This window comes from Mesobacterium hydrothermale (assembly GCF_035818635.1).
GTDB lineage: Bacteria > Pseudomonadota > Alphaproteobacteria > Rhodobacterales > Rhodobacteraceae > Mesobacterium_A > Mesobacterium_A hydrothermale.
Map to the genome: position 1 here is coordinate 56,650 of NZ_JAYLLH010000008.1, position 55,595 is coordinate 112,244.

The 55,595-nt window shown below is 63.2% G+C and carries 58 protein-coding genes and 1 tRNA gene (2 of these 59 only partly in view); 14 read left to right on the top strand and 45 right to left on the bottom strand.

Annotated elements, in window-relative coordinates; genetic code table 11:
- From VK792_RS07675 to VK792_RS07715, 9 genes are all read right to left on the bottom strand, one after another.
- On the bottom strand, positions 1-619 hold the 5' end (the start) of the coding sequence (locus VK792_RS07675) for a Hint domain-containing protein (protein ID WP_326296867.1). Its footprint begins 2,288 nt before the window's first position; 619 of the gene's 2,907 nt are visible here — the first part of the coding sequence; the start codon lies at positions 617-619; its stop codon lies off the left edge, out of view.
- Between the two features lie 296 nt (positions 620-915).
- The gene (locus VK792_RS07680; RefSeq protein WP_326296869.1) at positions 916-1,149 is read right to left on the bottom strand and encodes a hypothetical protein; all 234 of its coding nucleotides are present in this window, start codon (positions 1,147-1,149) and stop codon (positions 916-918) included.
- Between the two features lie 234 nt (positions 1,150-1,383).
- Entirely contained in the window at positions 1,384-2,529 is a 1,146-nt protein-coding gene (locus VK792_RS07685; RefSeq protein ID WP_326296871.1) for an iron-containing alcohol dehydrogenase, read from the bottom strand.
- Positions 2,530-2,602: 73 nt separating this feature from the next.
- The gene (locus VK792_RS07690; RefSeq protein ID WP_326296873.1) at positions 2,603-3,985 is read right to left on the bottom strand and encodes an aldehyde dehydrogenase family protein; all 1,383 of its coding nucleotides are present in this window, start codon (positions 3,983-3,985) and stop codon (positions 2,603-2,605) included.
- 30 nt (positions 3,986-4,015) lie between these two features.
- Positions 4,016-5,374 (bottom strand): glutamine synthetase family protein, encoded by a 1,359-nt coding sequence (locus VK792_RS07695; RefSeq protein WP_326296875.1) that lies wholly within the window; start codon positions 5,372-5,374, stop codon positions 4,016-4,018.
- A 248-nt stretch (positions 5,375-5,622) separates the two neighbouring features.
- Positions 5,623-6,654, bottom strand: coding sequence for a TRAP transporter substrate-binding protein (locus VK792_RS07700; protein ID WP_326296876.1), 1,032 nt, complete (start codon positions 6,652-6,654; stop codon positions 5,623-5,625).
- 94 nt (positions 6,655-6,748) lie between these two features.
- Complete coding sequence (locus VK792_RS07705) at positions 6,749-8,074, bottom strand: TRAP transporter large permease (protein WP_326296878.1); 1,326 nt, start codon at positions 8,072-8,074, stop codon at positions 6,749-6,751.
- Entirely contained in the window at positions 8,074-8,580 is a 507-nt protein-coding gene (locus VK792_RS07710; protein ID WP_326296880.1) for a TRAP transporter small permease subunit, read from the bottom strand. The genes VK792_RS07705 and VK792_RS07710 overlap by 1 nt, the downstream gene beginning before the upstream one ends.
- A complete protein-coding gene (locus tag VK792_RS07715) occupies positions 8,580-9,344 on the bottom strand; it encodes an N-formylglutamate amidohydrolase (protein WP_326296882.1) in 765 nt (254 codons plus the stop codon). The genes VK792_RS07710 and VK792_RS07715 overlap by 1 nt, the downstream gene beginning before the upstream one ends.
- 142 nt (positions 9,345-9,486) lie before the next feature.
- Here VK792_RS07715 and VK792_RS07720 point away from each other — a divergent pair, with 142 nt between their 5' ends.
- The 3 genes from VK792_RS07720 to VK792_RS07730 all read left to right on the top strand — a co-directional run bounded on the left by VK792_RS07720 (position 9,487) and on the right by VK792_RS07730 (position 11,975).
- On the top strand, positions 9,487-10,368 hold the full coding sequence (locus tag VK792_RS07720; RefSeq protein ID WP_326296883.1) for a MurR/RpiR family transcriptional regulator: 882 nt from the start codon (positions 9,487-9,489) through the stop codon (positions 10,366-10,368).
- Between the two features lie 169 nt (positions 10,369-10,537).
- On the top strand, positions 10,538-11,650 hold the full coding sequence (locus VK792_RS07725; protein ID WP_326296884.1) for a pyridoxal phosphate-dependent aminotransferase: 1,113 nt from the start codon (positions 10,538-10,540) through the stop codon (positions 11,648-11,650).
- A 112-nt stretch (positions 11,651-11,762) separates the two neighbouring features.
- Positions 11,763-11,975 (top strand): hypothetical protein, encoded by a 213-nt coding sequence (locus VK792_RS07730; protein ID WP_326296885.1) that lies wholly within the window; start codon positions 11,763-11,765, stop codon positions 11,973-11,975.
- A 19-nt stretch (positions 11,976-11,994) separates the two neighbouring features.
- On the opposite strand, the gene VK792_RS07735 is transcribed toward VK792_RS07730, so the two are convergent.
- Positions 11,995-13,230 carry a pyridoxal-phosphate-dependent aminotransferase family protein gene (locus VK792_RS07735; protein WP_326296886.1) on the bottom strand — a complete coding sequence of 412 codons (1,236 nt, stop codon included), beginning with the start codon at positions 13,228-13,230 and terminating at the stop codon, positions 11,995-11,997.
- A gap of 124 nt (positions 13,231-13,354) precedes the next feature.
- On the opposite strand from VK792_RS07735, the gene VK792_RS07740 reads away from it, so the two are divergent.
- Both VK792_RS07740 and VK792_RS07745 read left to right on the top strand, forming a co-directional pair.
- Positions 13,355-14,059, top strand: a complete 705-nt coding sequence (locus VK792_RS07740) for a fused DSP-PTPase phosphatase/NAD kinase-like protein (protein ID WP_326296887.1) — start codon at positions 13,355-13,357, stop codon at positions 14,057-14,059.
- Positions 14,056-15,819, top strand: coding sequence for an ABC transporter ATP-binding protein (locus tag VK792_RS07745; protein ID WP_326296888.1), 1,764 nt, complete (start codon positions 14,056-14,058; stop codon positions 15,817-15,819). Before VK792_RS07740 ends, VK792_RS07745 begins: the two co-directional genes overlap by 4 nt.
- A gap of 45 nt (positions 15,820-15,864) precedes the next feature.
- Here the strand turns inward: VK792_RS07745 and VK792_RS07750 are convergent, their stop codons facing one another.
- The gene (locus tag VK792_RS07750) at positions 15,865-16,542 is read right to left on the bottom strand and encodes a TIGR04283 family arsenosugar biosynthesis glycosyltransferase (RefSeq protein ID WP_326296889.1); all 678 of its coding nucleotides are present in this window, start codon (positions 16,540-16,542) and stop codon (positions 15,865-15,867) included.
- A 67-nt stretch (positions 16,543-16,609) separates the two neighbouring features.
- On the opposite strand from VK792_RS07750, the gene ygfZ reads away from it, so the two are divergent.
- The 3 genes from ygfZ (at position 16,610) to VK792_RS07765 (ending at position 22,202) form a co-directional block, all read left to right on the top strand.
- Complete coding sequence (ygfZ, locus tag VK792_RS07755; RefSeq protein WP_326296890.1) at positions 16,610-17,353, top strand: CAF17-like 4Fe-4S cluster assembly/insertion protein YgfZ; 744 nt, start codon at positions 16,610-16,612, stop codon at positions 17,351-17,353.
- A gap of 398 nt (positions 17,354-17,751) precedes the next feature.
- A complete protein-coding gene (locus VK792_RS07760) occupies positions 17,752-19,971 on the top strand; it encodes a calcium-binding protein (RefSeq protein ID WP_326296891.1) in 2,220 nt (739 codons plus the stop codon).
- Between the two features lie 224 nt (positions 19,972-20,195).
- Positions 20,196-22,202 (top strand): calcium-binding protein, encoded by a 2,007-nt coding sequence (locus tag VK792_RS07765; protein WP_326296892.1) that lies wholly within the window; start codon positions 20,196-20,198, stop codon positions 22,200-22,202.
- Positions 22,203-22,289: 87 nt separating this feature from the next.
- Here VK792_RS07765 and efp read toward each other — a convergent pair whose 3' ends face one another.
- On the bottom strand, positions 22,290-22,853 hold the full coding sequence (gene efp / locus VK792_RS07770) for an elongation factor P (protein ID WP_326296893.1): 564 nt from the start codon (positions 22,851-22,853) through the stop codon (positions 22,290-22,292).
- 217 nt (positions 22,854-23,070) lie between these two features.
- On the opposite strand from efp, the gene VK792_RS07775 reads away from it, so the two are divergent.
- On the top strand, positions 23,071-23,394 hold the full coding sequence (locus tag VK792_RS07775; protein ID WP_326296894.1) for a DUF6280 family protein: 324 nt from the start codon (positions 23,071-23,073) through the stop codon (positions 23,392-23,394).
- 147 nt (positions 23,395-23,541) lie between these two features.
- Here VK792_RS07775 and VK792_RS07780 read toward each other — a convergent pair whose 3' ends face one another.
- From VK792_RS07780 to VK792_RS07790, 3 genes are all read right to left on the bottom strand, one after another.
- Positions 23,542-24,735: a hypothetical protein gene (locus VK792_RS07780; RefSeq protein WP_326296895.1), complete on the bottom strand. Its 1,194-nt coding sequence runs from the start codon at positions 24,733-24,735 to the stop codon at positions 23,542-23,544.
- A 72-nt stretch (positions 24,736-24,807) separates the two neighbouring features.
- Positions 24,808-26,220: a TolC family outer membrane protein gene (locus tag VK792_RS07785; RefSeq protein ID WP_326296896.1), complete on the bottom strand. Its 1,413-nt coding sequence runs from the start codon at positions 26,218-26,220 to the stop codon at positions 24,808-24,810.
- Positions 26,221-26,268: 48 nt separating this feature from the next.
- Positions 26,269-26,922 carry a protein-L-isoaspartate O-methyltransferase family protein gene (locus VK792_RS07790; RefSeq protein WP_326296897.1) on the bottom strand — a complete coding sequence of 218 codons (654 nt, stop codon included), beginning with the start codon at positions 26,920-26,922 and terminating at the stop codon, positions 26,269-26,271.
- 191 nt (positions 26,923-27,113) lie between these two features.
- Between VK792_RS07790 and VK792_RS07795 the strand changes: the two genes are divergently transcribed.
- Positions 27,114-27,187 (top strand) — tRNA-Cys (locus VK792_RS07795).
- 68 nt (positions 27,188-27,255) lie between these two features.
- On the opposite strand, the gene VK792_RS07800 is transcribed toward VK792_RS07795, so the two are convergent.
- The 18 genes from VK792_RS07800 to VK792_RS07885 form a co-directional block, all read right to left on the bottom strand.
- Positions 27,256-28,284 (bottom strand): site-specific integrase, encoded by a 1,029-nt coding sequence (locus VK792_RS07800; RefSeq protein WP_326296898.1) that lies wholly within the window; start codon positions 28,282-28,284, stop codon positions 27,256-27,258.
- Between the two features lie 183 nt (positions 28,285-28,467).
- A complete protein-coding gene (locus VK792_RS07805) occupies positions 28,468-29,004 on the bottom strand; it encodes a hypothetical protein (protein ID WP_326296899.1) in 537 nt (178 codons plus the stop codon).
- 136 nt (positions 29,005-29,140) lie between these two features.
- Positions 29,141-29,356, bottom strand: coding sequence for a hypothetical protein (locus VK792_RS07810; protein WP_326296900.1), 216 nt, complete (start codon positions 29,354-29,356; stop codon positions 29,141-29,143).
- Positions 29,349-29,636, bottom strand: coding sequence for a hypothetical protein (locus tag VK792_RS07815; RefSeq protein WP_326296901.1), 288 nt, complete (start codon positions 29,634-29,636; stop codon positions 29,349-29,351). The genes VK792_RS07810 and VK792_RS07815 overlap by 8 nt, the downstream gene beginning before the upstream one ends.
- A gap of 307 nt (positions 29,637-29,943) precedes the next feature.
- Entirely contained in the window at positions 29,944-30,996 is a 1,053-nt protein-coding gene (locus VK792_RS07820; protein ID WP_326296902.1) for a hypothetical protein, read from the bottom strand.
- 2 nt (positions 30,997-30,998) lie between these two features.
- Entirely contained in the window at positions 30,999-31,538 is a 540-nt protein-coding gene (locus tag VK792_RS07825) for a hypothetical protein (RefSeq protein ID WP_326296903.1), read from the bottom strand.
- A gap of 1 nt (position 31,539) precedes the next feature.
- Complete coding sequence (locus VK792_RS07830; protein ID WP_326296904.1) at positions 31,540-32,157, bottom strand: HK97 family phage prohead protease; 618 nt, start codon at positions 32,155-32,157, stop codon at positions 31,540-31,542.
- Positions 32,157-33,413 (bottom strand): phage major capsid protein, encoded by a 1,257-nt coding sequence (locus VK792_RS07835; protein ID WP_326296905.1) that lies wholly within the window; start codon positions 33,411-33,413, stop codon positions 32,157-32,159. The genes VK792_RS07830 and VK792_RS07835 overlap by 1 nt, the downstream gene beginning before the upstream one ends.
- Positions 33,400-33,726, bottom strand: coding sequence for an HNH endonuclease (locus VK792_RS07840; protein ID WP_326296906.1), 327 nt, complete (start codon positions 33,724-33,726; stop codon positions 33,400-33,402). Before VK792_RS07840 ends, VK792_RS07835 begins: the two co-directional genes overlap by 14 nt.
- Entirely contained in the window at positions 33,723-34,058 is a 336-nt protein-coding gene (locus VK792_RS07845; protein WP_326296907.1) for a hypothetical protein, read from the bottom strand. Before VK792_RS07845 ends, VK792_RS07840 begins: the two co-directional genes overlap by 4 nt.
- Entirely contained in the window at positions 34,049-35,581 is a 1,533-nt protein-coding gene (locus VK792_RS07850; protein ID WP_326296908.1) for a terminase large subunit domain-containing protein, read from the bottom strand. Before VK792_RS07850 ends, VK792_RS07845 begins: the two co-directional genes overlap by 10 nt.
- 372 nt (positions 35,582-35,953) lie before the next feature.
- A complete protein-coding gene (locus VK792_RS07855; RefSeq protein ID WP_326296909.1) occupies positions 35,954-37,414 on the bottom strand; it encodes an AAA family ATPase in 1,461 nt (486 codons plus the stop codon).
- Positions 37,401-37,997: a bifunctional DNA primase/polymerase gene (locus tag VK792_RS07860; RefSeq protein ID WP_326296910.1), complete on the bottom strand. Its 597-nt coding sequence runs from the start codon at positions 37,995-37,997 to the stop codon at positions 37,401-37,403. The genes VK792_RS07855 and VK792_RS07860 overlap by 14 nt, the downstream gene beginning before the upstream one ends.
- Positions 37,994-38,293, bottom strand: a complete 300-nt coding sequence (locus VK792_RS07865; protein WP_326296911.1) for a hypothetical protein — start codon at positions 38,291-38,293, stop codon at positions 37,994-37,996. Before VK792_RS07865 ends, VK792_RS07860 begins: the two co-directional genes overlap by 4 nt.
- 48 nt (positions 38,294-38,341) lie before the next feature.
- The gene (locus VK792_RS07870) at positions 38,342-39,277 is read right to left on the bottom strand and encodes a tyrosine-type recombinase/integrase (RefSeq protein WP_326296912.1); all 936 of its coding nucleotides are present in this window, start codon (positions 39,275-39,277) and stop codon (positions 38,342-38,344) included.
- Positions 39,278-39,383: 106 nt separating this feature from the next.
- Complete coding sequence (locus VK792_RS07875) at positions 39,384-39,590, bottom strand: hypothetical protein (protein ID WP_326296913.1); 207 nt, start codon at positions 39,588-39,590, stop codon at positions 39,384-39,386.
- Between the two features lies 1 nt (position 39,591).
- Positions 39,592-40,170 (bottom strand): hypothetical protein, encoded by a 579-nt coding sequence (locus VK792_RS07880; protein WP_326296914.1) that lies wholly within the window; start codon positions 40,168-40,170, stop codon positions 39,592-39,594.
- A 68-nt stretch (positions 40,171-40,238) separates the two neighbouring features.
- On the bottom strand, positions 40,239-40,664 hold the full coding sequence (locus tag VK792_RS07885; RefSeq protein WP_326296915.1) for a hypothetical protein: 426 nt from the start codon (positions 40,662-40,664) through the stop codon (positions 40,239-40,241).
- 23 nt (positions 40,665-40,687) lie between these two features.
- Between VK792_RS07885 and VK792_RS07890 the strand changes: the two genes are divergently transcribed.
- Complete coding sequence (locus VK792_RS07890; protein ID WP_326296916.1) at positions 40,688-40,975, top strand: helix-turn-helix domain-containing protein; 288 nt, start codon at positions 40,688-40,690, stop codon at positions 40,973-40,975.
- 195 nt (positions 40,976-41,170) lie between these two features.
- On the opposite strand, the gene VK792_RS07895 is transcribed toward VK792_RS07890, so the two are convergent.
- The 11 genes from VK792_RS07895 to VK792_RS07945 all read right to left on the bottom strand — a co-directional run bounded on the left by VK792_RS07895 (position 41,171) and on the right by VK792_RS07945 (position 50,781).
- A complete protein-coding gene (locus VK792_RS07895; protein ID WP_326296917.1) occupies positions 41,171-42,235 on the bottom strand; it encodes a phage portal protein in 1,065 nt (354 codons plus the stop codon).
- A gap of 2 nt (positions 42,236-42,237) precedes the next feature.
- Positions 42,238-42,816 (bottom strand): HK97 family phage prohead protease, encoded by a 579-nt coding sequence (locus VK792_RS07900; RefSeq protein WP_326296918.1) that lies wholly within the window; start codon positions 42,814-42,816, stop codon positions 42,238-42,240.
- Positions 42,816-44,087, bottom strand: coding sequence for a phage major capsid protein (locus VK792_RS07905; protein ID WP_326296919.1), 1,272 nt, complete (start codon positions 44,085-44,087; stop codon positions 42,816-42,818). Before VK792_RS07905 ends, VK792_RS07900 begins: the two co-directional genes overlap by 1 nt.
- Before the next feature lie 3 nt (positions 44,088-44,090).
- Entirely contained in the window at positions 44,091-44,429 is a 339-nt protein-coding gene (locus tag VK792_RS07910; RefSeq protein WP_326296920.1) for an HNH endonuclease, read from the bottom strand.
- Positions 44,426-44,770: a head-tail adaptor protein gene (locus VK792_RS07915; RefSeq protein ID WP_326296921.1), complete on the bottom strand. Its 345-nt coding sequence runs from the start codon at positions 44,768-44,770 to the stop codon at positions 44,426-44,428. The genes VK792_RS07910 and VK792_RS07915 overlap by 4 nt, the downstream gene beginning before the upstream one ends.
- Positions 44,761-46,467 carry a terminase TerL endonuclease subunit gene (locus VK792_RS07920; RefSeq protein ID WP_326296922.1) on the bottom strand — a complete coding sequence of 569 codons (1,707 nt, stop codon included), beginning with the start codon at positions 46,465-46,467 and terminating at the stop codon, positions 44,761-44,763. Before VK792_RS07920 ends, VK792_RS07915 begins: the two co-directional genes overlap by 10 nt.
- Before the next feature lie 382 nt (positions 46,468-46,849).
- Positions 46,850-47,077 carry a hypothetical protein gene (locus VK792_RS07925; protein ID WP_326296923.1) on the bottom strand — a complete coding sequence of 76 codons (228 nt, stop codon included), beginning with the start codon at positions 47,075-47,077 and terminating at the stop codon, positions 46,850-46,852.
- A complete protein-coding gene (locus VK792_RS07930; protein WP_326296924.1) occupies positions 47,074-47,622 on the bottom strand; it encodes a head-tail connector protein in 549 nt (182 codons plus the stop codon). Before VK792_RS07930 ends, VK792_RS07925 begins: the two co-directional genes overlap by 4 nt.
- A complete protein-coding gene (locus VK792_RS07935) occupies positions 47,619-47,993 on the bottom strand; it encodes a hypothetical protein (protein ID WP_326296925.1) in 375 nt (124 codons plus the stop codon). Before VK792_RS07935 ends, VK792_RS07930 begins: the two co-directional genes overlap by 4 nt.
- Positions 47,994-48,209: 216 nt before the next feature.
- Positions 48,210-49,895: a thiamine pyrophosphate-binding protein gene (locus VK792_RS07940; protein WP_326296926.1), complete on the bottom strand. Its 1,686-nt coding sequence runs from the start codon at positions 49,893-49,895 to the stop codon at positions 48,210-48,212.
- 61 nt (positions 49,896-49,956) lie between these two features.
- The gene (locus tag VK792_RS07945) at positions 49,957-50,781 is read right to left on the bottom strand and encodes a sulfite exporter TauE/SafE family protein (protein WP_326296927.1); all 825 of its coding nucleotides are present in this window, start codon (positions 50,779-50,781) and stop codon (positions 49,957-49,959) included.
- A gap of 311 nt (positions 50,782-51,092) precedes the next feature.
- Between VK792_RS07945 and VK792_RS07950 the strand changes: the two genes are divergently transcribed.
- The 3 genes from VK792_RS07950 (at position 51,093) to VK792_RS07960 (ending at position 53,046) form a co-directional block, all read left to right on the top strand.
- Positions 51,093-51,551, top strand: coding sequence for a DUF2852 domain-containing protein (locus VK792_RS07950; protein WP_326296928.1), 459 nt, complete (start codon positions 51,093-51,095; stop codon positions 51,549-51,551).
- Between the two features lie 91 nt (positions 51,552-51,642).
- Positions 51,643-52,092, top strand: a complete 450-nt coding sequence (locus VK792_RS07955; protein ID WP_326296929.1) for an RDD family protein — start codon at positions 51,643-51,645, stop codon at positions 52,090-52,092.
- 141 nt (positions 52,093-52,233) lie between these two features.
- Positions 52,234-53,046 (top strand): arginyltransferase, encoded by an 813-nt coding sequence (locus VK792_RS07960; RefSeq protein ID WP_326296930.1) that lies wholly within the window; start codon positions 52,234-52,236, stop codon positions 53,044-53,046.
- 380 nt (positions 53,047-53,426) lie between these two features.
- On the opposite strand, the gene VK792_RS07965 is transcribed toward VK792_RS07960, so the two are convergent.
- Positions 53,427-55,595 carry the 3' portion of a TRAP transporter large permease gene (locus VK792_RS07965; protein WP_326296931.1) on the bottom strand. The gene runs 186 nt beyond the window's last position, so the window shows 2,169 of its 2,355 coding nt (coding positions 187-2,355); its start codon lies off the right edge, out of view; the stop codon is at positions 53,427-53,429.

Here is a 55,595-nt window from a genome sequence, read left to right on the forward strand (position 1 = left end):
CGTCGCTGATGATCACGCCCTGCGCGCTTACACCGCCATTGGCATAGTCGATTTCGATCCGGGCAACCGGTCCGACGATATCCACAAGGACCGAACCGTTGGCGTCGTCGAAGTTGGTTTCGGTGGTGCCGGTCAGCGTGCCGCCCGACTGGCCGATAGTGCCCAGCGGGGTGATCGTGACGGGAACCGCGTTGCCGTCCGCGTCATAGGCGGTGATGGACACCTGGTCTTCCCAGTTGATGCCGCCCGGGCCGAACAGGTCTTCGCCGGTGCCAGCGTCGATGTCGTTCATCAGGAACGACACGTTCTGCACGGTGTCACCGAACATGTCCTCGTTGGTCGACCGGAAATCCAGGACCGTGGTCGAGGTGGCCGAAACCATTGCTCCGTCGCCACCGTCGCCAAACAGTTTCAGGTGCGAGAACGGGTTGAAGGTTTCGCCATCAGGCACGAAGCCCTCGAAGTTGACAGTGAAGGCTTCTGCACCGGCGTCCAGCGCATCAAAGGTGATGTCGACAGCGACACCGCCCGTATCCACGGAGGCCGAGATATCGTTCGTATCGGCAACATTCGTGCCGTAAGCCCCCAGTGCCCCCCAGTTCAACAAAAGATCAGCCATCTTACGACCCTTTTCCTTTTCACCGGGGCAGTCCCCGAAGCCGCAAATCGCGGCGACAGCACGCGGCTGCCCGTTTCCTCTTTGCTCGTCATGCCTGTGAAATTGCGAAGTCGATCGCGCAGCCTCTGCCCACTTCTATCGTGGACGAAGCGGCCTGTCGGCGGCTGAGTCGCCACGGGCGACCCTCGCATCCCTTCGCATCCCTAAGGATGACTTGCGGTTCAGCGGCCGCCCCCGTGGCCTTATGTCTTCACCCCCCAGTTGGGCTTAAGGTCATTAATACCCATGGCCCGGCTTCACTCAAATGAAAAATGGCGGAAACCGGGCAGCGCTGCCTCAAACCGGCCGGATTTCGCCATGTGTTCCAAGCGGTTCGGGGGGCCAAACAGCAGGATTGTTTCGCCATCGGCGACCTCAATCGCGCGGAAAACAGGGGGTTTACCGAATATCCGGCGCAAGTTCCGGTCTGTTTGTTGCGGCTTGGGAAACAAACGTGCCGTGCCCAATTTCTGCCCCAGGCCAGTCTGCATTTCCCTTGGAGTGTGGCAGAGTTTGTTCCTTGTCAGGCACCAATCGGAAAAAAGTTAATAGATTAGTCAGCTTTCATGCCAGAACCCGATCGCAAACCCGCGAATCGACCGGGGAATCGGGCCTTGAACCTGCCTTATTTCTGCCATTTCCAATTCGGGCTGAATTGCGGCGTGGTGCCAAAGAAAACGGGGCCCGTGCAGGGCCCCGCCGGGTGTTGTCAAAGATTCTGGCGGTTACAGCACGGCGTCGAACAACGCCTGGGTGTTTTCCTCGGTCATCGCCACCGGGTTGCCGCCCACGGACGGGTCGGCCAAGGCGCCCTTGACCAGTCGGTCGATGTCGGGGTTTTCCACCCCGAGGCCGGACATGCGCTTGGGAATGCCGAAGCTGTCGTTGAAGTCATCCACGAAGGCGCAGAACCCGTCAAACCCGCCATCGATCCCCAGATAAGCCGCGGCCATGTCGAAGCGCTGCGCGATCGCACCGCGGTTGAACTGAAGAACAGCGGGCATGCAGACCGCGTTCGTCGTGCCGTGGTGGGTGTGGTAAAGCGCGCCGATCGGGTGGCTGAGCGCGTGGATCGCTCCCAGCCCCTTCTGGAAGGCGGTGGCCCCCATCGCGGCGGCGGCCATCATCTGGCCGCGGGCCTCGATATCGGTGCCATCGGCGTAGGCGCGCGGCAGGTAGTCCTTGACCAGCCGCATGCCTTCCAGCGCGATGCCCTGGCTCATCGGGTGGAAATGCGGGCTGGAATAAGCCTCGACACAATGGGCAAAGGCATCAAGCCCGGTGCCCGCGGTGATGAATTTGGGCATGCCCACGGTCAGCTCGGGGTCGGCGATGACAATGCCCGGCAGCATCTTGGGATGGAAGATGATCTTCTTTTCGGCGGTTGCCGAATTGGTGATAACCCCGGCGCGGCCCACCTCGGACCCGGTGCCGGCAGTGGTCGGCACGGCAATGATCGGCGCAATGGCGTCGGGATCGGCGCGGGTCCACCAATCGCCGATATCCTTGAAGTCCCACAACGGACGGGTTTGACCAGCCCAGAAGGCGATGGTCTTGGCCAGGTCAAGGCCCGAGCCGCCGCCAAAGGCAATGACCCCGTCATGGCCGCCGTCACGGTACACCTGCACACCGGCTTCGGCATTCTTGTCGGTGGGGTTGGGATCGACCTCGGCGAACATCGCGTCGCCCAGCCCGGCCGCCGCCAGCAGCGCGCGGGTCCTGGTGGTGATCTCCATCGTGGCCAGCCCCCGGTCGGTGACCAGAAGCGGTTTCTTGATGCCAAGCGCGTTGCAGCACTCGGCGATTTCCACGATCCGGCCCGCGCCAAAGCGGACGGCCGTGGGGTAGGACCAGTTGGCGGTGAGTGTCATGATTGTACTCTTTCAGAAAAGACACGTAGTCGGGTAACGGGCAGCGCCCCGGGATCGGTCTGGCCCCCGGGCGTCAGCCCGTCACCTTTTTCAGGTGATAGGATTTGGGCCGGGTCAGGTTGTGATAGCCGATGACCGACAACCCGCCGCCCCGTCCGGTGTTCTTGCACCCGGTCCAGCACAGGCCCGGATCAAGGTAATCGGCGCGGTTCAGGAAAACCGTCCCGGTCTCGATCCGGTCGCCCACGCGTTCGGCCCGCGCGACATCGGCCGTCCACAGGCTGGCGGTCAGGCCATAGTCGCTGTCGTTCATCAGCGCGATGGCCTCTGCGTCGTCCTTGACCGGCATGATACCGACCACGGGGCCAAAGCTTTCGTCGCGCATCACCGACATGTCATGCGTCACCCCGGTCAGGATCTGTGGCGTCAGATAGGCCGCGCCATCGTCTTCGGCCATCGTCGGGATATGCGCCGTTGCGCCCGCCTGAACGGCGCCCGCGATCTGGGCACGCACCTCGGCGGCGAAACGCGGGCTGGCCATCGGGCCAAGCGTTGTTTCCGGGTCCAGCGGATTGCCCAGCTTGTAGCCCTTCACAAGCGCCACGGCCTTTTCGACAAAGGCATCGAACAGCGGCTCGACCACGTAGATCCGCTCGATCCCGCAGCAGCACTGCCCGGTGTTGAACATCGCCGCGTCGATCAGCGTTTCGACGGCGGCATCCAGATCGGCATCCTCCATGACATAGCCCGGATCCTTGCCGCCCAGTTCCAGCCCAAGCCCGGTAAAGGTGCCAGCCGCGGCGCGTTCCATCGCCTGCCCGCCACCGACAGAGCCGGTGAAGTTGACGAAGTCGAACGCCCCGGCGCCGATCAGGTCGGTTGTGGTGTCATGGTCCAGGAACACGTTCTGGAAGACATCTTCCGGCACCCCGACGGACTGGAAGGCGCGGGCCATGCGTTCGCCCACCAGCAGGGTTTGCGTGGCGTGTTTCAGGATCACCGTGTTGCCCGCGATCAGCGCCGGCGCGACGGTGTTGATCGCCGTCATGTAGGGATAGTTCCACGGCGCCACGACGAACACGACGCCATGCGGCACGCGCTTGATATAGCGCTTGAACGTGGCATCCTCGCCCACCGCGATCGGGGCCAGCGCGTCTTCGGCGATCTCGGCCATGTGGCTGGCGCGTTCGTTGAAGCCGCGGAATTCGCCGCCATAGCGGACCGGGCGGCCCATCATATGCGCCAGTTCCGGCACCACCTCGTCGTTCATCGCACCGACGGCGGCCACGCCGTCCAGCACCAGCCGGATGCGTTCGGCCAGCGGGCGGGCGGCCCACCCGGCCTGCGCCGCGCGCGCCTTGGCGACAACGCCGTCCGCTTCCGCCCGCGACAGGACGGGGCGTTCGGCAAAGACCGATCCGTCGATCGGCGAAATACATTTCAGGGTCTTGGTCATCTTGTCCTCTCAGACGCGGGGCAACGGGGCTCAGGCCCGTTCAAAGCCGCGCGCGATTTCGTAATCCGTCACCACGCGTTCGAAATCCTCGATCTCGACCTGGGCCGCGCGGGCATAGTGATCGACCACCCAGTCGCTCATCGCCGCCCGCAGCATTTTCGACCCCATCAGCGCGTCACGCGCCCGGATCAGGGTCGTCGGAATGGTGTTGCCTTCACCGGCATAGCTGTCGCCCGCGGCGGGCGGGGCCAGTTCCAGCCCTTCCTCGATCCCGGCAATCCCGGCGGCCAGCATGGCGGCCATGGCAAGGTAGGGGTTGATATCCGACCCGCCGATCCGGCATTCGACCCGCACCGCCCTGGAGCTTTCGCCGCACAGGCGGAAGCCCGCGGTGCGGTTGTCCACCGACCAGGTGATCCGGGTGGGTGCAAAGGTGCCCTTCTGGAACCGCTTGTAGCTGTTGATGTAGGGCGCCAGGAAATAGGTGATGTCGGGGGCGTATTTCAGCAGACCCGCCATGTAGCTTTTCATCAGCGCCGACATGCCCAGCTTGTCTTCGGGATCGAAGAACGCGGGCTTGCCATCCTTCCACAGCGACTGGTGAACGTGGCTGGACGACCCCACCCGGTCATGGCTGTATTTCGACAGGAAGGTCGCGCCATGGCCCTGCTGCCAGGCAATCTCCTTGATCGCGTTCTTGGCGATGGTGTGATAGTCGGCGGTGTCCAGCGCCGGGGCGTACTTGATGTTCAGCTCTTCCTGACCGGCCTCGGCCTCGCCCTTGGAATTTTCGATCGGGATGCCCGCCGCCCACAGGTGGTTGCGGATCGGGCGCATGATCCCCTCTTCCTTGGTGGTCTGGAAGATGTGGTAATCCTCGTTATAGCCCGAGATCGGCGCAAGATCGCGGTAGCCCGACTTGCGGATCTCGTCAAAGCTCTTTTCGAACAGGAAGAATTCCAGCTCGGTCGCCATCATCGGCGTCAGGCCCATCGCCTCGATCCGGGCGATCTGCGCCTTGAGCATGGCGCGCGGTGAATGCGGCACCGCTTCGTGGGTGTGATGGTCGATCAGGTCGCACATCACCATGGCGGTGCCCTCCAGCCACGGCACCGGGCGCAGCGTCGTCAGGTCGGGCTTCATGACATAGTCGCCATAGCCGGCCTCCCAACTGGTCGAGGCGAAGCCTTCGGGCGTGGCCATTTCCAGATCTGTGGCCAGCAGGTAGTTGCAGCAATGGGTTTCTTGCCAGGCGCTGGCGATGAAATGTCCGGCGGTGAACCGTTTGCCCATGAGCCGGCCCTGCATGTCGACACCACAGACAAGAACGGTATCGATCAGCCCTTCGGCCACTTGGGTCTTGAGAGCGTCGAAGCTGAGCACAGACATGGATGGTCTCCTGTGGTTGCCGCGTTGCGCGGTCTTTCGTTGATTGGGTCCGGCAGTCAGCGTGGCGCGCCGCCAGAGCATGTGCAAGAGGGCGCGCACCTGAATTTGCGCGCGCCCCCTTCAGGTGGTCTGCGGGATCCCGGGGGGCACCCGGGGACGGGCCAGACCCGGCAGGGACAGAAGACACCCACCGGGCCGGTTGCGAAACGCGTCCCGGAACCCCGCGTCCGGGCCACCCCTGCCCCGGATCAGCCGTAGCGGTAGGGCCGCCCGGCTTTCTCCATGTCGGCGTTGTACTTCTTGATGATCTCGACAACCTTGGCCTTGGTCGGGCTTTCGGCGGCGATCTCGTCCCAGAACACCTTTGCGGCGGATTCGACCTGCGACCATTCCGAATCCGGGATCGAGGTCAGCTGCATCTTGGTGCCGTTGACACGCAGCGCGGCTTCGCCCCCCCAGTACCACCACTGGCGGTAATAGTGCGACTGCTCCATGCAGACGGTCAGCAAGGCTTGCAGATCTTCCGGGACTTCGTTCCAGCGATCCATATTGGCGAAGAAGTGGCCGATCCACGCGCCAGAGATGTTGTTGGTCAGGAAGTAGTTGGTCACATCCGCCCAGCCGACGGTGTAATCTTCGGTGATGCCCGACCAGGCGATGCCGTCAAGCTCGCCGGTCTGCACCGCGACCTCGATGTCTTCCCACGGCAGGGTGACCGGCACGACGCCGAACTGTGCCAGGAAGCGCCCGGCGGTCGGGAAGGTGAAGACGCGCTTGCCCTTCAGGTCCGCCAGCGAATTGATCGGATCCTTGGTGGCAAAGTGGCACGGGTCCCAGGACCCGGCGCTGATGTGCTTGACGCCGACCTTGGCGTATTCTTCCGCCCAGATCTCGTTCAGCCCGTACTGGTTGAACAGCACCGGCACATCCAGCGAATAGCGCGAGGCGAAGGGGAAGTAGCCGCCGAAGACCGTGACCTCGGTCGGGGAGGCCATGGAATCGTCGTCCGACTGCACCGCGTCGATGGTGCCGCGCTGCATGGCGCGGAACAGTTCACCGGTCGGCACCAGCTGGTCCGCGAAATACAGTTCGATCTGCATCCGGTCGCCGGCGATCTTGTTGAACGTGTCGATCGCGGGCTTTACCACATGCTCGGCCAGCGCGGCGCCGGCATAGGTCTGCATCCGCCATTTGATGGTGGACTGGGCCAGCGCAGGCGTGGCCAGTGCAGCGGCCGGGGCGGCGGCGGCACCCTTCAGGAACGTACGTCTGTTGGTCATGGTCTTCACTCCTTGTTGCTGAATATGGCCCCTGTCCGGGGCTCTTCGTTTTGGCTCAATTCAGGGACCGGGGCCGGGCAACCGCCCCCGGGGATCACTTGTTGTACACCGTTTCCGGCAGCCAAAGGGCGATTTGCGGAAACGTCATCACCAGCGCCAGCGCCGCGATCATCACCAGCACGAAGGGCAGGATCGACGCATAGATGTCACGCAAGGTGATTTCCGGCGGGGCCATGGCCCGCATCAGGAACAGGTTATAGCCAAAGGGCGGCGTCATATAGGCGATCTGCGTGGTGATCGTATACAGCACCCCGTACCAGATCAAATCGAACCCCAGCGCCTGCACCAGCGGCACATAAAGCGGTGCCACGATCACCAGCATCGCGGTATCGTCCAGGAAGGTGCCCATGACGATGAAGGACAACTGCATCAGGATCAGGATCATCCACGGGCTCAGCCCCAGCTTGTCGGTGAACAGGTCCTCGATCGCGCGCACCGCGCCCAAGCCGTCGAACACCGCGCCAAAGGCCAGCGCGGCCAGGATGATCCACATGAACATGCAGGTGATGCCCAGGGTCTGGCGCACCGAAACCTCGAACACCTCGCGCGTCATCCGGCCCTTCAGCACAGCGGCAAGGAACGCCGTCAGCGCGCCGATGGCCGAGCTTTCGACCAGCGACGTCCAGCCGTTCACGAACGGCACCATCATGGCGGCGAAAATCCCCAAGGGCAGCAGCCCCGCGCGCAACAGCGCCAGCTTTTCACCCATCGGCATCGCGCGCTCCTCGGGCGACAGGGCCGGACCCAGAGCCGGGTTCAGCTTGCAGCGCACCGCGATGTAGATGACGAACAGGGCCGCCATCATCAGCCCCGGCACCACCCCTGCCAGCCACAGCTGGCCCACCGGTTGCCGCGCGATCATCGCGTACAGCACCAGCACGACCGACGGCGGCACAAGGATGCCCAGCGACGATCCGGCCTGAATGACCCCGGTCACCATCCGCTTGTCATAGTTGCGTTTCAGCAGTTCGGGCAGCGCGATTGTGGCCCCGATTGCCATGCCAGCGACGCTCAGCCCGTTCATCGCCGAGATCAGCACCATCAGCGCGATCGTCCCGATTGCAAGGCCGCCCCGTAGCCCACCCATCCAGACGTGGAACATCTTGTAAAGATCGTCCGCGATTTTCGATTCCGACAGGACATAGCCCATGAAGATGAACATCGGCAGCGTCAGCAGCGGATACCATTTCATCAGCTTCATCGCGCTGGAAAACGCGATGTCAAAGCCGCCCCGGTCGCCCCACAGCAGAAGCGCCGCGATCACGGCCACGAAGCCGATGGCGCCGAACACCCGTTGCCCGGTCAGAAGCATCACCATCATGGTGCTGAACATCAGGATCGCGATCATTTCATAGGACATCAGACGTCCTCTCCGCGCAGACGCAGGATGTCCTTGAACAGCTCGGATATCGCCTGCAACAGCATCAGGATGATACCGACAACCATGATGACCTTGATCGGCCAAAGATAGGGCCGCCACGCGGTCGGGCTGCGCTCACCGCCGTATTGGAAGGAATAGATCGTGCTGTCGATCCCGCCCCACAGCAACACCCCAAGATAGAAGATCAGGAACAGCACGGTCACGGTATCCACCGCCGCCTTCCGCCTGTCGGACCATTCGCCATAGAACAGGTCCATGCGCACGTTCGACCCCATCTGCAAGGAATAGGGCCCGCCGAGGATGAAATAGGCCACCATCGCGAACTGCGCCATTTCCAGCGTCCACAGCGACGGTACGAAAAAGGTCTTGGACACCGACGACCACAGCAGGATCGCCATCATCCCGAAAATGCCGTACATCACCGCGCGCCCGATCAGCCGGTTCACCCGGTCGACGCGCGCAATATAGCCACGCAGCACGCCCATCATCGCGCCACCTCGTCCGCAGTCCGCGCCAGCGCGGTATCAAGAACGCGGGCCAGTGCCAGTCCCATCGCCTGTGCCTCCTGCGGCGTCGCGATCAGGTCGTTGCGCACCTCGATCATCACGTTACGGATCCCCCGTGCGATTGCGTGTTTGGCCAGGGTATAGGTGACCCCGTCCACCTTGCCGTAAGGGGCGTTCTGTTCGACCACCCCCAACGCGTCTGTGCGCGCCACATCGCAACAGGCCAGCGCCAGCCGGTCGTCGTCATCGTTCAAAAAGCCGATCTCGACCCCGCGGCGAACCCCGAAATAGATGGGCGTGAAGCTGTGCAGCGTGACAAGGGCGACGTGATCGCCATGACGCGTCTGTGCACGATCCAGAACCTGTGCAACGGTTTTGTGAAACTGATCATGCACCGCCACCCGGCGTGCCCGCTCTGCATCCGAAAGCCCGTGATTGCCCGGAGCGCTGATCAATTCGCTCGCTTCCGGCACGCTGTCATGGGCGCTCGGCGGGCGATTGCAGTCATAGACCAGCCGCGACAAAGCCCCCGCCACCAGGGGCGCATCCAGCGCCTCTGCCAGGGCAACCGCCATATCGCGCGCGCCGATATCCCAGACTGCGTGGGCATGGCGGTCCGCCGCGTCCAGGCCAAGATCGTTCAAGTCGGCAGGAATGAAGGCAGAGGCGTGTTCGCACACCAGAACCACCGGGGCGGTCCCCTGCCCGTTCACCAGTTCTGCCGCCCCCGGCCAGCCCGTCATCATCGAATCCCCACGCCTTCGCGGCGCAGCCCCTGCGCCTCGTGTAAAGATGATTTCAACCGAACCCCCTCTGTCAACATTTTTTCTGTAGACGTTGCTACATCACGGAAGCTACCGTAGTTATTGCTTACAGGAGTCACTCATGCCCCCGCTTCCGCCGCTGCGCGACATGATCCGGGAACGGATGCCCGACCTCACCGATGCCGAGCGCCGTCTGGCCGCGGTGCTGACCGAAGACAGCATGGTGAACGGGCTGCAATCCATCACCAAGCTGGCCGAAGATGCCGGCGTGTCCACCCCCACCATCATCCGCATGGCGCGCAAACTGGGTTTCGACGGGTTCCCCACGCTGCAGAACGCGATCCGCGAAGAACTGGCCGCGCGGATCAAGCAACCTCTGGCCAAGCTCGACCAATGGGGCGCGGGCGGTGCCGACGATCACATCATTAACCGCTTCGCGCAGGCCGCATCGGCCAACATCAACCGCACGCTGGACCGGCTGGACCTGGGCAGTTTCGACCAGGCCGCCGACGTCTTGTCGAACACCGACCGCCACGTGCACCTGCTGGGCGGAAGGATCACCCGGTCGATCGCGGACTATTTCTTCAACCACCTGCAAATCATCCGCCCGCATGTGTCGCTGCTGGCGCAATCGCCCAATATCTGGCCGCACCACCTGCTTGACATGGATGCAACCTCGGTGCTCGTCCTGTTCGACATCCGGCGCTATGAAAAAGAGCTCGAGCGACTGGCCGATCTTGCGGCAGAACGCAAGGTCGAAATCCTGCTGTTCACCGACCAATGGGGATCGCCGATCGAAAAGCGCGCCAGTGTCTGTTTCCGCACCATGGTCGAAGCTCCCTCGAGCTGGGACAGCAACCTGGCCATCCTGTTCCTGGTCGAGGCCCTGATCGCCGAAGTGCAAAGCCGCAGTTCGCGCGACTCGATCACCCGCATCGACTCGCTGGAACGGATGCTGGGTCAGACCCGCCTATTCCGCAGCGACACCGGCGGACAGGACTGACCGGCTGCCCCGATATTTGCGTTACAAATACCTCGGGGGGGCCGGGCGTAGCGCCGCCGGACGGTTTCGCAGCAAGCGTCCCGAAAATGCCCTGGTCGTCGCCCCGGTGTCGTGCGGGACGCGCGGCGAAGCCCTTGCCCCGGACCGCGGATTCGTCCTAGATCGCGCCATGACCGGACCACGCTACACAGACCTGATCGCCGCCCTGCCCTCTACCGTGCCCTTCGTCGGGCCCGAAGCGCAGGAGCGTGACCGCGGCGCGCCGTTCAAGGCCCGCATCGGCGCCAATGAAAACGTCTTCGGCCCCTCGCCCAAGGCCATCGCGGCCATGCAACAGGACTCCGCCGAGATCTGGAAGTACGGCGATTCCACCAGCTACGACCTGCGCCACGCGTTGGCCGCGCACCTGGGCATCGGCCCGCAGAACGTGGTGGTCGGCGAAGGGATCGACGGGCTTCTGGGCTATCTTGTCCGCCTGCTGGTCGCGCCCGGCGATGCGGTGGTCACCTCGGACGGGGCCTATCCCACCTTCAACTTCCACGTCGCGGGCTTTGGCGGGGTGCTGCACAAGGTGCCCTATTCCGGCGATTCCGAAGACCTGCCCGCGCTGATCGCCAAGGCCGCAGAGGTCGACGCCAAGCTGGTCTATTTCGCCAACCCCGACAACCCGATGGCCAGCTGGACCACCGGCGCCGCGATCGAGGCGGCGCTTGACACCCTGCCCGACGGCACCCTGCTGGCGCTGGACGAGGCCTATATCGAATTCGCCCCCGCCGATGCGATCCCGCGGATCGCCATAGAGGATCCGCGCGTCATTCGTCTGCGAACCTTTTCCAAGGGCTATGGCATGGCAGGCGCGCGCGTGGGCTATGCCTTTGGCGCGGCACCGCTGATCCAGAGCTTCGACAAGATCCGCAACCATTTCGGCATGAACCGCGCCGCGCAGGCGGGCGCGCTTGCGGCGTTGCAGGACCAGGACTGGCTGGCGCATGTGGTGACACAGGTGGCAGAGTCGAAAGACCGGATCGCGCGGATCGCGGCGGCCAACGGCCTGTCGGCCCTGCCCTCGGCCACCAATTTCGTGGCGGTCGATTGCGGCCGGGACGGCGATTTCGCACGCAAGGTTCTGGCCGCGCTGGTGGCGCGCGGCATCTTCGTGCGCATGCCTTTCGTCGCCCCGCAGGACCGCTGCATCCGCATCAGCGCGGGCCGCGCGGAAGAGATGGAGGCCCTGGCCGAAGCCTTGCCGCTGGCCTTGGCCGACGTGGCCGCAACCGCCTGAACCGCTGAAATTCCGGGCGCGCTGTCGCCCGGGCCCACGCGACCCGACAAATTCGTTTCGTCAAACGCAGACCCTGCGCTACGCTTTCCCCACAAGGCGAGGGAGAGACGCCATGTATGACGACCAAAACCAGACCGACGAAATGACCAACGCCAACCTGGTGCTGATCTTCGTCAACCTTCTTTGGATCCTCGGGGTGATCTGGGCAAAGCTGGGCTTCGCCGCGCTGTTGATCGTCGCGCTGGTCCTGCACCATGCCATCAACCGGTTGGCACCGTATGGCGGGCGACTGGCCCGTGGGATCGCCCGGTTCGGGCGGCAATAGCCCGCCGCCCGAGACAGCCTCAGGCCTCTGCCGCAGGGGCCAGCAGTCGCGTCACCGGCGCGCCGGCGATGATTTCCGCCGCCGCGGTCACTCCGCCCTTCGTGTGCGGGGCGCCGATGGCGTCCAAACCGGCCTCGACCACGCCGATGAGGCCCAGGACCATATGCGCGTTCACATGCCCCATGTGGCCGAACCGGAAAAAGCCCTCGCCCTTGGGGTCGTCGGGCTCGGACATGCCCAACCCGATACCCAAGGTGACACCGGCGCTGTGTTCCGTCCAATGCCTCAGGTGCTTGCCCCACGGCAGGCCCAGCCGCGCCGCCGTCACCGCATGCGACCGATGGGCCGGGTCGGCGATGTTCAGCGCCAGAGCGCCGTTGCCCTGCCCCCAGACATCGCAGGCCGCCCAGATCGCTCGGGCCAGCCGTTCGTGCCGCGCCCAGACGTTTTCCAGCCCTTCGTCCTTGATCATGTCCAGCGCCACGCGCAGTCCATAGAGGTGATGTGTCGGCGCGGTGCCGCCAAAATGCTGGTAGTAAAACTCCGGGTTGCCACGCGGTGCCCAGTCCCAATAGCGGCTGACGCGCGGCATCGCCTTTCGCACTTCGGCGGCCTTGTCGTTGAAAAAGACAAATGACAAGCCCGGCGGCACCATCAGCCCCTTCTGGCTGGCCGCGACCATCACGTCGACCCCCCAGGCGTCCATCTCGAACCGGTCACAGGCCAGCGAGGCGATGTTGTCCGACATCAGCAACGCGGGGTGGCCGGCGGCGTCAATGGCCTTGCGGATCGCGGCAATGTCGTTGCGCACGGACGACGAGGTATCGACATGGGTCGCCAGTACCGCCTTGATCCTGCCTTGGGTATCGGCGCGCAGCGCGGCCTCGACCCGGTCGGGATCGACCGGAGTGGCGCGGCCAAAGTCGATCATCTCGACCTCTGCGCCCAGCCCCACGGCCATGTCCGCCCAGCCGTGGCCGAACCGCCCGGTGGATGGCACCAGCACGGTTTCGCCCGGTGCCACGACATTGGCCAGCGCCGCTTCCCAGGCGCCGTGACCGTTCGAGATATAGATCGCCACCTGCCCCTCGGTCCGCGCCACCGCCTTCAGGTCCGGCACAAGGCTGCGGGTCAGTTCGACCAACTCGCCTTCGTAAATATTGGGCGAGGACCGGTGCATCGCGCGCAGCACCTCTTCGGGCATGACCGAAGGGCCGGGAATGGCAAGGTAGGGACGACCGTTGGAAAGCGACATTGACAGCGACTCCGTGGGAAAACCCCGGCACACTACCGCCATCGCCAGCGGCGTCAATCTTTGACGCGCTTGTCTTGGCGGCGCCGCGCGGCTAAACCCCGCGCAATGCTCTGAAAGGGTCGGAATGCTGGCGAAATTATTGGCACGTCTGGACGCCGCCGAACGCAAACTGCGCTATTCCTTCGGCGAAGACATCGTCACCCCGCGCGGGCGGCGCCTGTCCAAGCTGCACTACAACCTGTTCGACCACGCTTTCCTGCGGACCTTCTGGACCAATTTCTGGCCGGTGGCCCCCGGTGTCTGGCGGTCGAACCAGCCGACGCACAAACGGTTCGTGAAATACAAGGCGATGGGGATCAGAACGGTGATCAACCTGCGCGGCACCGACCGGCGGGCGCATTACCTGTTCGAGGAAGAAAGCTGCCGCGACCTGGGCCTGACCCTGGTCAACACCCGGCTGCACGCCCGCCACGCCGTCGCGCGCGAAAACTTCATCGAGGTGATCGACGCCCTGCGCAGCGCCGAGAAACCGATGATGTTCCACTGCAAATCCGGTGCCGACCGTGCCGGCATGGTTGCGGCGATGTACCAGATGATCTTTGACGGCCAGCCGGTCGCGGTGGCCAAGAAACAGCTGGGGCTGAAGTTCATCCACCTCAAATTCACCAAGACCGGGGTCCAGGACTATATCCTCGACGTCTATGAGGCGCGCAACAACCGCGCACCGATCGGGTTCGAGGACTGGATGCGCACCGAATACGACGGTCCCGCGATCCAGGCCGGGTTCGACAGCAAGACCCCCGCCGACCAACTGGTCCTGCCCGCATGACCGATCCCGCGCCCAATTCCCGCGGGCTGATGCGCTGGCTCTGGCGGCACTACCTGCGCCGCCATGCCGGGTGGCTTGCGGTGGCGGTGGCGCTGATGTCGATCGAAGGCGCGATGTTCGGCGCGCTCAGCTACATGATGAAGCCGATGTTCGACACTGTGTTTATCGGCGGCCAGGCCGAGGCGCTGAAATGGGTGGCGCTGGCAGTGTTTGCCATTTTCACCCTGCGCGCCGTCGCCAGCGTGGCGCAAAAGGTGGTGCTGGCCAACGTGTCGCAACGCACCCTGGGGGCGATGCGCACCGATCTGCTGGCGCACCTGATGACGCTGGACGGAACGTTTCACCAGTCGCACCCGCCGGGGCACCTGATCCAGCGCGTCGATGGCGATACCGAGGCGGTGGCCTCGGTCTGGAACACGATCCTGACCGGCGCGGGGCGCGACGTGGTGGCGCTGATCTCGCTCTTTGCCGTGGCACTGTCGGTGGACTGGCGCTGGACCCTGGTCGCGCTGATCGGCACGCCGCTGCTGGTCGCGCCGGCGGCGCTGATCCAGCGCAGGGTGCGGCGCAGCGCGCGGCAGGTGCGGGACCTGGCCGCCCGCCTAACCCTGCGGCTGGACGAGGTGTTCCACGGCATCATGCCGGTCAAGCTGAACCGGCTCGAGGCGCACCAGACCGCGCGCTACCGCGCGCTGACCGATCAGCGGGTCAAGGCCGAGGTCCGCACCAAGCTGGGCGAAGCCTCGATCCCCGGGCTGATCGATCTGATGTCGGGCATCGGTTTCGTCGGCGTGCTGTTTTTCGGCGGCTCTGAAATCATCGCCGGTGAAAAGACCGTTGGCGATTTCATGGCCTTCTTCACCGCCATCGGCCTGGCGTTCGAGCCACTGCGCCGTCTGGGCGGGATCAGCGGTGTCTGGCAGACCGCCGCCGCCGGGGTCGAACGCATCCGCGCCCTGCTGGATACACGACCTGAGCTGCGCGACCCGGCCAATCCGGCCCCTGCCCCCAACGGCGTGCCGGGCGTGGTGCTGGACAACGTCACCGTACGTTACGGTGATCATACCGTACTGGACGGCGCCAGCTTCACCGCCGAACCCGGCCAGACCACCGCGCTGGTCGGTGCCTCGGGCGCGGGGAAATCGACGGTATTCAACCTGCTGACCCGGCTGGTCGACCCGGTGTCGGGCCAGACGCTGCTTGGGGGCACCGATATTCGCACCCTGCGCCTTGCCGACCTGCGCAGGCTGTTTTCCGTGGTGACGCAAGACGCGCTTCTGTTCGATGAATCGCTGCGCGACAATATCCTGCTGGGCCGCACCGACGTGTCCGAGGCCCGGTTGCAGACCGCTCTGGACGGCGCCCATGTCAGCGATTTCCTGCCGCGCCTGCCCGCCGGGCTCGACAGCCCCGCGGGACCGCGCGGGTCGAACCTGTCGGGCGGGCAGCGCCAGCGCATCGCTATCGCCCGCGCCATCCTGCGCGACACGCCCGTATTGCTGCTGGACGAGGCGACCTCGGCGCTGGACGCGCAGTCAGAGGCGGTGGTGCAGCAGGCGCTGGAAACGCTGTCGAAAGGCCGCACGACGCTGGTCATCGCGCATCGCCTGTCCACCGTGCGCAAGGCCGACAAGATCGTGGTGATGGACCGCGGCCGCGTCGTCGAACAGGGCACACATGACAGCCTTCTTGCCAAGGGCGGCACCTATGCCAGCCTGCACAGGCTGCAATTCGAAACGACCCAACCGTCTTCTGGCTGACAATATCCCGGCAGCGCCGCGACGGCGCGCCGTTGTGTGGCCGCCTTACCGGTCGTAGCCGCGCTGCAAACGCTCTGCCGGGACACCGGCCAGGTACCGGATCAACCGCCACAGGTTTCGCGCCCCCTGCCGCAGCCAGCCGTTGCGGCGGTACCGATCGGCCTCGGTGACGGCAAGGCCCGGCAACAGCCCAATCCGGCCACGCAGACACCGGGCGATCGCCACGTCCTCCATCAGGGGCTGATCGGGAAAACCACCGACCCGGTCATAAAGCGCGCGCGGCACCAGCAGCCCCTGATCACCATAGGGCAGCCCGAAAACCCGGCTGCGCAGGTTGGCCCACCCCGCGACCCAGCGTGGCGCAAGCCCCGGCGCGTCGAACCGCAGGCGAAAGGCCCAGGCCCCTTGCCCGTCAAGCACCGGCGCGACGGCGTCGACCCAATCTGGTGACAGCCGCGTGTCGGCATGCAGGAACAACAGCCACGGGCCCGTGGCCTGTGCCGCCCCGCGCCGCAACTGCCCGCCCCGCCCGGGTGCCCCGGTCACCACCCGCGCGCCGACCTCCTCGGCGATCCGTAGTGTCGCGTCCTGAGATCCGCCGTCGCTGATCACCAGCTCGCGGATCACGCCCGCCTCGAGCCCCGGCATCAGCGCGGCCAGACAGCCGGGCAAGCCGTTTGCCGCGTTCAGCGTGGGAATGATTACGGAAATCGGCGCGCGCATGGCCTGCCCCCTGTTGTCCGACCCGTTTGATCCTATATGACAAGGCCAAGCGCAACAGGAGCCCGACATGTCCGACACATCCCGCACGGTTCTGCGACTGACCGGCAGCGATCGGCTGCATTTCCTGCAAGGGCTGGTCAGCAACGACGTGACCAAGCTGGACAAGGGGCTGGTCTATGCCGCGATGCTGACGCCTCAGGGCAAGTATCTGGCGGATTTCTTCCTTGTTCCCGATCACGAGGCGGTGCTGCTGGACGTGGACAGCGCGCTTGCGGGGCCGCTGTTGCAACGGTTGACGATGTACAAGCTGCGGTCGGACGTGCAGATCATCGAAACCGATCTCGTCGTGTCGCGCGGCCTTGGAACGCCGCCCGAGGGCGCTTTCCCGGACCCGCGCGATCCCGGCATGGGCTGGCGCGGCTATAACGGCCAGCCGGGGGACGAAAGCCTTGACTGGACGGCGCTGCGGGTGTCGCTGGGCATCCCCCAAAGCGGGATCGAACTGACGCCTGACACGTTCATCCTTGAAGCCGGGTTCGAACGGCTGAACGGCGTGGATTTCCGCAAGGGCTGCTATGTCGGACAGGAAGTCACCGCGCGGATGAAACACAAGACTGAACTGCGCAAGGGTTTGGTTCGGGTCGCTGTCGAGGGCCACGCCGCCGTAGGGACAGAAATCGTGTCCGACGGCAAGACCGCTGGCACGCTTTATTCCCAGGCAGGGGATCAGGGGCTGGCGTATTTGCGATTCGACCGTGCCGGGGCCGCCATGCAGGCGGGTGCGGCGCGCGTCACCTGGACCACGGTATAAGCGAACAATCCCGACCCGTTTCCCGGTCTGTTTCCGTGCCGAAAACAATCACAGGTCCGCTGCGGTTCGGCGACCGTAACACTGATGCGATTCCAGCCGGAACGCGCACAGAGTTTACGTGAAAAAATAACGTCAAATAATTGATAAAAAACAGTTTAATTTCTCACAACGACCTCCCTTTCGCACCCGCCGTGGAAAAGCCTCGATTGGGCCAACCAACCATCCCAATTCGCCGGTTCAATTTACCAAGGTTCCCCGTCGGGTGCCGCCGTTTCGGTGCCCCTGTGTTCGTAGTGTCAGTGTGCGTCGACAAGGTCGGCTGATGGTTTCGGGGCAGTGAAACAAGACACAGCTTGTGCACCCAAAGAGGTGCCCGAAGAACAGGCAAGGACGTAAAGATGACCACCGATCTGAATTTCAACCCGTTCGATCCAATCGTCGGTGGCGGGACCGATGGCGACGGCAATGACACCATTTCCGATGTCGTGGTGGACCAGTTCGATTCCGACCCGGAGTCGACCGAAGGCTTTACCGTGACCGATGGCACCGACGAGCCCGAAACGATCAAGGGCGACGACGGCCGCGATATCATCAACGGCAAGGCCGGGGACGACAAGCTTTACGGCGGCGGCGACAATGACAAGCTGAACGGCGGCGACGGTGACGACACCCTGCTGGGCGAAGGCGGAGAAAACACCCTGAACGGCAGCGCGGGCAATGACTCGCTGGTCGGCGGCGTGCTGTTTGACCGTCTGAACGGCGGCGAGGGCGACGACTTTCTGTTCGGCGACGCGGGCGGCGACCGGATGGCGGGGGGCAACGGCAACGACACCATCATCGGCGCCGAAGGCGACGACCGCGGCGATGGCGGCGAAGGCGATGACAGTATCGCAGGCGGCGTCGGCGACGATTTCCTGAATGGTGGCAAGGGCAACGATATCGTTCACGGCGGCGACGGCAACGATCGCGTCAATGGCGGCGACGGCAACGACTCGCTGACCGGGAGCACCGGCGACGACTGGATCAACGGCGGCGAAGGCGCTGACACCGTCTATGGCGGTGAAGGCAACGACCGCCTGACCGGCGGTACAGGCGACGATATCGTTTCGGGCTGGGCCGGCAACGACTGGATCGCAGGCGGCACCGGCAACGACAGCATCAGCGGCGGCGAAGGCAACAACCGCATGGCGGGTGGCGCTGGCAACGACACGATGAAGGCCGGCGACGGCAACGACCGCATGGACGGCGGCGACGGCCACGATCAGGTGCTTGCCGGAAACGGCAACAACCGCATGAGCGGCGGCAACGGAAACGACACCCTGATCGCCGGCAGCGGAAAAGACCGCATCGACGCGGGCAACAACGCCGATACCGTTGTGGGCGGCGCCGGAGATGACCGTCTGACCGGCGGCGAAGGCAATGACGACATTGACGCAGGCGACGGCGACGACCGCGCCCATGGCGGTGCGGGCAACGACACGGTGATCGGCGGCGAAGGCGACGACCTGCTGACCGGGGGCGCGCACAACGACACCGTCGATGGCGGCAATGGCAACGACACGACCCATGGCGGTGCCGGTCACGACACCGTGCGCGGCGGCGAAGGCGACGACCTGATGACCGGTGGCACCGGCAACGACTTCGTCTTTGGCGAAAACGGCGATGACATCATATTCGGCGGCAAGGGCGACGACCATGTCGATGGCGGCGAAGGCAATAACGTGCTGAGCGGCGGCACCGGCAACGACTATGTGATTGCAGGCAGCGGTGACGACATCGTCAAGGGCGGTGGCGACAACGATACCCTTCTGTCCGGTGCGGGCGACGACAGCCTTGGCGGTGGCGCGGGCAACGACAGCATGGAAGGCGACGCCGGCAATGACACCTTGTCGGGCGGCCAGGGTCTGGACACCATGTTCGGCGGCGATGGCAACGATGTAATGGCCGGCGGCGAAGACGAAGACCTGATCTATGGCGGCGCGGGCAACGACAGTGCCCACGGCGGCAACGGCTATGACACCGTCTATGGCGGTGCGGGCAACGACTATGTCACCGGCGGCCTGATGAACGACACCATCTATGGCGAAACCGGAAACGACCTGATGTATGGCGGTGACGGCAACGACAAGGTCTATGGCGGCGACGGCAACGACACGCTCTGGGGCGGCGAAGGCCGCGATCTGGTTTATGGTGGCGACGACGACGACCTGATCTATGGCGGTAACGACAACGACGTTCTGCTGGGCGAAACCGGGTCTGACCGGATGGACGGCGGCTATGGCGATGACACGCTGGTAGGCGGTGCGGGAGATGACACGCTGAAAGGCGGCTACGGCCACGATACGTTCTATTTCGTGTGGTCCGAAAACGCCGGCCAGCACGACACGATCGAGGATTTCAACCAACTCGACACCGACACGCTGATGATCGAGGCAGCACAGGGCGAAACCCTGTGGGGCATCATCAACGACATGCGCGTGGTCGAGGTCGGGGGCGACCTGCTGCTGGGCGTGGGCTTCAAGGGCGGGCTGGAAACCATGAGTTCGAACTACGACACCACGCTGTTGCTGGAAGGTGTGTCCGCGACGGATGTGAACGTGGATGATTTCTTCCTCTGACCCGCTGGTTCCGACAATTTGAAGAAAACGCCCCGGAGATCCTTCTCCGGGGCGGTTTTTGTTGATGAAATCAGGACGGGGCGGCCGTTCCGCGCGCTAAAAACCCCAGCGTTTCCCAAATTCAGCCGCAATCGGATGGTTAATATCACCCATGGGCCACCAGATCCCAAACCGCCTGAGAAACGGAACGGGTCTACGGCAAGGCGTTTGTTTTGGGGCATGCAATGAGCACCGACGATACTATCGAAAAGACCTACTTCCTCGGGACTTCCTGGGCTGATGTCATCACTGGCACGGACGGTCGCGACATCGTGGACGCGCTGGAAGGCAACGACGTGATCAACGTCGGTGACGGCGACGACTATGTGAACGGCGATGACGGCAACGACACGATCACCGCAACATCCGGCATCAACATCATCAACGCAGGCGGCGGCAACGACAGCGTTTCCGGCGGCAGCGGCGATGAAAAGATCACAGGCGGCACCGGGAACGACACCCTTTATGGCAATGCCGGCAGCGACCACCTTGTCGGCAGTGAAGGCTATGACAGTCTGAACGGTGGCGACGGCGAAGACCGGCTGGACGGCGGCGACCAGGATGACACCCTGATCGGCGGCAATGGCGACGACTGGATCAACGGCGGAAACGACCAGGACGTTCTTTCGGGCGGCGATGGCAACGACCGTATGAACGGTGGCTATGGCAACGACTGGATGTCGGGCGCCAATGGTGACGACTGGATGAACGGCGGCGCAGGCAATGACACCGTCTATGGCGGCGAAGGCACCAACCGCCTGACCGGCGGAGATGGGGACGATACGGTCTCGGGCCTGTCGGGGGATGACTGGATCGCGGGCGGCGAAGGCAACGACCACCTGAACGGCGGCGAAGGCAACAACCGCATGGCAGGCGGAACCGGCGACGATACGATGCGTGCCGGTGACGGAAACGACCGCATGGATGGCGGCGACGGTGTCGACGATATCCGCGCAGGCAACGGCAACAACCGCGTCAGCGGTGGCCAGGGCAATGATACGCTGACCACCGGGTCGGGCATCGACCGGGTCGACGGCGGCGATGGCGACGACGACATTGACGCCGGCGACGGCGACAACCGCGCCACGGGCGGCCAGGGCAACGACACCCTTGTGGCTGGAAACGGCAACGACCGGCTGGACGCAGGCGACGGCAACGACATCGTTGAAACCGGCGACGGCGCAAACCGCGCGTCTGGCGGGGCGGGCAACGACACCATGACCGGTGGCAGTGGCTCTGACACGCTGGCCGGCGGCAACAACGACGACCTGATCTATGCCAACGATGGTCACGACGTGATCTCGGGCGGGGCTGGCCAGGATACGATCTATGGCGGCGCGGGCGCGGACATCCTGTTCGGTGGCACTGGCCATGACAGCATCGAAGGCGGCGAAGACGACGACTTCATCGCCGGCGGCGGCGGCAACGACACGATCAACGGCAGCTATGGCAACGACCTTGTCTATGGCGGCAACGGGTCGGATTCGATCAGCGGCGGCTTGGGCGACAACCTGATGTATGGTGGATCGGGCAACGACACCATCGACGCCTCGACCGGCAACGACACCATTTACGGCGGGTCCGGCAACGACAGCATTTCGATCGTTTCTGGCGAAAACCAGGTCTGGGGCGGCGATGGCGAAGACAACATCAGCTTTGGCAACGGCGCGAACCGTGCCTGGGGCGGCGACGGCGATGATCTGATCTCTGGCGGGTCCGGCCTTGATGTGCTGGACGGCGGCCATGACGAAGACACGATCTATGGCGGCTCGGGCGACGACTTCATCTTTGGCGGCCAGGAGGATGACGTTCTGGACGGCGGCAACGGCAATGACTTCCTGGAAGGTGAAACCGGCAGCGATACCGTAACCGGTGGCGCAGGTGCCGACACGTTCATCTTCAACATGGCGCTTTCGAAAGCCGGCCACGACGTGGTGACCGATTTCGACACGACCGAGGATATCGCCATCGTCGTCGGTGAAACGCTGGAAGACCTGTTCTATTTCGACACTGCGGGCGGCGCAACCATCGCCACGCGCATGGTGTTCGAAGGCGACCCGACCCTGCTGAGCGATTACGAGGTCAGCGTCCAGTTCCTGGGCCTGAGCGTCGACGAACTGCATGACGCACTGTTCCACGGCCAGGACGTGGGCGTGTCCGCAGTCGACCCCTACGGTCTGTTTGGCAGCTGACAGTCGTCGCCTTTGCAGAAACGCGAAACGCCGCGAGGGCCCCTGCCCCCGCGGCGTTTGTCATCCTTCCCACCAAACAGCGACAGATCAGGCGCGTTCGGAATATTCCATCGTCTCGGTGTTCACCACGATCTTTTCGCCCTGCCCGACGAAGGGCGGCACGACGATGCGCACGCCATTGTCCAGCACCGCAGGCTTGAAACTGTTGGCGGCGGTTTGTCCTTTGACAACCGGTTCGGTCTCGACGATCTCGCAGATGACCTTTTGCGGCAACGTGGCGTTCAGCGCCTCTGATTCATAGAATTCGACGACGATGGTCATGCCATCTTGCAGAAACGGGCGACGTTCGCCCAGCAGTTCTGCATCCACCTGCACCTGTTCATAGGTTTCGGTGTCCATGAAGATCAACTGACCAGAGTCTTCGTACAGGAACTGCATGTCCTTTTGCTCAAGGCGCACACGCTCGACCTTGTCGGCGCTGCGGAAGCGTTCGTTCAGCTTCGAGCCGTTGCGCAGGTTCTTCATCTCGACCTGGGCAAAGGCGCCGCCCTTGCCAGGCTTGACGTGGTCGACCTTGACCGCGGCCCAAAGGCCGCCGTTATGCTCCAGCACGTTCCCGGGGCGAATTTCGTTTCCGTTGATCTTAGGCATCGTAGCAAAACCTTGTCGAAAGGTTGATTGGAATTTGACGACCCCTATATCTGGCGGGCGTGCGCCTGGCAAGACAACGAAATATCGTGTTGCACCTGCAGAAGCCATGCGAATTTTGCATGGATGCTATGCGTTTGCGGGGTATCCGAATCGAAATTAATGCGCCATAACACACGCCACGCCTGAAAAGACAAGACCAATAATCAAAGGACGACTCATGGCTGAATTCGTTGATGGTACGGCCTTCAACAGCGAACAGGGCAACCGTGCACGCAAGCTTTTTGCGGCGGTGGTGCTGGCTGCTCTCGATGATGCAATTGCCGATGACAAGAAATATGGCAACGGACCGGAACAGATCGCCCGCTGGGCGCGCTCCCGCGATGGCCGCGAAGTACTGAGCTGTGCCGGGATCGACCCGAACGAGCGTGTCGTGTCCGGTTTGATGGAATTCGTATCCAAAGGTGTCCGCACCTCTGTCGCGCTGTCGCGCGAAGAGAGCGAGCGCCGTCATGCTGCCGCGCAACAGGCCGAAGCCGCCTAAGACCGCGTCCAGCAGTGAAAAAGCGCGCCTCTGCCCAGCAGAGGCGCGCTTTTCTTTGCAGCAGCGCCAATGTTCTGACAGCGAAGAGAAACGAAAAACGCCCAGGCTGGCCCGGGCGTTTTCTCTGTCATGCTTGTTCCGCGTGGGTCAGTCCAGGTCATGCCCGGCAAGCGCGCGCTGGATTTCCCGCCGTACAAGCTTGCGCACGTTCCGGGTGATCCGTTCGCCCAGGACACCTTGCAGCTCTTCGCGCACAATGCGCGAAACCAGCTCGTGCAACTGGTCCTCGTCGATCGTGGTCTCTTCTTCTGTCTCATCGGCGGAATGCACCACGTGCAGTCCGGCCCAGTTCGGGCGCGCATCGCGCGGAGCATAGATGGTTTCATCACCTTCCGGCCCGGTACCGTCAACCTCGATGAACGGCGCTGCATCGTCACTGTCATCGGTTGCGTCCGGCGCGGACACGTCGATGGTAAACGCCTTGGGGGTGTCTTGCACCGCTTCGGGCTTGCCCTCGGGCTCTGCGTTGTCGTCCCAGGGCATGGCGGTGATCTGCGACAGCTCTGCCGCGGCGTTGCCGCCACGATCGTCGGCGTCGGGATCCCAGTTTCCGGAACCGCGCCCGATCAGGGCTTCAAGCTCTGCAATCTTGTCTTCCAGCGACGCGGCCGCGCTCGGCGACTCTTGCTCGGGCTCTGCCTCGGGCTCTGGCGCGACTTCAGACTCATGGACGGGCTCAAGCAGCGCGGTCAATTCCAGCGCGGACTCCTCGTGGGCAAGCGTCGTCAGGGTCAACGGCTCGGCTTCCGGAGCCACGGCCGTATCCGAAGTGACGGCCACAGACAGATCCGGCAGGTCATCGAACAAGCCATCCTCTGCCGCGGTTTCGACCTCGGGCACCACGTCGGCTTTTGCCGTTTCGGCGGGCATTTCGGGCATCGGGGCACGATGCGCAAACAGCGCGGTGCGGATCCCGTTCAGGATATCCTCTTGCCGCGCGGGATCGGTCTGCGCCAGCAACTGGCGCGCCAGCGCCTCGACCTCGACCAGCGTGCGATTGGCCAAAGGTGCCGCCGCCATATCATCGGCGGCGCTATCGTCTGTGGGTGAATCCACTTGCGGAGCGGGTTCGGTCTGCGCGGGTTCGGCCAAGTCTTCCACGGCATCGCCCGGAACGGTCACACGCTGCGCCGGGGTCAGGACAAGTTTGCCGGCGGGTTTGGCCGGGGCATCGTCACTGTCTTGCAGCAGGGTGTCGCGTTTTCTGGGCTCATCCGCCACGAGACGGCGGATCGACGACAAGACGTCTTCGATTTCCACGTTTGTCACGGCATCTGTCATATCTGTTACCACTCTATCCTCGACCCGAAGACTATCCTCGGGCCGGGAAATTCACAACAGATAGAGTGAAAACTAGTATTTTCCGATTGATTGCAGGACACGGTCCAGGCTCTTGCCCTGCTTGCTGCGCGTTGCAGGGGCGTTTTTCACCAGATTGTAATACGCCGCCGGATCATACTGCTGCACGCCAAGCTTCAGATCGCTGGCGGTCAGCATGCCCATCGCGGCCAGGACAGTGTAGGCCGCAATGTATTCGTCAACCACGGCGGAAATCTGGTTGGCGCGGGCGTCCAGCAGTTCCTGTTCGGCGTTCAGCACATCCAGCGTGGTGCGGGCGCCAAGCGTCGCTTCCTCGCGCACACCGTTGAAAGCCACAGTGGCCGCGCGAATTTGGCGTTCGCTGGCCTGGCGCGCCGCATTTGCAACAGTCAGCCGGGCATACGCGTTGGCCACGTCCTGACGGATTGTCTGGCGCACCACATGCAGATTGCCGCGCTGCGCATCGCCGCGCGCAATCGCCTGGCGACGCAGTGCATTCAAACGACCACCCTGATAGATCGGGCCCGATGCGCCCAGCGTGATCGTACCGCCATCGGTCCAGTTGCCGGTATCAAGATCGCGGGTCACGCCAAGGCGCCCGGTCAGCGACACCGTCGGCTTGATCGCCAGTTCGGCGCGCTTCACGTTCAGATCGGCCACAGTCACCTGGCGTTGCGCGGCGACCATGTCCGGGTGGCTGCGCACGGCCACGGTTTCCGCCTGCGCCTGGGGCGGCAGCTTGGGCAGACGGCTGGGCGGTGTCACATGGCCTGGCTTGTGCCCGATCGCGGCCGCATATTCCGCGCGCGCGATATCCAGGTTGCCCTGGGCGACGGCAAGGTTGCTGCGGGCCGCAGCCAGTCGGGCTTCTGCCAGCGCGACGTCGGTACGGGTGACTTCCCCAACGTCGAAACGGTCGCGCGCGGCACGCAATTCTTCGGTGATCAGGCGGACGTTGCTTTCACGCAGGGCCACGGTTTCGGAGGCGCGGCGGACTTCCATGAAGGCATTGACCGCGCGCAGCAGCACACGCTGTTCGATCGAGATCAACGCCTCTCGCGTCGCCAGAACGGTTTCCTTGGCAACGTCGATGGCCAATTGGTTGCGGCCATAGTCATAAAGCGTGAGTTCCGCCGAAATCCCCACCGAGGCCTCATCCGAGGCAGACCCGGTCACGGTGCCCCCCACATGAGACTTGCCGAACTGCCGTTCGACCGACGCCGACCAGTTCAGCACCGGGCGGACAGCGGCGACGGCGACAGCGACGTCTTCGTCCGCGGCGCGCAACAGCGCGCGGTTCTGTTCCAGAAGACCGCTGTGGTTATAAGCGCTGGCCAGCGCATCCCCCAACGTTTCCGCCTTCAGCGGCGCGGCAAGGGCAAGCGCGGCGATCCCGGCCACGAGCGTGCCGCGCAGGGCACCTTTTCCGATCCTGTTTGCGATCATGCTCTTGCGTGCCCCCTGTTCAATTTGTTCTTTACCGTCGTTTTGCGTTCAAAGTGTAAAGGCGCGATGACGTTCAAAGCCCGGCAGTACCGGCGCCCCCGCGTTAAAGGCAAAGCGCCAGGTCAGCGCCCCGTCCATCTTATACCCGATTCGCACCGCGCCAAGCGCCCCTTCCATGAAAAGGCACACGATGCGGCCCCCGTCCTTCAACTGGTCGGCCAGGGCGTCGGGCAGGTGCTCGACACCGCCATCGACCAGGATGACATCATACGGCCCGTGGTCCGGGGCCCCTACCCCCAACGCACCGCGCGCCATCACCACGTTGTCATGACCGGTGTCCGACAGATGCGCCTGCGCTTCCTCGGCCAGCGCGTCATCTTCTTCGACCGCGACCACGGCCTCGGCCAGGTGTGACATCACGGCCGGAGTATAGCCGAAGCCGGCCCCGACACACAGCGCCAGTTCATCAGCCGAGATATCAAGCACCTCGAGCATCTTCGCCAGGGTGCGCGGTTCCATGACCACACGCCCATCCCCAAGGTCGATGTTTTCGCCGACATAGGCCATCTCGCGCTTGTCGCGCGGCACGAAAGCCTCTCTTGGAACAGACAGCATTGCGTCGATAATCGGAAAGCTGGTGACATCCGAAGGCCGGACCTGCGTATCAACCATCATTGTCCGGCGTGTCACGAAATCAGTCATCGTCGAAACCCTGTCTGTCTTGCGTCGCACACTTAATGCCACAGCGCCCGGGCGGCGGCAACGTCCAGATCGACACTCTGGCTGTGCAATTCCGTCGCCGTGACCAGGGCGCCCTCAGCACACCCGAAAACCCAGCGATATTCGCTTGACGCCTCGCGCGACAAGCCATAATCACGTCGCACCACGACGGCGGCGAGTTGGCGGAGTGGTGACGCAGCGGATTGCAAATCCGTGTACACCGGTTCGATTCCGGTACTCGCCTCCATTGTTTTCAATGACTTGCGTCATATCAGTTCTCCACTTGCTCGATTTTTGAAACAGGCGTTGAAACATTCATGTTTCCTTCCTGTTCTGTTCAAAGCGGTTTCGCGCATCCTGCGCCCGCGTTGCCAGTTCCCGTTGGCGGATCATCCCTCCGTATTTTTTGAGCATCTCGACACCAGAGTGACCCGTGACGGCCTTCACCATCTCGTCGTCACAACCTGACTGATAAAGTTCGATGGTCGCATTCTTGCGCAGCCCGTGGGTCACGTATGTGGCCGCGTCCGGGTGCTCCATCTTGGCTTTGACCTTGCGCATTTCGTCGGCAACCGTGCGATAGCGGACGGGACGGCCTGCAAGGTCGGTAATGACCGTCAGGCCCTTCTTATCGACCGTCGCCAGATATGCCTTGAGACGATCCGTGAACGGTATCCACATGGGCTTGTCGCCCTTGCCTTGGGTGAAGTCCCATTCGCCGTCGCGGATATGGTTCCAGCGCATCTTGAGCACGTCACCGATCCGTTGGCCGGTGCCCAAGCACAGTTCATACACAAGCCGGGCACGGGGCGTTGCCACCTTCTCAAACTCCGCCCGCACATCATCCGGCCACGGTTCCCAGCCATCGCTTTCCTGCTTAAAGAGCGGTATGCCCTTGGCAGGGTTGCCATGCTCTTTCTTGAGGAAGCCAATCAGGCGGGCGTGGTTCATCAGAACCACCATGACTTGCACCAGATAGTTGGCTTGACGCCACCGATCCGCGTTGGCGCGGTGCAGTTCATAGACGTGATGCGTCTCGATCTTGGCCGGGTCTTTCGTGCCCCAGATCGCCCGGACATGGCCGATGTATTTGCGATAATCGGCTTTCGTGCGCGGCTTCAATTTCTTGAACGCATCGCTTTCGTAGTAGCTAAGAATCAGCGCCTCGAAATTGCGCTTGGCCGGAACGGGTTCACGGCCCTTCAACAGGCGCTTGTAGTGGTCCCAAAACTCAGGCGTTCCGGGCTCCTCCTTCATCATCACCGATTGACCACGGGCGCGGCGGATGAACCGCACATAGTCCCGGTCTGCATAGACATACTTGGGCAATTCGTTCTTTGTCATTTGCCCATCCTCAAATCAGTGTTGAGGAAGTCGTCACCGCCCTCAGGGTCAGCCATAGAGGCGTCGATAACCGTCGTGCCATCCGGCTTGAGTTCAAACCGCGCACGCGCCCACCCAGCCTCACGCGCAGCTTGGATAAGCGCGACGGCGTTCTGGCGGGCTTGGGTTTGGGGGCGCGGCTCTTTAGCCATCGGACCCTTTCTCCGATGGGAACGGCGCAACCTTGTCCACCTCATCAAAAAGCGCTTTGGCGCTTGGGTCGGTTTCCAGCACCCAAGCCCGCATTTCATCCACCTTGCCTTGTGCAAGCCCGCCTAGAGAGCGGGCAAACTCAAACGAAAGCCGTTCTACGTCCACCGTGGTGAACATCGCGGGCGCTGGTCCCGTGTCATTCATCGGATCGTTGGTGCGGTATAGGTCGGACTGAGGCCGAAAGGTCTCTTTGTCTTTTGGAAAAATCAGGCTGTAGCGGCAATAGCCGTCGCCCTGCTCAAACCGGCCAATGTCACGCCCCATTGCCTTGTGCATGTCGTCAATCAAAATGCCCGCAAGCAAAGTTGCGTCGTAAAGATCAAAGCCGAATTTCGCCAACCGATTAATGAGCCACAACAGCTTGTAGCCTTCAAATGTGAAGGTCCATCGCCCCTTACTTGAGCGCTTGCAAATCCCGCGAACACTCTGATTCGGGAGAATGCCACGACGCCGCCAGTCACGTTGCACGGTGGCAGAAATGCCCGCCAAATCGGCAAGGTCAGACGGGGTAAAGATGTAGGGTCCTGGCTCGGGCAACTCAGAAACTCAGATTCGCGTGACGGTCTCACACATTGATAACGTGAGGCCGTCACACGGTCAAGCATTAGGTGCCCTTCTTTTCCATCTCCGCAATCTCGATACCCTCAGAGGCCAGCGTGTAGATCACTTCCCAAAGGGTGCATTGGGCGCTGTCCAGATGGTCAAGGTTCAGCACCGTGTTAGTCGCCGCCGCGCCGATCTTGGCGAGGTTCGCAATCTCATACAGGCGGTCGATGTGGTCGCGCTTGTTCTTCACCGCGTAGATCGTGGGATCAGCCATCGGTGCGACCCTCCGGCAAGTTCACGCCGTCCAGATCGCGTTGCAGATCGCGGGCGATGTGGATCAGAGCCGTCATACCGTCCGCACAGGCGCTTTCATTGTCTAGGTGGTCGATTGCACACAGGACACCGTGAAGTCGCACGGCACGGTCCTGCACGTCTTGGATGTAGGATAGAAGGGGGTCAGGCTTGCGCCGCCCCGTCGCCATCTGGTGTGCGCGGGCAAGCTGCGCCTGTTGTTCACTGGTGATGAACGCGGGTATTTCGATGTTCTCAGTCATTTGGTTTCTCACTGGTTTTGGCTTGCTAAGGCCGTTGCCCGGAGCGTCCGGGTGCCGGGGTGTTAGCAACTTGCCAGTGAGACAAGCGTGACGATTTTCCCGTGAAGGTCTTGTATGACGCCACCACCCCGACCTATGTTGGCCGGGTGAGTGATCGCCGCCAAGCGTTCACAAGTTCTGCCGCTCCACGCGCCAACGTGGAAACCTCGCCAAAGGTTGTTGCGGTATATCACTGGTCCGGGTTGCTACGCCCACAGACACAATGCCCTAAACCGCATGGACAGAGCAAGCCCCCTTGGGGGCCAGCTTATTCTTGCCACCCCACCAGTTTCATGGCGGTGTCGGGATCAACGCCCGCCTCTTTTGCCATCGCTAGAGCCTGCACCACACCCGCCGCCGCGCGGGCACGGCCCCCGGCGTCGTAAGCCTGCAAGGGCCTGAGGGTGTCCAGCGTGACCGGCTGGCCCAGCTTGTCCGTCAGTTCCTCGCCCACCAGTTCTGCAAGGGGTTGCAGGGTCCAGGTCGCAAGCTGGCGCTGCCCTTCCCTCACAAGGGGACCTTGGGCGTTGTTCGCCACCATCGCGGGCAGAACACCGAACGCGCACAGGATCGCGTCACGCGCCTGCCCATGGGCGCTCAAGGCACCCGTCTTTTGCAGGTCAGGGGTGAGGTCCTGAGGCTTCCAATCCGCATTGGGCTGGGGGCCACCGGCGGCTTGGACGGCCACGCTTTCGCGCACCAGCACCTTGCCCCGTGCCCCTTTGAAGCCGCGCGCCACGTCCTGCATGTCGGCTTCCTTGGATTCCGGCATGGGCACCACGCCAGAGCCAATGGGCGCATCTCGATACACGTCAGACAACAGCCCTTCCATCGTCTGTAGCAGAGACGCAGAGAGGCCAGAGCGGCGCAGGGGCGGCGTTCCCGCCCACGGTTGCCGTGCATCGGCCCCAGTGACGATATGGGCCACCTCGCCCGCAAGCGCCGTGATCGTCTGCCCCCCGCCAATGTCGGGCAAGGTCAGGCGGTAGGCCGTGGGCTTGCCGAGCCGGGTTTGCAGGTCCCAATCCGAGACAGGCACCATCGCGTCGTCGGTGATGTAGAACACCGCCTCACCACGCAAGGCCAGTTGCCGCGCCAGCACGGCCCGCAGGCGACGGGTCAACAGGTCGGTGCCGTCCACATCGGCCATGGCGAACCCGGCTTCCCACAGGCTCACACAGGACTGCACTGCACTTGTCAGTTCTGCCGCGCCCGTGGTGCCGGTGATATACTCGGCACGGGCTTGCATCATCATCGCCGTGTATCCGGTGCCGCTGGCGCGGGTTTCCGTCTCAGGCAGTTTTCGCTTGAAAGGCCACATGTTCACGCCCTCCGGTATGGGCGCAACAGGTCAGCCGCGCCGCTGTATTGCATGGCCCGCGCCAGCCATGACGGATAGCGCGAAAAGTTCTCTTGAATGGCCCCGCCAAGGTTCACCGAATAGTCGGTTGCCCCGGCGCGTTCCTCAGTGTCGGCGCTGTATTCCGCCAATCTGGTGAACGCCCCCAGGACGGGTGCAGGCACGTCACCGCCGCCCACTTGGGCCGTGATCTTGTAGGTGCCATCGAAGGGCAGACAGATGCCCAGAGGACCGTCCAGCAGGGTCAGGCCTTCCCATTGGTCGCCCCAGAAATGGGCCTCGCGGGATACCACGGGCGTCAAGGGCGGGTGCCATTGATCGCCAACATCGCCCAGGATCGTCCACACCACCTCGCGCGGGGTCCATCGGTGCGCGCAATACGCCTCAATACGCCCCCAGATCAGGTCGGTGTCCAATGCGGCCGCATCGGCTGACAGGCCCGCAGGCGGGTCAGGATAAGCCGCTGGCACGTCCTCAAACTGTTTGAGTAGATCAATCGCCATGTCACGCCCTCCACCGATTGCGAGAGGGCAGGAACACCCGCGCCTCAGGGGGGCGGGTCCATGACCGGGCCTCAACCTGCGCCTCATCATAGGCAGGCCGCGTGACCACGCTCAATTCATACAAGAGCGCCGCCAGCACCGTGCGGATGATCGCATTATGCGCGCCGTTCTCAGGGTCGTGCCCCTCATCCTCGATCATCTCAGGCTCAGGCACCGCTCGCTTTGGCGGCAACCGGAACCCCGGCGACAGACCGATTGCGAGGCCCGCGCCGATCATCGCCAGCGCGTCCCGCCCGTGGGTCGTGTCGGCAATCTCAGGCGTGATTTCAGCCTCAAAGGTCAGGGCCTCATCGCCGTCCTGAATGTCCAGCGTCCCCGCTTTCCGGGACGCCAGAGGCCGGTCATAGGAATGGCCTAGCAACAGGTGAATGTCCTCATCTGGACGGTCCACCCGATAGGCGAACGCGCGGGGCGCAATCACCTCTTTGCGGGGTCGCCCGGTCCTGCCACCATCCGACAGAACCGCGCGACGGTTATAGGGGAAGCGCCCGGACAACCGGGCACCCCCACCTTGGCGGCGCAGTTCAAGCCCGCCGCCTTCTACGCCGCCCCAGAGCATTATTGCAGACCCGTCAGGACGTGCAGACCCGTGGAACGGGGCACCTGCATATCGACCGTTTGCAGCGCCGTGATCCGCAGTTCGCCGGATTGCGCCCCGCTGTAAACATCGCGGATCAAGTCGATGCCACCCCAGACCCCGAGGAAGGCCGGCGCAATCCCAGCGTTGCAGGTCAGCAGAGCATCGGACGCCGCCGGATCGCCAGAGGGCGCGTCCAGAGCATTGGTGCCCAGCACGATATTGCCCGCCCCGAAACGCCGGGTCAGGCGGTCCCAGGTCGTGTCAGAGGTGCCCGCAATCAGATCCTCATCAAGCGCCTGCCACACCTCAGGGCGCACCATCAGCTTGACCCCGGACGGCCCCTCGATCGCGTTGGCATTGATGAACGTGGTCAGCACATCGCGGAACGCCGCGTAGGATGCCGCCGCGTCGATTGCCGTGGTGCCGATACCGTAGGTCGCCTGACCGGCCATGATGCCCAGAGGCTCACCCCCGGACCCGGCACCTTGGAACACCGCGCGGTCCAGCTCCACCCGCATGACGTTACCGAGGTCGCGGCGAATGGCTTGTTCCAGACCGGCCCCCGATTGCTTGAGCGCCTTGCGCGTGACCCGGACGTGCCCGCCCAGGGTGCTATCGGGTTTCAGCGCCTTGTCCTCAGTGGTCAGGGCAGACGGCCCCGGCACGTTGGCATTCTCAGACGCGGCCCAGCCCGCCGTGGCACCGCCGGTCACAAGCGGCCATTCGGTTTCGCCCACGCCGATGTTGACCACCGCGACCCCCATGCGGGTGGCGACAGAGTTGGCAAAGAGCCGGTCCACAATCGGGCGCGTGGTGCGCGGGTCAGGGGTGCCGCTCGACACCGTTTCCCCGGCGCGAACCTCAAGGGCTTCAAGCGGGATAGGCACCCCGGTGAAACCGCCCTTGGCGCGCATTTCTTGCACCACTTCAGCCGTGGCCCCTTCAAGGGCGCGGCCTTCGTCCAGGTTCAGCACCACTTGGCGCAGTTCAAACTTGGACACCAGATCGTCGTATTGACGGTCCTCGCGGGTTTCCAGTTCGGCCCCGGCCTCGCGGCGCTCCTCATCCTCAGAGACAAGGGCGGCGCGGTATTGGACTTCCTTGGCGCGATATTCCGCATCCAGTTCGCCCATCTTGCGCACCTCATCCTCAGAGGGCGTTTCGATGTTCGCCAATTCGGCAAGGGATTGCCGGATTTCAGACCGGCGCAGTTCAAGTCGTTTAGATGCCAGCATTGGTTTTTCCTTTCATGCTCGACAGGAGATTGCGCCACTCCTGGCGCGGCTTACTGAGAGGGGCGTGGCCCACCTCAATTCGGGTCTTGCGGGCGTGGCAGCGCCCGCAGAGGATCTGTAAATTTGACAGAGCATAGGCGAGGTCAGGCCGGTCCCGGACAGGCAAGATGTGGTCGCACTCAAGGCGGCGCCGGGTGCCGCACTTGACACATTGCCAGCCGTCCCGATCCAAGGCCTGCAAGCGCAGAGCCTTCCACCGGGGGCCGCGCGTGACCTTGGCCGAATGGCGCTTGTAATCGTCCCGGCGGCTCATGCGGACACCTGCACGTCGTAACAAACTACGTCCGCACCTTGGTAAATCCGCCCCACTTTCTTCACGCTGAATGTGCGCCCAGCGACTAGCAGCGTGTCAGCAGCATTCGGCTCAATCGTGGCGTCGAAAAAGGCCCGCAGGTCAGTTTCAGCCAAGCCCGCGCTACCCCTTTCCTCGATAGAGTATTCAGTCAAAGCGATGACAACAGCATGGTCGGTTGGTTCCCCCGTCGTGGGGTTCCATTCCGGCCCGGTTTTCGCTCCCGGCTTCCTGAGTGTGGCTGGTTGCCCAAACCTTCCGATCAGCCGTTGTGCAGTTTCAATCATGCCCAAGCCACGCGGCCTCCTGATATTGCGGGCGCGCGCTTCATGCGCTGCCCTTGGGCGACGGCCACAACGGTCGCGGCCACGGGGTCCACGCGCCCCGTGCTACGGCCAGCCGCCAATTTGTGATTGCCCGCCGGGTCCACCAGCGTGATCGCGTCCGCGAATGCAGAGCGCAGCAAGAGCGACGGCACCGTGCGCACCTGGCCCTCGAATACCGCCCGTCGGGTCCGCTCTATGTCCTCAGAGCCGTCTTTCCAGCCGAACCCGCGCCAAATGAATGGCACCCTCTCAAGGCCCGCGTCCCGCAGCGCCTCAAGAAACTCAGCATGGCGGAACCTGTCACCTGCGATTGCCGCCGGGGGTTGCCCATTCAAGCGGTCCACGACACTGGCGAGGAAGCGACCCACAGGCACGGTCGTGTCGCCCATCGTCACCAGTTCGCCCCGGTCGTGCATCTCGACATAGCGGTGTGACACGCCATCCGCTTGGCCCCGATCCGACAGGCCGGGATTGCAGGGGAAGGCCCCGACACATTCCAGCCGTCCCGTCTCAGGCCAGTAGAGCGCCGCCGCAGACATGGACCGGGACCCGCCGAGGTCCACGCCCATAACCACCGGCCCGTCACGCGGGGGCAGATCGTCAGGCGACACCTCGCAGCCCAGCCATTCGTCCACGGTCAGCAACACCGAACGGTCGTCACTGGCGACACGCTCATTGCGGTTGAGGTTGCGGAAGCTGGACAGTGCAGAGCCGCCCCGTGCAATGGCCCGCCGCGCTTGTGCCGTCAGCCATTCCGCAGAGGGACCGATACCCTCAGAGGCCCCAGGATTGGCCACCAAGAGGCTTTCCAGATCATCAGGCGGCAAGCCGGGGTCGGGTCGATGCTCTTGGACGTAGGTGCCAGGAGGCGGCTCATCTAGCCACTTGGAAAAGGTGTTGGTGTCATCCGGGGCCGAGGTGCTGATAATCAGCGCCCGCCCATCGCGCTTGCCCAGACCGGACAAGATTGCATTCTCAAGGGCGTCACCTTTTTCACGTTCCCAAGCGGCCCTTTCGTCCAGGACCGCCAGCGTCGGGGCACCGCCCAGGATGGACTTGCCATCCGCAGCAATGACCCGTGCCAGCCCGCCCCCGTTGGCGTCGGTCTCGACTTCCAGCTTGGACCCGCGACGGACGGCGAACTGCGCTTGTTCGTCCTCTGGCAGGCCCTCGATAAAGCCCAAGAGGAACCCGAAAGCCGTCTTGGCTTGGTCCCGGTTCCGGGCCGCGAAGATGATTTCCCGCTTAGGCTGTGGGGCGATTTCCCCCATCAAGTGCCCCAGGCTAAGACCAGCCGAGAGGGCGGTCTTGGCATTGCCCCGACCAATCGAAAGGCACCCGGCCTCGATACCTTTGGCAAAGGCCCCGCGCACGAATTGCTTTTGATAGGTGGCCAGCTTCACACGCTTACCAGCCAAGCGGCCCTCAGGAACCACCAGTCGGGGAAGGAAGCGCAGAGCCGCCATTGCGTCTTGGGAGGCTCTAGCCATCAGCAAGCCCTCCCAGAGAGGCTGAGAGAGGCCCTGAGAGGCGACCAGAGGGCACCTTTTCCTCGGATTTTTTCAGGAGAGAGAGAGGAAGACCCCGCACCGCGCCCGCACCGTGCCCGCATCGTGACCGCATTGGGACCACGTTGGCACCACGTTGGCACCACGTTGCACCCACTTGCACCCACTGGGTCCCACTGGGGGTACTGGGGACTGGGGACGGGACGGACGCCCGCCACCTGCGGCGTGCACCAGCCGCCAAGTGCGGGTGCAACGCTCGGGGTATAAGGGGTATGTGTCGCACCCCCGTTGACCGGGCGTTGGCGGGGGGTTGCACCGGGGGTTGCACTCAGTATTGCACCGGGGGTTGCACCCTTACTCTTGACCATGATCGGCCCCCTTTCTTGCAATGTGTGAGCGGGCTTTCGCGCCATTGCCGTGGCTGGCGATGACGATCTCGCCACGTCCGAAAAGCGCATCCATCGCGCTCTTGAGCGCCCGCTTTGTGCAGCCCTCAGCCTCGGGGTGGCTGGCGAATTGCGTCGGGGCGTATGTCGGGCCGGGGCTGGCAGAGACGTAGCGACCTTGCGCGGTCAGGGTGTCCAGCAGCTTGAGAAATACCCGCTCGCCCTTGGCTCCTGCCGCCAGCGCATCAAGCCCCGTGGGCTGCGCCTCAGCGACGAATACGCCCGCTTCCCACTTGAGGTTGATCTCGCCACCCGTGCGCCCGTAGTTGGCTTTCTTGGTGGACAGCACCCGCGCGTCAGGGTCAGGCTCAAAGCCGTTGTCGGTGATCCGCGACAGGTAGAGTCGCGACCGCACAGAGTTATTCCATGCCGTCGATCCTGACGTTCCCGTGCCGCTATTGAGGCCGGTCAGGGACGGGTGGCCCAGCAGCAGGACCGCGCATTTCCGCTTGATCGCCAGACCGCGCAGGATGCCCACGAATTGCCGCACCTTGGCCCGGTCGTTCTCATTGGCCGGATACACGTCCGCCAGGGTGTCAATGACGATCAGGGCCGGGGCTTCCTCAGCCGCCCGCTTGTCCAGTTCCTCGAACAGCGCGGATTGCATCAGGGCAATTTGCGTCTCGACCGCCAGCAACGCATCCTCGCCCGCCAGCGACCGCAAGGTGAGGCCCGACAGATCGTCATAGTCCCGGCCCTCAGCCGTCAGAATGTCATCAAGCCGCCGGTGCAATTCGTCGTCGTCATCCTCGGCACTCAGGAAGATCACGCGCCCGGTGTTCGCCGTCTTGCCGATCCATGCGGTTTGCGCCGCGACCGCGACCGCCAGTTGCAGCGCCAAGAGGCTCTTGCCGGTGCCCCCATCGCCACTGAAAAGCGTGACGGTCTTTTGGGGCACCAGCCCGTGCACCAGCCATTGCCGGGGCGGGACCGTCTTTCCCTTGAGCGTTGCCGCCGAATAGAATTGGCTCTCGCGCGCCGGTGCGGGTTGAATGATCGTCGGGCCGCGCGGGTCGGGCCGATAGTCGGGCCGGTCTTGCGGGTGCTCAGGCTCTTGCAGGCCAGCCGTCAAGCCGCTCCTGATCGTGGCGCGCACCGCCTCGGGGCCATCCTCTTGGGTAAGGCCCGACAGTTGCGCGGCGCCAATCAATGCCGCCTCGACCTCAGCCTCTTGCAGGTATCCAGCGGCAACCTTCTTGCCCAGTTTAAGAGCCGCCGTGTTTAGGGCGTTGTTGCGCGTCCCATTGGCTGCGGCCGCGACGATCGCGACCTCCGATTCCAGCGCACGTTGTGCCCATTTCTCGCCGCGCCTCGATTCCTCAAGCGACCTCAGATCCGGCGCATAATCGGGAAGGTTAGAGGCTCCCATTGTCACCGCCTATCCACTGGTACTCATCGCGCGTCGTAGAAGGCAGAGACGGGGGCAGAACGACATAGCCGCCATCCCCCCGAATATCGACGCCATCAGCCAGGAGACCCGCAGAGTTCTTCAGCGGGCCGTCGTAGCGCATGAACACATGCAAGCCACCGCTCGGAGTGATGGATATGACCGGGGACAGGGAATAGGGGTCGATCCCCACCGCCCGAAGATTGGCGAGCCCGTCCACGCCGTTCTTACGATCAATGTCCAATACAACCACGCCAGACGGCTTGCCCGTTGGCATTCCGATCATCGCCAAAGGCCAGCGCGCCCACCACGACTTGATCGTCTCGGGGTCAGTCGTGGCGCGCCGCTTTGTCAGGTCCGGGTGGCCATCCTCGCCCTTGCCCCACTTGACCAGCGGTTTTTTCTGACCGTCGATCATCATGGCTGGGAACACTGGATAGCCTTTGGCCGCGTAGCCCAGGGCCGCGTTCAACAGTTCCTTGCGAAAGAGCGCCGCCCGCCCCTCGGGGGTGCCCAGGTAGGGCCACGGCTCGGAAAGCACCGCTTTGGGGGTCAGAGCGTTCATACCAGCGCCCCCCAATGCATTGCCAAGATGGGGAAAGCTGCGATATACTCCCTGCACGAATTGACGCCTTCCACAACGTCTTTAGCCCCGGTTGCGATTGCCGTCGCGCCGGGGTTTTCGTTTGCGCCGGTCAGTTCGGCGTTTGAAACTTTCGCGGAAAGTTCACGGTTTGTCGGGGCCTCTTTTGAAACAGCAGCCCCTTGTTTTCTTTGGATAGCAGGCCGGATTGCAAATCCGTGTACACCGGTTCGATTCCGGTACTCGCCTCCATTTATTTTCAATGACTTGCGTGTCATCGGTGCTTGCGCGGACTGCGCCGTTTACAGGTGCGTTTACAGTTTTGTTCATGCTACACCCCCTTTCGCTTGGGCCAGCTTGACCAGAACAGCGTCGGTTTCGTCGGGCGAAACGCGCGCATAATGCTCGATCACGTTTGCCGCATAGCGGACAGACCAGCCCATGTGGTTGGCGATTTCTGCAAGCGACAGGTCCGCATTCAAAAGCAGAGTTGCAGCCGTTCCGCGGGCATCATACAGGCGCAGATCATTGGACAGCTTGGCCTTGTCGCGCCATTGGCGGACGCCCTCGGAAGCGCGGTGTTCCGTCAGTTGATTCCCGCTGGCGTTCGTAAGGATCAAGAGACGGTCGCGCGGCGTTGCGTCGATGATCTTGCCAAGTTCCGGCGTGATAGGGATGTGCGCCAAACGGCCCCGCTTGTTAGTGCGAACCCGCAGCCGCCGCCCCGCCGGTGTTTGCTCCACCGCACCCGTGGTCAGCTTTATCAGATCGCCGGGACGCAGGCCGGTTTCACATGCAGCGCAGAGAATGCGGCGCACCCACTCTGGCGCAACGGCGTCAAAGGCTTCCCGGTCCGCCGGGGTCCACACAATTTCCGAACGGTCAACTTCATAAAGACGGTGCAGCTTGTGGCAGTGGTGCTCGGATAGCTTACCCTCTTCGACGGCCCAATTCAGGATGCGAACCGCGTGAGTGCCCGCCATGTCGTGCTGTTTGGGTGAGTGTTTCCAAATGGCGCGCCATGCATTCATTTCACCGCGCGCGCCGCGCTCCTCGAAAATGACGGCGGGCGCATCCTTAAAATGATCTGCAAACCGCAGCCCCCATTTGCGAATGTCGGCCCGAGACCGCTTTCCCTTGGGTATCGCGGTGCTTGACAGAAAATCATCCACCATTTGCGGCACCATGTAGTCAGTTGATAGCGGACGGACGGTCGCCTCCGTAAACGCGTGAAAGAAAGCGGGATCCTTGGGATACTGCACAGTGTCTTGCCAGAATTTTGGCCCGCCACGCCACGCATAGAAATGGTAGCGCACTGAGCCGTCAGCCAGCTTGCGACGGACGGGATGCACCTTGTCTGGGAAACCCCTAGGACGCACGGCCCGCCCTCCACTTTTCGAGCGGCGACATATCAGCCTCGGACGACTCGCCGCCAATGCCTGCGGTGATATGGAAACGCTGCCCTTCGGCTGTCTCAACGACGACAGACACCTGATCAAAACCAGCGGACTTCGCCGCCTCAAAAGCGGGCGTAAGGTCGGATTTCCTGATTGCTGCTGGGCGACGTTCGGTCATTCTAAATTGCCTCCGCATCAACGCGGGCCGCGATCCGGGCAAGAACAGAACCGACGATTTCTGCGCTGCGATGAACGCCGCTCCAGTATGGGTGGCGCTCCTCAAACGATAGTTCGATAGGTGCCTCAAAACGGGTGCTAAAATGCTGCTCAGCATCTCGTGGCCGGTCCTCATAAACGATTGCAGCCGCTCCGAGGTAAATCTCCGTCGAAATATACACGTTGCCCGCCTGATCGGGTTCCAGCCGAAGAAACTTCAAGAGGGCGACAAGATGCTGTTCAAATGTGTCGCGCTCTTCCTTCAAGTTCCAGCTTTTGGGGAATGTCGAAACAGATGGTTGAAGGGGCAAACTGGCAAAGAATTTGCAGCGTTCCGCCGCGCCAGCAGCGCTTTCCGAAGACATAAGCGCAATGAGAAGCCGGGCGATTTCAAGGTCACTGACGTGATGCGCGCTCCTGCCGCGCCCACTGGAAGGCGGGAGATACTCGGCTTTGCGCAGGCGCTTAACAACGTCTTCGGCAACCGAGTGTTTGATGTTCAACTCTTCCGAAAGCATCTCAATTGCTTGGCCAGTGTGCATCATATCGCCCCTTTCATCTGGATGATTACCAGATGAAACTCAGTCTGTCCATACGGAATAATTCCAGATCACGCTTCACTACTATCCCGTGCAGCATTCGCCGGATTGCGCAGGATGTCGTTTGCCCGGTCAAGCGCAGCGACAGCCTTGCGCATCGCGGTTTCCATGCGTTCGGCGATGTATTTTGCGGCGGTCGGATCCCAGCCCATTTCTTTATCGCAGGCCACCAGCATCAGGTCGGCAAGCGCGGACGAAAGGTGTAGCGCGTCTTCGATCCCTTCTGGATAGTCGCCATGATCATATTCCAGATGCCGCAGGGCAAGGCGGATTGCCTCTGCCGGATCGGTCGGAAGAGACTTGCGATATTCGGCTTGGCGCTGGCGCAGTTCGCGGGCGACGGTCACAGTTTCTTCAAAGAGTGAAGCGTCAGACAGCGCTAGCCCGTTGACGGCACGGTTTTCATGGATCGAAACGGGTTGCGGTGCATGAGACATTGCGAAGTCCTCCAAGTGTGATAATGATAACTAAGTTATGCTTTTCACATGCTGGACATGCCGTCAAGAAAAATAACAGGGTTATAAAAATGAACGCAACGCAATGCAGAATGGCACGAGCAGCTTTGGGGTTGGGTGTTCGAGATTTGGCAAGTTTGGCCGATGTGGCACAAGCGACGGTTTCCAGACTTGAGCGAGGCGAAGAATTGAAAGCCACCACTATTCAGATAATCCGTGAAGCCCTAGAAGCGGCGGGCGTTGAGTTCATTGCAGAGAATGGCGGTGGGGCTGGCGTCAGGCTCAAGAAATAGAAAGGGCGGGCTTCCGCTTGCCCGCCCTAGCGCCGCGCCCACGGGAGGTTCCCAAAAGGATAGGCGGGCCGCGCTTTGTCGGGGTTAACACACTCGCCGACTTGTGGATCACTTCGGGTCGGGATGCCCTGTCAGACAAAAACCCATGGCGTGATCAGCCATTCCGTTGCCGTGGCGATGCCGTGCCACGGCATTTCACCTTTCCCAGTCCACCATGCGCATAGCCCCGGACACGTCAGCGGGCTGTATGCCAGCCTCTTTGGCCTCTGCCATCGTCTTGATGATCGCCGAGAGTGCGCGGGCGCGTCCGCCAGCATCGAAGGCTTGCAAGGGCCGGATGGTGTCAATCGTGATCTCTACCCCCAGCTTGGCCGAGGCTTCATCCGCCAGAAGCGCGGCAATGGGCTGCAAGGTCCAGATCGCCAGTTGCCTTTGCGCCTCTCGCACCACTGGGCCGGTTGCCGCACGATTGAGGAATGACGGCAAGACGCCATAGGCCATGGCGATTCCCTCCCGCGCCGCCGCCAGTGTTTCCGCCGTCATGGACTTGGACAGATCGGGCGAAAGCTGATCCGATTTCTGGCCGATCTGGGGGTTCATGCCCGCCGCCGTCGCCTGCGCCACGCCTTCGATTACCAGCGTTGAACCGCGCCGCCCTCGGAATGCGCCGCGCATGGACGCCATGTCATCGGCCCCGGTATCAGGCAAGGGCACAATCTGAGAGCCAAGGGGGGCATTCTCAAACGTCTCACTAAGGGCCGATTCTACCGCATGAAGCATTGCCCCGGTGAGGCTGGACCGCCGCAAAGGCGCGGTGCCGATCCATGGCGTCAGGTGGTCTGAGCCGATCCGCAGGTGCAGAACCTCGGCAGCAAGGGCAGTCACCGTGCGCCCGCCCCCAGCTTCGGGGATCGAGAGGCGATAGGCGCGCGGGCGTCCATCGCGGGTTGTCACGTCCCAATCGGTTGCAGGCACAAGCCCCAGATCGGTGATCAGATAGACCGCTTCACCATTGAGCGCGACGGCGCGGGCGATAAGCGCCATGTTGGCCCGTGTCAGCAGATCGGTGCCAGACACATCGGCCATGGCAAAGCCGCCCTCCCAAAGGCTGACGCAGCTTTGCACCGTTGCTGTCAGTTCGGCCACGCCGCGCCGCCCGCTGATATAGCTATCGCGCGCCGCCATGACTTGCGCGGTATATCCTGCGCCGCTGGACCGCGTTTCGATCGGGCGCAGTTTGTTCATGAGCCATCCGAGCATTGTCACCTCCACCGGATCGCGGCGGGGCGGTGCGTCAGACGCTTTGCCACCTCGCCGATGGGTTGCCAGTTCCGGGCTTCGATCTGGGCTTGCGGATAGGCGGGTTTCGTGACGGCGCTGATTTCGATCAGGTCAGCCGCCTTGATCGTGCGCAGAATGGCGTTTCCGCGTTCCTCTACCGTCTCGCCGCCGGGGCGGACGCGAAAACCGGGCGACAGACCGCGCACAAGGCCAGCGGCGTTGGCGGTCAGGAAGTCCCGCACATAGCTGACCTGCCCCATGTCAGCGCTGATTGTCGCTTCAATGGTCAGCGCGTCGTCATTTTCGGTCAGGGTCAGAGTGCCGGCGGAACGTGACGCCAGCGGCTTGTTGAAGTCATGGCCGGACAGAAAATGCACGTCCTCGCCGCGTTCAAGCCGATCTGCAAAGGCGCGGGCTGCGATCATCTCACGACGCTCACGCCCTGCGCCAATGCCTTCGGCCAGCACGGTTTCCCGACCATATGGGAAGGATGCCCGAAGGCGGGTTTCCCCGCCATCGGTGCGCAGCTCAAGGCTGCCAATGTGAGCGCCCCAGAGCATTATGCAGCCGCCAGTTCAAGGCCGGTCAGCAGTTCAAGCTGAGCCGGGCGCGCCACGGTCACATCCATGGTTGCCAGCGCCGTGATGCGCAGCCCGCCGGATTGTGCATCGCTGTAAGGATCGCGGATCATGTCTACCGCGCCCCATGCACCGACAAAGATGGGCGCGACACCGCCCGCCGAGGTTGTCAGCAGCGAAGAGGTTGCCGAGGGCGTTCCAGACGGCGCGGCAAGCGCGTTGTTCGTCATGGCGATGTTGCCAGCGGGGATGTTCTTCGTCAGGCGGTCCCATTCGGTCACTGCCGTTCCGGCGATGTAGATGCCATCCAGATAATCCCAGAGTTCGGGCCGGATCAGCGCGCGCGCCGCATCCGGCGAACCGGCGGCATTGGCAGTCATGAACCGGGTGACGGCAGAGCGGAACGCGCCCCAGCTTGCCGACGCATCCACCGCCGTGGACGTGATGCCATAGGTTGCCGCGCCGGTGATCACGCCAAGGGGCTGACCATTGGCCCCGGTGCCGAGGAATGCAGCCTGATCCATTGCCGCGCCCATTGCGCCACTCATGTCACGCCGCACCGCCTGTTCCAGCGCTGCCCCGGATTGCTTGAGCGCCTTCCGGGTGATCCGCATCTGAATGCCAAGGTTGTGATCCGGCGACATGGCACGGTCAGTGGTCGCGTAGGTGGTCGGACCTGCCACGTTGGCAGCCTCGCCATCTGCCCAGCCCGCCGTGACGGCCGAAGTTGTCACCGGCCATTCCACCGCGCCCGCGTCGATGCTGATCATTTGCGCACCCATCCGCGCCGCCACACTGTCAGGGAACAACCGGTCAATGATGGGGCGGGTCTGGATCGGGTTCGGAGTGCCGCCCGCCACGGTTTCACCGGCCCGGACTTCGAGAGCCTGCCACGGAACCGGGATGCCACGGAAACCGCCTGCGCTGCGCAGTTCGGTCACGATTTCCGCCGTCTGCCCGTCAAGCTGACGCCCTTCGTCCAGGGCAAGCGCGACCTGGCGCATCTCGAAACCGGCCATGAGGTCAGCCCATTCCTGCGCAGAGCGGGTTTCCAGCTCGTCGCCAGCATCGCGGCGTTCGGTATCTTCGGCGATCAGGGCGGCGCGGTAGCGGGTTTCGTTGGAGCGGTATTCCCGATCCAGTTCATCCATCTTGCGCACTTCGTCTTCGGACGGGGTTTCCTTGCCCGCCAGTTCGGCGAGGTTCTGGCGGATTTCGCTTTGCCGCCGGGCGATCTTCACTGATTCGAGCATCGTTTATCCTTTCTGCTCAACAGGGGTGGTGCCGGGCCGCGCTAGCGACTCGACTGCTTGCCGCCAATCTCGGCGGTCCTCTCGGGGCGGGGGATGCCCGCACTCGATCCTTGTCTTTCGGGTGTGGCAACCGGGGCAGAGAGCCTGAAGGTTGCGCGGGTCATAGGACAATTCGGGGTGTGTTCTGACCGGTTTGATGTGATCCACTTCCAAGCGCCCGCCGCAGCCGCAGGACTGGCAACGGTATCCATCGCGCTCAAGGATTTCAGCCCGCAGAGCCTTCCAGCGTTTTGTGCGAGTGACCTTCCGGGAATGCCGGTGATGCTCTTTGCGAACACTCATGGCGCTTCACTCGTCTGCGCGGTGATTTCGAGAAAGCCCCGGTCGTCGGGAACCTCTTTGATGCCGTCGATCCCGTAGGTGATGCCCTCATGCACAAGGCGGTCATACCGGGCGATGCTGCGCCCGAACGCTGTCGCCCGGATGATGAACCGCGTCACCAGCTTGTTACCCCAAGCACCTGCGCTGAGGCGCTCTGCATCTGATATGTCGCGCCGCCGGGCGAAAATGACGGGACCAAAATCCTCCCATTCGCCCACTGGATTGCCGAACCCATCACGGCCCGTTTCGTTGTAGCGCCGAATTTGAATGCGGCGGCTGAGGCTTCCGGCGTTCAAAACCATTGCATCCTCGCTTTCGTCTGGGGTTGAGCCGCCACCCGCGCGCCTTGCGCGACTGCCAGCACCGATGCAGCAGCGGCGTCGATCCGGCCCGTGCTGCGCGCCTTGGCGATTTTGATGTTGTTGGCGGGGTCGCGTAGACAGACGGTGTCGGCGAAGGCAGAGCGCAACAGCAGGGACGGCTTGGCCTTCACTTGCCCGTCAAAGGCGGCGCGGCGGAACCGCTCTGCATCTTCGCCACCGTCCCGGAAGCCCTGACCGCGCCAGACCAGCGGCGCGCGGATCCCCGCACGGGCAATGGCTTCGCCCAATTCAGCTTGCTTGTAGCGGTCCATGGTCAGGGCAAGGATCGGCTGATCCTCAACATGCCGCATGATTTCGACCAGCCACGGGGCAACCGGAACCGTCTTATCGCCCAGAACGCTCAGTTCGCCGCGCTCTTGCATCTCGACATACCGGCCCGCCACGCCATCGGTCTGACCCCGGTCCAGCAGGTTTGGCATGGAAGGAAAGGTGCCGAGGCATTCGAGACGGCCAGTCGCAGGCCAATAGAACGCCGCCGCCGTCATGGATGCTGAGCCGCCGAGGTCGATACCAATCACGCAACCGCCCTCACGAGGGGGCAGGCTATTGGTTTCGCAGCTAAGCCATTCGTCCAGCGTGATCAGCATGTCGCGGGCTTCACCGGACACGCGCTCATTGCGGTTGTAGAGCCGGAAGGATGTGAGACTTGATCCGCCGCGCGCAATCGCCCGCTTGGCCTGCGCTTCCAGCCATTCCAGCGAACCGCCGATGCCATGGGGCGCGCCGGGGTTGGCGATCAGCAAGCTTTCGGGATCGTCAGCAGGCAATCCGGGCGCGGGGCGATGCTCTTGAACGTAGGTGCCGGGCAGAGGGTCGTCTATCCACCGGGAAAAGGGGTGCGTGTCGTCACTGGCGGATGTGCTGATCAGGAAGGCGCGGCCATCACGCTTGCCCAGACCGGACAACAGCGCGTGCTCCAGTTCGTCGCCCCGGTCCAGCGCCCAGTGACCGCGTTCGTCCAAGATCGCCATTGTCGGAGCGCCGCCAAGAGCGGACTTGCCATCAGCTGCGATCACGCGCAGCACATGCCCTCCGCCATCGCCCTCAAACTCGATTTCGAGGCGCGGGGCGCGGCGATAGATCAGGCGGCGTTGCAGTTCGAGGGGAAGGGTCGCAGCGAAACCAGCGACAAAATCCCAGATGATCCGGCCCTGATCCCGCGTCCGGGCGGCTGCGATGATTTCGCGGCGGGGCTGGCGATCCCAAACACCGATCAGACCGCCGAGGGCAAGGCCAGCCGTGATCGCGGATTTGCCGTTGCCGCGCCCGATGCTGAGAATGGCGTTGGCGGTGTTGTCGGCCATCGCCCCGGTGATGAATTTGCTCTGAAAGGGTGCGAGAGAAACCGGCTTTCCGGCGTTCGGGCCTTCCGGGATGCGAAGTCCATGCATGAATTGCATAGCTCGTTCGGCGGGCGTTCCCTCAGCATCCTGCGCGAAAAGAGAAAACTTCCATCCACGGTTCCCCGCATGGACAGATGTTGCGGCATTGGGACCAGTTTCAGGCTTTGCATCGAAGCCATCGAACAGATCAGCGCGCGCGGCTTCGCGGTCAGACTCCAACAGCGAACCGTCTGCTTTCCTCCACTCTCTTTTTTTCGTTGCCGCGTCTGACATTGTTTCCTCGTTTCGCGCGTAGCGCTTCGTTCAATCGTTGTGCTCTTGTCCCTCTGCTCGATGGTGAGGGTCGGAGCGAAGGGCATAGGACGACTGCCCACAGCGCGCGGCTGCGGCAGTCCCTAAGCCCTCTGCGTGAAGTCACCTGCTCGCCGGAGCCGGGCCATCGCTTGGGCCTGATCAGTCGTGCGTTCCCGCTGATCAGTCGGTTGCTGCTTGCGACACCATGAACGCGGTGCCGGGGATCGGGCCTCAACCTTTCGGACTGCCCTTTGCCTTTGATCCCGCCCGTGGTAGGCTGACCGATGTGGAGCCACCGTTGCTAACCCGTTCCACTACATCGGCCCTGCGTCTGGGGTGGCGCGCAGGGTCGCCGCTTTCGCTACCTCTCAATCAGTTCAAGTTCGTCATCCGGCGCGGTCGCCAGATCGTTGATCATGCGGCGCATGATGCGCGCCTGCTTTGGGGATGGACGCCAAGAAGGGCGCTTGCCGTGGCGGGCGATGGATTTGGCAAAGCCCTGCGCCCATTCATCGCCATCGCGCATGGCGCGGCGCATCACGCGCGGCCAATGCAGTGTCAGGATTTCGTCCAGTTCCAGATCGGTCATGCCAGCACCCCGCGATACCGCGCGCCCACACGGGCCATATGCGGCGATGTGGTGAGGCTCTTGGCGTCCATCGGGGATCGCCCGTCATAGTGCAGTGCAGCCTGATCCATGAGGGCTTGGGACAGGTCAGCCGGAATGTCAGCCGCTGCCGCTCCAAAGCCCGCCTGATACTCGATAACGATGTGGCTGGGGGCGAGGGTGAAGTAGGCTGACTGCCAGCGTATATACGGACGGTTGCCGCCCACAAAGTCAAAGTCGGTGAAGGCTGAACCGTTGATGGTGACAGTCGGTGTATCAGCGTCCGCAACCGGGCCGATGGGCAGGTCAATCCCGCTGCCACTCGCCAGATCAAAGATGGTAACGCGGATGTTCTGGGTCAGCAGCGCAATCTGCGCAAACTGTTCCAGTTCCGCCGCCGCCGTCAGGCCGATGTTTGTGATCGCGCCATCCTCGGAATCATCGGGCGCGCGGATATGCAGTTTCAGGTTTTCCAGATCGAAGGGCAGTGCAGCCCCAGACGGAATGCGTTGGGTCAGCATCTTCATGCGGCAATCTCCACTTCGGAAATGTGTTTGCGGAAAGCCATCTGTTCGCGCGGCGGCAGGGCTTCATACGCGGCCAGCGCATAAGCCTTGCGCTCTTTCAGGGACGCGAACGACGCCCACCAGCGCGCATCATCCATCGGGCTGAGGAAGGTCGGCAGAGGGTAGTCGGCAAACTTGAGAACAGACTCTGCAACCAGTTCGGCCTGTTCCGGCTTGTCCAGCGAACGAAGTGCAGCCCATGCCAGCGCCGCGCGCTCTTCGGGCGCCATGCGGGCCATCGCCACCAGCGAAAAGCCTTCCCAAGCGTCATAGCCGCCGAGGGTCAGCGTGTAGCCCATCATGCGCGACATGCGCTTGTGCTCGGGCTTCATGAAGCGCCCGAGACTAGAACCGCGTTTTTGGTTTACGCCCGGCTTGTAACCGTTTGATTTTTCACACCCCTCATTTGGGGTGTGTTTACACTTTTGTTCTTTTGTTTCAGTTGGATCAGAGGGATTGCAAATCCGTGTACACCGGTTCGATTCCGGTACTCGCCTCCACCTTCCTCCAGGCCTTACAACGTCCGTATGAACGCCCCCCTGCGGGCGTCACGTCTTGGCCACCGCGCGCATTGCCGAAAGCGTGGTGCGGGTCGAGATCTGGTCCGGGTCGGTCACCAGCTCCAGCAAGGCCGGACGGCCGGCGGCGCGGGCACGCGTAAAGGCCGGGGAGAATTCTTCGGTCCGGGTGACGCGTTCGGCATAGGCACCGTAGCCTTCGGCGATCTTGACGAAATCCTGACCTTGCAGCGTGGTGCCGGACACCCGGCCCGGGTGGTCGCGTTCCTGGTGCATGCGGATGGTGCCGTAGATCCCGTTGTTGAACACAAGGATGATCGGGCACGCGCCGTATTGCGCGGCGGTGGCCAGTTCGTTGCCCGTCATCATGAAACCGCCGTCGCCGACGAATGACACCACCAGCCGGTCGGGATGGCGGATCGCGGCGCTGACGGCGGCGGGCACGGAATAGCCCATCGCGCCGCAGGTCGATCCCAGTTCACGCCCCGGACGGCCGAACCGCAGATAACGTTGCGCCCAGCCGGTATGGTTGCCCGCGTCCAGCGTGACGATCATGTCGTCGGGCAGGTCGTCCCGCATCTGGCACAGGGCCACACCCATATCCAGCGGGCGGTCGCCGCCATTGGGGGCCTCGGTATCCGCCTCGTAGGCGGCGCGTAGGTCCTGTGTCCAGCCTTTCCAACGCTCGGAATCGGTTTCCATCCGCAGCCCGCTCAGCCACAGCGCGGCGGCGGCAGAGGACGCGACAAGCCCCAGATCGGGGGCATAGACCCGACCGATTTCATCCGGGTCGGGATAGATATGGATCACCCGCTGCCCCGGCGTTGGCGGCGTGACGGCGGTGTAGGCCTTGGTGGTCATGTCCCCCAGACGGGCCCCGATGACCAGCAGCAGATCGGCCTCGGCCATGCGCTTGAACAGCGCCGGGTTGGTCGAGGTGCCAAGGTCGCCGACAAAGGACGGAGAGGCCGCCGCGACCACGTCCTGACGGCGGAAGGAACAGACGACCGGCAGGTGGTTTGCCTCGGCAAAGCCGGTGATCTGGCTGGCGGCCTCGTCATCCCAGCCCGATCCGCCCACCACCACCATGGGCCGGTCGGCGGCAAAGAACGCGTCGCGGATCGCCTCGACCGCGCCGGGCCAGAGTTCCGCCTGCGCAGGGGTATAGCGCGGGGCATCCGCGACCTCGACCACTTCGGTCAGCATGTCTTCGGGCAAAGCGATGACCACCGGGCCCGGGCGGCCCGAGGTCGCCACGCGGAACGCACGCGCCATGTATTCAGGGATGCGGCGGGCATCGTCGATCTGCGTCGCCCATTTCGCCACCGTTCCGAACATGGCACGGTAATCGACCTCCTGGAACGCTTCGCGGTCCGTCATGTCGCGGGAAATCTGCCCCACCAGCAGGATCATCGGCGTGCTGTCCTGCTGCGCGATATGCACGCCGATGGCGGCATGGCAGGCGCCGGGGCCCCGGGTCACCAGCGCGATGCCGGGCCGCCCGGTCAGCTTGCCATAGGCTTCGGCCATGTTGGCGGCGCCGGCCTCGTGCCGGGCGTTGATCAGGGTGAACCGGTCGGGCACGTCATGCAGCGCGTCCAGCACCTCGAGATAGCTTTCACCAGGCACGCAAAAGCCGGTATCGGCCCCGTGGATGAGCAGTTGATCAACCAGAACCTGCCCGCCAGTGCGGGGCTTGGCTGCGCCATGTGTCATGATCGGGGCCTTTCCGTTGTTCGCTGGATGCAGTGCTACCGCCCGGCCCGCCCCGATGCAATCACGCGAAGATATCCATGCTCATCCGCACCGCGACGGAAACCAGGAACAGCGCAAAGGCGATTTCCAGCTTCCGCGCCGACAGCTTGTGCGCCAGCGTTGCGCCAATGGGGGCCGCCAGCATGGCAAAGGGGGCGACAAGGGCCAGCGCCGCCAGGTTGACATGGCCGATGGACAGGGGCGGCACGCCGTCTGCACCCCAGCCGGAAATCATATAGCCGATGACGCCCGGGATCGCGACCAGCGGACCCAGCCCGGCCGAGGTCGCCACAGCCTGGTGCATCGGCTGGCCGAACAGCGTCATGAACAGGTTGTTCAGGTTTCCGCCGCCGATCCCCATGAAGGTCGAGATGAACCCGATGCCAAATCCGACACCGTCGGTGACAGGTTTCGATGGCAGGTCCTTGGCCAGGTACCAGCCCTTCGGCAGGAACAGCATCTTGGCGGCGATGACCACCGCCACGACCACGAACACGCTGCGCAGCACGTCCCCGGATACGAAGCCGACGATGAAGGACGCGACGATCACACCCGCCGGCACGAACAGGCGCCAGCGTTTCAGCAGCGCGGCATTGCCCATGCCCCGGCTGCGGTGCGCCTTGTAGGATTGAATCGTGGTCGGCACGATGATGCCCAACGAGGTGCCCACGGCAAGATGCGCCACATGCGCCGGATCGGTCCCCAGCACCGCGAAAGCGGCGCTGAGGATCGGAACAAGGATCGCCCCGCCGCCCACGCCGAACAGCCCCGACAACACGCCCGAGGCCAGCCCGGCCCCCGCCAGCGTCGCCGCCATCATCACCAGTTCCAAGGTGCTTCCCTGCATTCCGTATCCCAACACGTCGTTTGCCCACCGCGCAGCAAGGCGCGAACCCCGCGCGACGGTATGTCAGCCCACCCGGACTGGCAAGAGAGGGTGCAAACCTGCCCGGCACAGGCGGAACCCGAGGGGGTGCCCTGCCAGCGCAAATGCAGGAAAACCCGGAAATCAACCAAAAATATCTGCGCAACCATATGAAACAAAACGACTCTTTTGAAAAATGTAAAAAACGTTCACATCCCCCCTTGCAAACGTCTTTCGGGCTTCCGATCTTAGCAATGTGAAAGACATTCACATCAACCTAAACGGAGAGAGACATGAATACCGCAACCGCAGCCACGCTTCCCGCAAATGCCGGGTGGTTCTCGCGCGCCGAAGCCTGGCTGGATGCCAGGGGCAAAGGCGCCTGGATCGCCGCCATGGTGGTCGGGTTCATCTTCTTCTGGCCCGTGGGCCTTGCCCTTCTGGCCTATATGATCTGGAGCAAACGCATGTTTTCGAAATCCTGCCGTCACTCTGACTTCCGCGCCGACCGCCGGGCCCGCCATCAGGCCGCCTGGGGCGCGATGAAGCCCTCGGGCAATAGCGCCTTCGACGCCTACAAGGCCGACACGCTGCGCCGTCTGCAGGAAGAACAGGAACAGTTCGAGTCGTTCCTCGACCGGCTGCGCGCCGCCAAGGACAAGGCCGAATTCGACCAGTTCATGGACGAACGCTCCGACGCCGCCCGCAAGGCCCGCCAAGACGCCTCCCTGCGCGAAGACGAAGACGCCTGAACGCCCTGGCCCCGGGCCTGATCCGGGGCCAATCCTTCCCTCCCTGCCCCGGCGAAAGCGCCGGGGTTTCCCTCTGAAAACAGACCGACAGATGATGTATACCGAGTCCATGTCACACCTGCCCGACCCTATCCACCAGGCCGAGTTCTATACCGATACGCCCGTCAAGCGCGGCATTGCCTGGCTTCTCGACACTGTCCTGATCATGGCACTGGTTGTGCCGGTGATCCTGCTGACGGCCTTCATCGGTCTGTTCTTCCTGCCGGTGCTGTACCTGCTGATTGGCTTTTTCTACCGGGTCATCACGATTTCGGGCGGTTCGGCCACCTGGGGCATGCGTCTGATGTCGATCGAACTGCGCGACGCCCATGGCCAGCGGCTCGACCCGGGGCAGGCCTTCCTGCACACGCTGGGCTATACAGTGTCGATGTCGATTCCGATTTTTCAGGTGATTTCGATCCTGCTGATGTTCCTGTCGGAACGCCGTCAGGGTCTGACCGATATGATGCTGGGAACCGTCGTGCTGAACCGCCGCTTTTGACACAAGATATTGTGGCTTGGAAAGGCGCTCCCACAGGGCGCGCGTTTGCCAGACCTGCCATGTGACGCGATGATGACAGGGGGCTTGGCGCGCCCCCGACCCCTTGCTAACGTGCTGGTGACACCGCCCTTTTGGATTCTCATGCGCCATTCACTTCCGTTTGCTCCGCAGTTCTATGTGACCGCGCCGCAACCGTGTCCTTATCTTGAGGGCCGGATGGAGCGGAAGCTGTTCACGGCGCTTCAGGGGGAAAACGCCCAGACCTTGAACGACAGCCTGTCAAAGCAGGGGTTTCGCCGGTCGCAGAACGTGCTGTACCGCCCGTCCTGTTCGGATTGTGCCGCCTGCCTGTCGGCGCGGATCGCTGTCGACCGGTTCAAACCGTCAAAAAGCCAGCGCCGCACCAACCGGCGCAATGCCCACCTGACGCGCAAGGCCACAAGCCCCTGGGCCACGGAAGAACAATACGACCTGTTCCTTACCTACCTGGAAAGCCGCCACGCAGACGGTGGCATGGCCGATATGGACGTGTTCGAATTCGCCGCGATGATCGAGGAAACGCCGATCCGCACGCGCGTGGTGGAATATGTCGACGACCTTGGTGCACTGACCGCAGTCTGCCTGACCGATGTGCTCGATGATGGCGTGTCCATGGTCTACAGCTTCTATGACCCCGAACTGCCGCAGCAAGGGCTGGGCACCTACATGATCCTCGACCACATCGAAATCGCGCGCGAAGCGGGCCTGCCGTATGTCTATCTGGGTTACTGGGTGCCCGGCAGCGCGAAGATGGGCTACAAGGAAGCGTTTTCCGGGCTGGAACTGTATCGACAGGGCCGTTGGCAGCCCAAGGACCCGGGCGAGGACTACAGCGCCGAGGTGCACCCGCTTTCGGTCGACCCGATTGCCGAACAGGTGGCCAATATCGCCCTGCCCGACCTGCGCAAGGGCTGACATCTTCTTGGCCGGTCCGACCCGGGGTCAGGTCACGCACGCGCGGTCCTGCCTCGGCCGACCGATCAGGTCGCGGACCGCTTCTGTCCAGGCGTGATACTGCATCCGCCGCGCATCCTTTTACGCCGCGACCAGACCCGCCCGCCCCAACGCCAAAAGCGCCCCCCTGCCCGCGATCCGTCCCGTGGGCACACCATTGGGCGCGGCGCGGCATGCAGCGTCAGACGAAACACTGACAGCCGTTGGGGGCCAAGGCGCTCTATTTTGGCGGTTTCACCCATACGGCCAGCAACATCGGAAAACGCAAGCCGACGACAACCGCGAAGAGACAACGGCCCGGGCGATGCCCGGGCCGTCAAAAGCTTTCAACGGAACCGCGATCAGTTCGGCATCAGATCCGGCACGATGGTCACGATGCCGGGGAAGAACCAAAGCATGGCAAGCCCCAGAACCTGGATCATCACGAAGGGAATGACCCCGCGATAGATGTGCCCGGTCGTCACCTCTTTTGGTGCCACGCCACGCAGATAGAACAGCGCAAAGCCGAACGGCGGCGTCAGGAAGCTGGTTTGCAGGTTCACCGCGATCATGATGGTCACCCATTTCGGATCGAAATGCGCACCATAGATCACCGGCCCCACGATCGGCACCACGATGTAGATGATTTCCAGGAAGTCGAGCACGAAGCCCAGGATGAAGAGGATGATCATCACGATGATGAACGCCGCCTCGGGGCGCTCAAAGCTCTTCAGGAAGGCCTGGATGTAATGCTCGCCCCCGAAGGAAATCACCACGAGGTTCAGCAGTTGCGATGCGATCAGGATGGTAAACACCATGCTGGTCACCTTCGCGGTTTCCCGCACCGCCGGTGTCAGAACCCCCATCTTGAACAGGACCCAGCAGCTGAACAGCAGACCGAACCCGGCATAAAGATAGGCGCCGTAGGCGACAAAGAAGAAGAACCAGCTTTCAACCGACACCTGATCCTGGTTGATCCGCAAGTCAAAGTTGATGCCCACAAGGATCATGATGATCACGGCGAATGTCGAGAACAGGATGACCTTCGGGCTGCGGTCGTTTTCACGCAGCTTGCGGTAAGCCGCAAGCATGATGGCACCGGCCGCCCCAAGCGCCGCTGCGGGCGTCGGGTTGGTGATACCGCCAAGGATCGAGCCCAGCACCGCAACGATCAGGACCAGCGGCGGGAACACGACGCGGATCAGTTCGTTCTGCGCCAGCCGGGAGGCGGCATGTTTCGCCCCCCAAAGGGTCAGAACCCAAGGGATCAGCATCAGGAACACCGTCGCTCCGGGCGAGGTTTGCGGCCCGATCAGCAGCGTGTCGACCAAGAGGCCAAGCACGATGCCCCCGGCGCCCACCATCAGCGGAATCGGGTCAGACGACGGCGACACGCCACGCCCCAGCGCCAGGATGATCCCCATGATCACTGCCAGGATTGCAATACCGGTGCCAATCGGCGCGGCATTGTCGATCTTGGCCTGACGCGCGGCGACCAGCTCTTCTTCGTTCAGGCGGTGGCTTTGCTGGACACCGCCGGCATCGTCGATGGCTTTCTGCTCGGCAACGGCGGTATCCCAGGCCTCTTGCCCGTGCAGTTCGATCATCGACGCCTGGCATTGCTCACCGACATTGGTGCGCAGGCTGGCGGCGTCGCCGATATCAGAAAAGCTGTCGACGACCAGCGACTGGTTGCCCACAACATTCACCTGCGCCAGCAGCATGGTGCCCGCGATCAGCGCAACGGGAATGCCCAGGTACCAGGTGAACGCCTCGCTCCGGGTGACAGGTTCGCCGGTGCTCGCGGACATCTGCACCGGCGGTGCCTTGGACGGGTTCAACATGGCGAAGCCAAAGGCATAGGCCGCGTAGAGTCCTGCCAGAAGAACCCCCGGCAGTAGCGCGGCCTGGAACAGCGTCCCCACCGAGACAACCGCCGGCTCACCCAGATAGGTCAGCGCATCGGTACAGCCCGCGGCCTGTGCCCGCGCCTCTTGCGCGGCAGAATACAGGTCACCCGCCAGCGTTCCCAGCAGAACGATCACGATCGACGGCGGGATGATCTGCCCCAGCGTACCAGACGCGGCGATCACGCCGGTGGCCAGTTCCGGCGAATAGTTGTTGCGCAGCATGGTTGGCAGGGCCAGCAGCCCCATGGTCACCACGGTGGCCCCCACGATCCCGGTCGAGGCCGCAAGGAAGGCCCCCACCACCACAATGGACACCGCCAGACCGCCCGGCAGCGGACCAAAGACCCGGGCCATGGTGTTCAGCAGATCATCTGCGATCTTCGACCGTTCCAGAACGATCCCCATCAGCACGAACATCAACACCGCCAGCAGCGTTTCGATCGACTGGCCCGCGATCACCCGTTCGTTGATCCGGTTGACGATGAAGGACACGTTGCGATCCATCGCCACTTCCCAGCCACGCGGGAACACGTGCTCGGCAAGTCTTGGCAAGTCCGGGTAGGTAAAGACCGAGATTTTGTCGGGCTTGATCCCGCTGGCGATCAGCGCGTTATAGGCATC

Excerpts from the sequence above, each read along its gene's own strand:
- VK792_RS07695 (WP_326296875.1), bottom strand. The coding sequence starts at position 5,374 with ATGTCTGTGCTCAGCTTCGACGCTCTCAAGACCCAAGTGGCCGAAGGG.
- VK792_RS07775 (WP_326296894.1), top strand. The coding sequence starts at position 23,071 with ATGGCTGAATTCGTTGATGGTACGGCCTTCAACAGCGAACAGGGCAAC.
- VK792_RS07895 (WP_326296917.1), bottom strand. The coding sequence starts at position 42,235 with ATGCTCGGATGGCTCATGAACAAACTGCGCCCGATCGAAACGCGGTCC.
- VK792_RS07745 (WP_326296888.1), top strand. The coding sequence starts at position 14,056 with ATGACCGATCCCGCGCCCAATTCCCGCGGGCTGATGCGCTGGCTCTGG.
- VK792_RS07955 (WP_326296929.1), top strand. The coding sequence starts at position 51,643 with ATGATGTATACCGAGTCCATGTCACACCTGCCCGACCCTATCCACCAG.
- VK792_RS07830 (WP_326296904.1), bottom strand. The coding sequence starts at position 32,157 with ATGCTCTGGGGCGGCGTAGAAGGCGGCGGGCTTGAACTGCGCCGCCAA.
- VK792_RS07780 (WP_326296895.1), bottom strand. The coding sequence starts at position 24,735 with ATGACAGATGCCGTGACAAACGTGGAAATCGAAGACGTCTTGTCGTCG.
- VK792_RS07700 (WP_326296876.1), bottom strand. The coding sequence starts at position 6,654 with ATGACCAACAGACGTACGTTCCTGAAGGGTGCCGCCGCCGCCCCGGCC.
- ygfZ (WP_326296890.1), top strand. The coding sequence starts at position 16,610 with ATGTCCGACACATCCCGCACGGTTCTGCGACTGACCGGCAGCGATCGG.
- VK792_RS07855 (WP_326296909.1), bottom strand. The coding sequence starts at position 37,414 with ATGGGAGCCTCTAACCTTCCCGATTATGCGCCGGATCTGAGGTCGCTT.
- VK792_RS07920 (WP_326296922.1), bottom strand. The coding sequence starts at position 46,467 with ATGTCAGACGCGGCAACGAAAAAAAGAGAGTGGAGGAAAGCAGACGGT.
- VK792_RS07790 (WP_326296897.1), bottom strand. The coding sequence starts at position 26,922 with ATGACTGATTTCGTGACACGCCGGACAATGATGGTTGATACGCAGGTC.
- VK792_RS07860 (WP_326296910.1), bottom strand. The coding sequence starts at position 37,997 with ATGAACGCTCTGACCCCCAAAGCGGTGCTTTCCGAGCCGTGGCCCTAC.
- VK792_RS07735 (WP_326296886.1), bottom strand. The coding sequence starts at position 13,230 with ATGTCGCTTTCCAACGGTCGTCCCTACCTTGCCATTCCCGGCCCTTCG.
- VK792_RS07930 (WP_326296924.1), bottom strand. The coding sequence starts at position 47,622 with ATGAAGATGCTGACCCAACGCATTCCGTCTGGGGCTGCACTGCCCTTC.
- VK792_RS07940 (WP_326296926.1), bottom strand. The coding sequence starts at position 49,895 with ATGACACATGGCGCAGCCAAGCCCCGCACTGGCGGGCAGGTTCTGGTT.
- VK792_RS07900 (WP_326296918.1), bottom strand. The coding sequence starts at position 42,816 with ATGCTCTGGGGCGCTCACATTGGCAGCCTTGAGCTGCGCACCGATGGC.
- VK792_RS07765 (WP_326296892.1), top strand. The coding sequence starts at position 20,196 with ATGAGCACCGACGATACTATCGAAAAGACCTACTTCCTCGGGACTTCC.
- VK792_RS07725 (WP_326296884.1), top strand. The coding sequence starts at position 10,538 with ATGACCGGACCACGCTACACAGACCTGATCGCCGCCCTGCCCTCTACC.
- VK792_RS07865 (WP_326296911.1), bottom strand. The coding sequence starts at position 38,293 with ATGACACGCAAGTCATTGAAAATAAATGGAGGCGAGTACCGGAATCGA.
- VK792_RS07740 (WP_326296887.1), top strand. The coding sequence starts at position 13,355 with ATGCTGGCGAAATTATTGGCACGTCTGGACGCCGCCGAACGCAAACTG.
- VK792_RS07905 (WP_326296919.1), bottom strand. The coding sequence starts at position 44,087 with ATGCTCGAATCAGTGAAGATCGCCCGGCGGCAAAGCGAAATCCGCCAG.
- VK792_RS07840 (WP_326296906.1), bottom strand. The coding sequence starts at position 33,726 with ATGAGCCGCCGGGACGATTACAAGCGCCATTCGGCCAAGGTCACGCGC.
- VK792_RS07925 (WP_326296923.1), bottom strand. The coding sequence starts at position 47,077 with ATGACCGATCTGGAACTGGACGAAATCCTGACACTGCATTGGCCGCGC.
- VK792_RS07935 (WP_326296925.1), bottom strand. The coding sequence starts at position 47,993 with ATGAAGCCCGAGCACAAGCGCATGTCGCGCATGATGGGCTACACGCTG.
- VK792_RS07825 (WP_326296903.1), bottom strand. The coding sequence starts at position 31,538 with ATGGCGATTGATCTACTCAAACAGTTTGAGGACGTGCCAGCGGCTTAT.
- VK792_RS07710 (WP_326296880.1), bottom strand. The coding sequence starts at position 8,580 with ATGGGCGTGCTGCGTGGCTATATTGCGCGCGTCGACCGGGTGAACCGG.
- VK792_RS07690 (WP_326296873.1), bottom strand. The coding sequence starts at position 3,985 with ATGACCAAGACCCTGAAATGTATTTCGCCGATCGACGGATCGGTCTTT.
- VK792_RS07750 (WP_326296889.1), bottom strand. The coding sequence starts at position 16,542 with ATGCGCGCGCCGATTTCCGTAATCATTCCCACGCTGAACGCGGCAAAC.
- VK792_RS07915 (WP_326296921.1), bottom strand. The coding sequence starts at position 44,770 with ATGGTTTTGAACGCCGGAAGCCTCAGCCGCCGCATTCAAATTCGGCGC.
- VK792_RS07850 (WP_326296908.1), bottom strand. The coding sequence starts at position 35,581 with ATGGCTAGAGCCTCCCAAGACGCAATGGCGGCTCTGCGCTTCCTTCCC.
- VK792_RS07890 (WP_326296916.1), top strand. The coding sequence starts at position 40,688 with ATGATAACTAAGTTATGCTTTTCACATGCTGGACATGCCGTCAAGAAA.
- VK792_RS07950 (WP_326296928.1), top strand. The coding sequence starts at position 51,093 with ATGAATACCGCAACCGCAGCCACGCTTCCCGCAAATGCCGGGTGGTTC.
- VK792_RS07880 (WP_326296914.1), bottom strand. The coding sequence starts at position 40,170 with ATGCACACTGGCCAAGCAATTGAGATGCTTTCGGAAGAGTTGAACATC.
- VK792_RS07785 (WP_326296896.1), bottom strand. The coding sequence starts at position 26,220 with ATGATCGCAAACAGGATCGGAAAAGGTGCCCTGCGCGGCACGCTCGTG.
- VK792_RS07715 (WP_326296882.1), bottom strand. The coding sequence starts at position 9,344 with ATGACGGGCTGGCCGGGGGCGGCAGAACTGGTGAACGGGCAGGGGACC.
- VK792_RS07810 (WP_326296900.1), bottom strand. The coding sequence starts at position 29,356 with ATGGCTGATCCCACGATCTACGCGGTGAAGAACAAGCGCGACCACATC.
- VK792_RS07820 (WP_326296902.1), bottom strand. The coding sequence starts at position 30,996 with ATGTGGCCTTTCAAGCGAAAACTGCCTGAGACGGAAACCCGCGCCAGC.
- VK792_RS07835 (WP_326296905.1), bottom strand. The coding sequence starts at position 33,413 with ATGCTGGCATCTAAACGACTTGAACTGCGCCGGTCTGAAATCCGGCAA.
- VK792_RS07910 (WP_326296920.1), bottom strand. The coding sequence starts at position 44,429 with ATGAGTGTTCGCAAAGAGCATCACCGGCATTCCCGGAAGGTCACTCGC.
- VK792_RS07800 (WP_326296898.1), bottom strand. The coding sequence starts at position 28,284 with ATGACAAAGAACGAATTGCCCAAGTATGTCTATGCAGACCGGGACTAT.
- VK792_RS07685 (WP_326296871.1), bottom strand. The coding sequence starts at position 2,529 with ATGACACTCACCGCCAACTGGTCCTACCCCACGGCCGTCCGCTTTGGC.
- VK792_RS07760 (WP_326296891.1), top strand. The coding sequence starts at position 17,752 with ATGACCACCGATCTGAATTTCAACCCGTTCGATCCAATCGTCGGTGGC.
- VK792_RS07720 (WP_326296883.1), top strand. The coding sequence starts at position 9,487 with ATGCCCCCGCTTCCGCCGCTGCGCGACATGATCCGGGAACGGATGCCC.
- VK792_RS07705 (WP_326296878.1), bottom strand. The coding sequence starts at position 8,074 with ATGTCCTATGAAATGATCGCGATCCTGATGTTCAGCACCATGATGGTG.
- VK792_RS07680 (WP_326296869.1), bottom strand. The coding sequence starts at position 1,149 with ATGCAGACTGGCCTGGGGCAGAAATTGGGCACGGCACGTTTGTTTCCC.
- VK792_RS07960 (WP_326296930.1), top strand. The coding sequence starts at position 52,234 with ATGCGCCATTCACTTCCGTTTGCTCCGCAGTTCTATGTGACCGCGCCG.
- VK792_RS07815 (WP_326296901.1), bottom strand. The coding sequence starts at position 29,636 with ATGACTGAGAACATCGAAATACCCGCGTTCATCACCAGTGAACAACAG.
- VK792_RS07885 (WP_326296915.1), bottom strand. The coding sequence starts at position 40,664 with ATGTCTCATGCACCGCAACCCGTTTCGATCCATGAAAACCGTGCCGTC.
- efp (WP_326296893.1), bottom strand. The coding sequence starts at position 22,853 with ATGCCTAAGATCAACGGAAACGAAATTCGCCCCGGGAACGTGCTGGAG.
- VK792_RS07875 (WP_326296913.1), bottom strand. The coding sequence starts at position 39,590 with ATGACCGAACGTCGCCCAGCAGCAATCAGGAAATCCGACCTTACGCCC.
- VK792_RS07730 (WP_326296885.1), top strand. The coding sequence starts at position 11,763 with ATGTATGACGACCAAAACCAGACCGACGAAATGACCAACGCCAACCTG.
- VK792_RS07945 (WP_326296927.1), bottom strand. The coding sequence starts at position 50,781 with ATGCAGGGAAGCACCTTGGAACTGGTGATGATGGCGGCGACGCTGGCG.